The 57,671-nt window shown below is 49.4% G+C and carries 42 protein-coding genes (2 of these 42 only partly in view); 18 read left to right on the forward strand and 24 right to left on the reverse strand.

The features are described 5' to 3' along the window. Positions 1 to 623: the 5' portion of a lipoate--protein ligase gene (locus FDZ78_RS14090; RefSeq protein WP_160630806.1), read on the reverse strand. Its footprint begins 358 nt before the window's first position; 623 of the gene's 981 nt are visible here — the first part of the coding sequence; it begins with the start codon at positions 621 to 623; the stop codon falls past the left edge of the window. Positions 624 to 1,005: 382 nt separating this feature from the next. On the opposite strand from FDZ78_RS14090, the gene FDZ78_RS14095 reads away from it, so the two are divergent. Beyond that, positions 1,006 to 2,397, forward strand: coding sequence for a DNA recombination protein RmuC (locus FDZ78_RS14095; protein ID WP_124075612.1), 1,392 nt, complete (start codon positions 1,006 to 1,008; stop codon positions 2,395 to 2,397). Between the two features lie 123 nt (positions 2,398 to 2,520). Here FDZ78_RS14095 and FDZ78_RS14100 read toward each other — a convergent pair whose 3' ends face one another. The 4 genes from FDZ78_RS14100 to FDZ78_RS14115 form a co-directional block, all read right to left on the reverse strand. Next, positions 2,521 to 3,783 carry an SO_0444 family Cu/Zn efflux transporter gene (locus FDZ78_RS14100; RefSeq protein ID WP_124075613.1) on the reverse strand — a complete coding sequence of 421 codons (1,263 nt, stop codon included), beginning with the start codon at positions 3,781 to 3,783 and terminating at the stop codon, positions 2,521 to 2,523. Between the two features lie 101 nt (positions 3,784 to 3,884). Then, complete coding sequence (locus FDZ78_RS14105) at positions 3,885 to 4,442, reverse strand: AraC family transcriptional regulator (protein WP_107031403.1); 558 nt, start codon at positions 4,440 to 4,442, stop codon at positions 3,885 to 3,887. 7 nt (positions 4,443 to 4,449) lie between these two features. Beyond that, positions 4,450 to 5,802, reverse strand: coding sequence for a tRNA lysidine(34) synthetase TilS (gene tilS, locus FDZ78_RS14110; protein WP_123398902.1), 1,353 nt, complete (start codon positions 5,800 to 5,802; stop codon positions 4,450 to 4,452). A 123-nt stretch (positions 5,803 to 5,925) separates the two neighbouring features. After that, positions 5,926 to 6,405 (reverse strand): PepSY-like domain-containing protein, encoded by a 480-nt coding sequence (locus FDZ78_RS14115; protein ID WP_168182099.1) that lies wholly within the window; start codon positions 6,403 to 6,405, stop codon positions 5,926 to 5,928. A gap of 119 nt (positions 6,406 to 6,524) precedes the next feature. Here FDZ78_RS14115 and FDZ78_RS14120 point away from each other — a divergent pair, with 119 nt between their 5' ends. From FDZ78_RS14120 to FDZ78_RS14160, 9 genes are all read left to right on the forward strand, one after another. After that, positions 6,525 to 8,990, forward strand: coding sequence for an endonuclease MutS2 (locus FDZ78_RS14120; protein ID WP_124075614.1), 2,466 nt, complete (start codon positions 6,525 to 6,527; stop codon positions 8,988 to 8,990). A gap of 97 nt (positions 8,991 to 9,087) precedes the next feature. Next, positions 9,088 to 10,746, forward strand: coding sequence for a fumarate hydratase (locus tag FDZ78_RS14125; protein WP_123398900.1), 1,659 nt, complete (start codon positions 9,088 to 9,090; stop codon positions 10,744 to 10,746). Between the two features lie 78 nt (positions 10,747 to 10,824). Next, complete coding sequence (locus FDZ78_RS14130; RefSeq protein WP_124075615.1) at positions 10,825 to 12,114, forward strand: PAS domain-containing sensor histidine kinase; 1,290 nt, start codon at positions 10,825 to 10,827, stop codon at positions 12,112 to 12,114. A 29-nt stretch (positions 12,115 to 12,143) separates the two neighbouring features. Then, positions 12,144 to 13,073: a DUF4465 domain-containing protein gene (locus FDZ78_RS14135; RefSeq protein WP_136408811.1), complete on the forward strand. Its 930-nt coding sequence runs from the start codon at positions 12,144 to 12,146 to the stop codon at positions 13,071 to 13,073. Next, positions 13,070 to 13,918: a peptide chain release factor N(5)-glutamine methyltransferase gene (prmC, locus tag FDZ78_RS14140; RefSeq protein WP_124075617.1), complete on the forward strand. Its 849-nt coding sequence runs from the start codon at positions 13,070 to 13,072 to the stop codon at positions 13,916 to 13,918. Before FDZ78_RS14135 ends, prmC begins: the two co-directional genes overlap by 4 nt. A gap of 10 nt (positions 13,919 to 13,928) precedes the next feature. Next, positions 13,929 to 14,423 (forward strand): regulatory protein RecX, encoded by a 495-nt coding sequence (locus FDZ78_RS14145; protein WP_124075618.1) that lies wholly within the window; start codon positions 13,929 to 13,931, stop codon positions 14,421 to 14,423. Continuing rightward, the gene (locus tag FDZ78_RS14150) at positions 14,413 to 15,135 is read left to right on the forward strand and encodes a ComF family protein (protein ID WP_123398895.1); all 723 of its coding nucleotides are present in this window, start codon (positions 14,413 to 14,415) and stop codon (positions 15,133 to 15,135) included. Before FDZ78_RS14145 ends, FDZ78_RS14150 begins: the two co-directional genes overlap by 11 nt. A 198-nt stretch (positions 15,136 to 15,333) precedes the next feature. Next, positions 15,334 to 16,425: a BamA/TamA family outer membrane protein gene (locus FDZ78_RS14155; protein WP_161553530.1), complete on the forward strand. Its 1,092-nt coding sequence runs from the start codon at positions 15,334 to 15,336 to the stop codon at positions 16,423 to 16,425. Between the two features lie 85 nt (positions 16,426 to 16,510). Then, positions 16,511 to 18,157 carry a phosphoethanolamine transferase gene (locus tag FDZ78_RS14160; protein ID WP_168182101.1) on the forward strand — a complete coding sequence of 549 codons (1,647 nt, stop codon included), beginning with the start codon at positions 16,511 to 16,513 and terminating at the stop codon, positions 18,155 to 18,157. Between the two features lie 2 nt (positions 18,158 to 18,159). On the opposite strand, the gene FDZ78_RS14165 is transcribed toward FDZ78_RS14160, so the two are convergent. After that, positions 18,160 to 20,757 (reverse strand): adenosylcobalamin-dependent ribonucleoside-diphosphate reductase, encoded by a 2,598-nt coding sequence (locus FDZ78_RS14165; protein WP_136408813.1) that lies wholly within the window; start codon positions 20,755 to 20,757, stop codon positions 18,160 to 18,162. A 159-nt stretch (positions 20,758 to 20,916) separates the two neighbouring features. Here FDZ78_RS14165 and FDZ78_RS14170 point away from each other — a divergent pair, with 159 nt between their 5' ends. Next, on the forward strand, positions 20,917 to 21,669 hold the full coding sequence (locus tag FDZ78_RS14170) for a nitroreductase family protein (protein WP_136408814.1): 753 nt from the start codon (positions 20,917 to 20,919) through the stop codon (positions 21,667 to 21,669). A gap of 102 nt (positions 21,670 to 21,771) precedes the next feature. Here FDZ78_RS14170 and ligA read toward each other — a convergent pair whose 3' ends face one another. Together ligA and FDZ78_RS14180 are read right to left on the reverse strand one after the other, a co-directional pair. Then, a complete protein-coding gene (gene ligA, locus FDZ78_RS14175; protein ID WP_136408815.1) occupies positions 21,772 to 23,787 on the reverse strand; it encodes an NAD-dependent DNA ligase LigA in 2,016 nt (671 codons plus the stop codon). Between the two features lie 86 nt (positions 23,788 to 23,873). Next, positions 23,874 to 25,388 (reverse strand): glutamine synthetase family protein, encoded by a 1,515-nt coding sequence (locus tag FDZ78_RS14180; RefSeq protein ID WP_123398890.1) that lies wholly within the window; start codon positions 25,386 to 25,388, stop codon positions 23,874 to 23,876. Positions 25,389 to 25,645: 257 nt separating this feature from the next. On the opposite strand from FDZ78_RS14180, the gene FDZ78_RS14185 reads away from it, so the two are divergent. Together FDZ78_RS14185 and FDZ78_RS14190 are read left to right on the forward strand one after the other, a co-directional pair. Continuing rightward, positions 25,646 to 26,623: a calcium/sodium antiporter gene (locus tag FDZ78_RS14185; RefSeq protein ID WP_136408816.1), complete on the forward strand. Its 978-nt coding sequence runs from the start codon at positions 25,646 to 25,648 to the stop codon at positions 26,621 to 26,623. A gap of 31 nt (positions 26,624 to 26,654) precedes the next feature. Continuing rightward, complete coding sequence (locus FDZ78_RS14190) at positions 26,655 to 28,616, forward strand: KUP/HAK/KT family potassium transporter (RefSeq protein WP_124075619.1); 1,962 nt, start codon at positions 26,655 to 26,657, stop codon at positions 28,614 to 28,616. A 71-nt stretch (positions 28,617 to 28,687) separates the two neighbouring features. Here the strand turns inward: FDZ78_RS14190 and FDZ78_RS14195 are convergent, their stop codons facing one another. After that, positions 28,688 to 29,446 carry a response regulator transcription factor gene (locus FDZ78_RS14195; protein WP_124075620.1) on the reverse strand — a complete coding sequence of 253 codons (759 nt, stop codon included), beginning with the start codon at positions 29,444 to 29,446 and terminating at the stop codon, positions 28,688 to 28,690. Positions 29,447 to 29,571: 125 nt separating this feature from the next. Here FDZ78_RS14195 and FDZ78_RS14200 point away from each other — a divergent pair, with 125 nt between their 5' ends. After that, positions 29,572 to 30,222: a DUF1349 domain-containing protein gene (locus FDZ78_RS14200; protein ID WP_124075628.1), complete on the forward strand. Its 651-nt coding sequence runs from the start codon at positions 29,572 to 29,574 to the stop codon at positions 30,220 to 30,222. A gap of 138 nt (positions 30,223 to 30,360) precedes the next feature. Here the strand turns inward: FDZ78_RS14200 and FDZ78_RS14205 are convergent, their stop codons facing one another. The 3 genes from FDZ78_RS14205 to FDZ78_RS14215 all read right to left on the reverse strand — a co-directional run bounded on the left by FDZ78_RS14205 (position 30,361) and on the right by FDZ78_RS14215 (position 39,456). Further along, positions 30,361 to 33,630 (reverse strand): S41 family peptidase, encoded by a 3,270-nt coding sequence (locus FDZ78_RS14205; protein WP_123398887.1) that lies wholly within the window; start codon positions 33,628 to 33,630, stop codon positions 30,361 to 30,363. 94 nt (positions 33,631 to 33,724) lie between these two features. Then, positions 33,725 to 38,251, reverse strand: a complete 4,527-nt coding sequence (locus tag FDZ78_RS14210; protein WP_136408817.1) for a translocation/assembly module TamB domain-containing protein — start codon at positions 38,249 to 38,251, stop codon at positions 33,725 to 33,727. 107 nt (positions 38,252 to 38,358) lie between these two features. After that, complete coding sequence (locus FDZ78_RS14215; RefSeq protein WP_123398885.1) at positions 38,359 to 39,456, reverse strand: TlpA disulfide reductase family protein; 1,098 nt, start codon at positions 39,454 to 39,456, stop codon at positions 38,359 to 38,361. 293 nt (positions 39,457 to 39,749) lie between these two features. Between FDZ78_RS14215 and FDZ78_RS14220 the strand changes: the two genes are divergently transcribed. From FDZ78_RS14220 to FDZ78_RS14235, 4 genes are all read left to right on the forward strand, one after another. Continuing rightward, complete coding sequence (locus tag FDZ78_RS14220) at positions 39,750 to 40,187, forward strand: Spy/CpxP family protein refolding chaperone (protein ID WP_137426217.1); 438 nt, start codon at positions 39,750 to 39,752, stop codon at positions 40,185 to 40,187. After that, complete coding sequence (locus tag FDZ78_RS14225) at positions 40,184 to 40,555, forward strand: transposase family protein (RefSeq protein WP_107037111.1); 372 nt, start codon at positions 40,184 to 40,186, stop codon at positions 40,553 to 40,555. The genes FDZ78_RS14220 and FDZ78_RS14225 overlap by 4 nt, the downstream gene beginning before the upstream one ends. Next, positions 40,530 to 41,495 (forward strand): transposase, encoded by a 966-nt coding sequence (locus FDZ78_RS14230; protein ID WP_240740261.1) that lies wholly within the window; start codon positions 40,530 to 40,532, stop codon positions 41,493 to 41,495. Before FDZ78_RS14225 ends, FDZ78_RS14230 begins: the two co-directional genes overlap by 26 nt. A gap of 459 nt (positions 41,496 to 41,954) precedes the next feature. Continuing rightward, positions 41,955 to 42,419, forward strand: a complete 465-nt coding sequence (locus FDZ78_RS14235) for a hypothetical protein (RefSeq protein WP_123398884.1) — start codon at positions 41,955 to 41,957, stop codon at positions 42,417 to 42,419. On the opposite strand, the gene uvrA is transcribed toward FDZ78_RS14235, so the two are convergent. From uvrA to FDZ78_RS14290, 12 genes are all read right to left on the reverse strand, one after another. Beyond that, positions 42,416 to 45,310: an excinuclease ABC subunit UvrA gene (gene uvrA, locus FDZ78_RS14240; RefSeq protein ID WP_123398883.1), complete on the reverse strand. Its 2,895-nt coding sequence runs from the start codon at positions 45,308 to 45,310 to the stop codon at positions 42,416 to 42,418. The two genes, FDZ78_RS14235 and uvrA, sit on opposite strands and share 4 nt — an antisense overlap. A gap of 52 nt (positions 45,311 to 45,362) precedes the next feature. Then, positions 45,363 to 46,352: a lytic transglycosylase domain-containing protein gene (locus FDZ78_RS14245; protein ID WP_136408818.1), complete on the reverse strand. Its 990-nt coding sequence runs from the start codon at positions 46,350 to 46,352 to the stop codon at positions 45,363 to 45,365. 67 nt (positions 46,353 to 46,419) lie between these two features. After that, positions 46,420 to 47,730, reverse strand: a complete 1,311-nt coding sequence (locus tag FDZ78_RS14250; protein WP_123398881.1) for a gliding motility-associated C-terminal domain-containing protein — start codon at positions 47,728 to 47,730, stop codon at positions 46,420 to 46,422. 88 nt (positions 47,731 to 47,818) lie between these two features. Then, on the reverse strand, positions 47,819 to 47,983 hold the full coding sequence (locus FDZ78_RS14710) for a hypothetical protein (RefSeq protein ID WP_160631154.1): 165 nt from the start codon (positions 47,981 to 47,983) through the stop codon (positions 47,819 to 47,821). A 51-nt stretch (positions 47,984 to 48,034) separates the two neighbouring features. Then, positions 48,035 to 48,652 carry a ribosome biogenesis GTP-binding protein YihA/YsxC gene (gene yihA, locus FDZ78_RS14255; protein WP_107031377.1) on the reverse strand — a complete coding sequence of 206 codons (618 nt, stop codon included), beginning with the start codon at positions 48,650 to 48,652 and terminating at the stop codon, positions 48,035 to 48,037. A gap of 61 nt (positions 48,653 to 48,713) precedes the next feature. Further along, positions 48,714 to 49,790: a GNAT family N-acetyltransferase gene (locus FDZ78_RS14260; RefSeq protein WP_160631156.1), complete on the reverse strand. Its 1,077-nt coding sequence runs from the start codon at positions 49,788 to 49,790 to the stop codon at positions 48,714 to 48,716. A gap of 145 nt (positions 49,791 to 49,935) precedes the next feature. Continuing rightward, on the reverse strand, positions 49,936 to 51,459 hold the full coding sequence (locus FDZ78_RS14265; RefSeq protein WP_136408820.1) for a DUF4301 family protein: 1,524 nt from the start codon (positions 51,457 to 51,459) through the stop codon (positions 49,936 to 49,938). A gap of 192 nt (positions 51,460 to 51,651) precedes the next feature. Next, positions 51,652 to 52,503: an SGNH/GDSL hydrolase family protein gene (locus tag FDZ78_RS14270; protein ID WP_240743518.1), complete on the reverse strand. Its 852-nt coding sequence runs from the start codon at positions 52,501 to 52,503 to the stop codon at positions 51,652 to 51,654. Between the two features lie 5 nt (positions 52,504 to 52,508). Next, the gene (locus FDZ78_RS14275; RefSeq protein WP_240597609.1) at positions 52,509 to 54,080 is read right to left on the reverse strand and encodes an MBOAT family protein; all 1,572 of its coding nucleotides are present in this window, start codon (positions 54,078 to 54,080) and stop codon (positions 52,509 to 52,511) included. A 104-nt stretch (positions 54,081 to 54,184) separates the two neighbouring features. Beyond that, positions 54,185 to 55,567 (reverse strand): GDSL-type esterase/lipase family protein, encoded by a 1,383-nt coding sequence (locus FDZ78_RS14280; RefSeq protein WP_123398878.1) that lies wholly within the window; start codon positions 55,565 to 55,567, stop codon positions 54,185 to 54,187. Then, positions 55,564 to 56,940, reverse strand: coding sequence for a GDSL-type esterase/lipase family protein (locus tag FDZ78_RS14285; protein ID WP_124075623.1), 1,377 nt, complete (start codon positions 56,938 to 56,940; stop codon positions 55,564 to 55,566). The genes FDZ78_RS14280 and FDZ78_RS14285 overlap by 4 nt, the downstream gene beginning before the upstream one ends. A gap of 38 nt (positions 56,941 to 56,978) precedes the next feature. Continuing rightward, on the reverse strand, positions 56,979 to 57,671 hold the 3' portion of the coding sequence (locus tag FDZ78_RS14290) for a chorismate-binding protein (RefSeq protein WP_124075624.1). Its footprint extends 516 nt past the window's final position; 693 of the gene's 1,209 nt are visible here — the last part of the coding sequence; its start codon lies beyond the right edge, outside the window — the gene reads right to left on this strand; the stop codon is at positions 56,979 to 56,981.

Raw genomic sequence — 57,671 nt, forward strand, 5'->3', positions numbered from 1 at the left:
CCCATTGGAACTGTACGCAATATATGATCAAGGAAATCTGAGATTGAAAGTTCGGGCAACTTCTCTTTTATGGTAGTCACACGGCTACGTGTTGATTTCACCCCATGAGACGACAGTTTCTTGTGAGACGGAGTAAGAGCATTTCCCATGAGAACCGGATCATAGTCATACAGCATCGTGCCATGCACTATGCTTCTGCCGGGAATATGATAATATGAATTTCCGGACACTTTCTGGTCACCGATAAGTATGTCATTGCGGCTGTTGTCTGACGCGTCAAGACCCAGCATCCTGAGAGAGGCCACAACCATAGAAGTGTATTTCCCGAAGGTGCCACAAACATCGTCTGACGATGTGATATACGAAAACATTATGTTATTCATATCGGCGACTACAGCACCCCCACCGCTTTTGCGGCGGACAATTTCTACTCCGGCATTCCGGCAGAAGTCAACATTGACTTCTTTTGCCATCTGCTGGTTGCGCCCTATGATAACGGTGGGCTTCACCTGCCATGCAAAAAAGAAATCTCTGTCAGGATATTTTCTTGCAAGATATTCCTCTTCAGCCAGATAAAAGGCAAGGCATCGAGGCTCGGATTCATTGATTACGACAAGATCCATAAATAGTGATTCATGTATATTAGCGACCTCAGAAATGTGGTCACAGCAAAGGTAGTGAAATTTGTGAATACTCCAAGCCTCATGCAAAAAAATATTCAATCCGTATCTGACAATCATGAATTATTAGGTCCGGTCAACAATAAATAGTCCCGCAAAAGCGTTGGACTAATAACTCACTTCAATATTGCACGATCACAAAAGGTACATGCCTATGGATAAAAATTCTACTCCTCCAACCGTTACTCTAATCTCATCTTCTCAGCAGAAATCTCCCCTTGTCCAAAAAACGAGACTCTTGCAAAAATCCGTCAGTTTGCGCGGGCTTATTCGTTTGCATCAACATCGAACCGCGCTCTTGGGAATTTAGTGTTGAACTGAAATCATGACAATCATAATTCTTGTATTGCTGGTCTTCATCGCTGGTGGAGCCGCAGTCTATTTTGCGCTTGTTTCTCGCCGTTTAGAGCAGGAATCCAGAATGTGCGAGCAGGGAAACATGGCCTTAAGACTGGAGTGTGAGAAAATTAAAATCGAGTCTTCATCCCGGATTGAGTCTCTTAACACCACACTGACAGATCTTAAAGCAGCAAATGAGGGGCTCATGTGCAGGCTTGACGAAGCCGTCGCCAAAACAACCGTTGTCAAGGAAGAGAATTCGGCCTTGAGCGCTCGTATAGAAATGCTGCTGGCAGAAAAAGCTGAAACCGAAAAAAACAGGGCCGAGCAGGAACAGATTTTTGAAAACAGATTTAAAAATCTCGCCAACGACATTCTCAGACAGAATACCACAGATCTGAAAACGCAGAATGAGGAGAAACTGCGTGAAATTCTCCAGCCTCTTCACTCCAACATTGAAGAATTCCGCAAGACAGTCACAGAGACATACAACAATGAAGCCCGTGAGCGCTTTTCACTTTCTGAACGCATAAAAGATCTGGTAAGTCTCAACCAGTCTATCTCCCGACAGGCTCAGGAACTGTCAGAAGCCCTTCGCGGTGACAGCAAAGTGCAAGGTGACTGGGGTGAAATGGTGCTCGAATCCATACTCGAAAAATCAGGATTGCAGAAAAATGTCGAATATTTCATCCAGGCAAGTACTGATGAGACCGGGAACACTCTGCGGAATGAAGACGGTACGCTACTGCGTCCGGACGTTGTTGTCCGTTATCCAGACAAACGCTTTGTAGTGATTGATTCCAAAGTATCGCTCACCGCATTTGTAGACTATGCCAATGCCACTGATGATGAAAGCCGGCAGATTGCCTCAGTGAAGCATGTACGTTCCGTACGGAAACATATTGACGAACTCGCCAGAAAACGTTATCAGGATTATGTGGGTGATGCAAAACTCGACTTCGTCATGATGTTCATTCCCACGGAACCGGCCTATATCGCCGCCATGCGTCTTGAACCTACACTCTGGCAGGAAGCTTATGACAAAAATGTGCTGATCGTATCACCGACACATCTTGTTTCCGGCCTGAAACTCATAGCGCAGTTATGGAGTCGCGACCGCCATACGCGCAATGCCATCACCATCGCTGAGGAGGCAGGCAAGATGTACGACAAATTCGCGGATTTCACCAAAGACATGGAGAAAATAGAAAAAGCCCTCGGATCAACCAGAAAGGCTTTTGACGATGCTATGACAAAATTAAGCTGCGGAACAGGAAACCTTGTCACCAGGGCGCAGAATCTTCAAAAGTTAGGCGTAAAGGCCAACAAGCAGATTGCCGCATCCATTGACCGCAACAGACTTTCCGAAGAAGATTGATATCCGACGGACAAATTCCCGGCTGTAATCCGAAGCCGATGACAAGAAACTATTTTACAGACAAATTCGCGGATGCCCGGTCAAATATCAGGCACCCGCGAATTGCTTTTTCAGTCCGGCTGTTTACTCTTTAACCGAAAATCCGGCCTCATAGATCGCCTCGCGGACAGTGTTGGCGTCAACATCGCCTTCAACCACTGCCTCTCCCGAACCGAGATCCACGGTTACAGACTGAACGCCCTTAAGATTTAAGATAGCTTTCTTTACAGATGCCTGACAGTGACTGCAAGACATTCCTTCAATGATATAAACTTGTTTCATATTACTTGCATTTGTGTTAAGATTATGCTGATGGTCTATTTTGCAATTGTGCAGTCTGATTCCTGAATAAACAAGCAGACACAACAGCAACAGGCTGCACATGCTTTCAAATATTCCGAAAGTATGGTGGCAATGAGGTGACAGATGCGACACAGAAGGCATGAACCACTCGCGTGGAAGCAGATAATCAATCGCAAGTCCGAAAAGAATGGCTGTTAAAACCACCGAGCCGACATATATATATGTGCTTTTACGCCCGATTGTCTTTGACAGAATTATCATGGATGCGAAATTGGCTGCCGGCCCGGCCATCAGAAGCACAAAACCGACTCCGGGTGTCAGACCTTTGGCTATAAGAGACAAAGCGATAGGAATTGAGCCGGTGGCACATATATACATTGGCACTGACACCACAACCATGACCAGCATGGCAAGCAAAGGATACTGACTGAGCCCCAAGAACAGTTCATCCGGCACAAGCACGGTGATCAAAGCTGCGACAATCAGACCTATTACCAGCCATTTGCCTACACTGCCTACCATGTCGACAAGTCCGTAGCGGACAGCCTCAATAATCTTTTTTACAAAGCCTGCATCAGAATGCTCATGGCCGCCCGCAGTTGAGTGACATGCGGTTTTAGATCCGGATTGACTGTCACTGTCTAACCTGCCTACGGCGACGCCACCTAAAAGAGCACCGGCCAAAGCTCCGACTGGACGAAGGATGGCAAACGGCAACCCCAGAAGCGAATAAGTCGCTGCAATGCTGTCGACTCCGGTCTGAGGTGTCGCTATAAGGAATGATGTTGTCGCGCCCTTTGACGCACCCTGTCTGCGTAAAGAGACTGCTGTAGGAAGAACACCGCAGGAGCACAATGGCAACGGTATGCCGAGCAGCGCGGCTTTCATGACAGGCTTTATTCCACGGCCGGCAAGATGCCGCCCCATTGTGTCAGGCCTGATGAAAACGTGAAGGAAGCCTGCGATAATAAAACCTAATATAATATAAGGTGACATCTCATTGACTATTGCAATCAGAGATGTGAAAAAATGGCTGAAATTCATAGCTTATGATCTTTATGTTATTCCAACACAAAGATACTGCCGATTCATGCCGTCTGCGTTACACAATTGTCGAAATAATTTACCAAATTCCTCCCTGTCAGTCAGATCTCATGCAACCCAAGGCGCTCCCTGGACCCGCGAAGATACTCAGACGGAGTCAGCCCGGTGACACTCTTAAATTGTCGGGACAGATGGGCCACACTTGAATAGTCCATCATATATGCGATCTCACTCAGGGTATATTCGTCGTGCTGAAGCAATTCTTTGACCCGTTCGATGCGCTGCGCTATATGATATTTCTCCAGTGTCCTGCCCTCTTTGGCCGAAAAAATCCGGCTCACCGTGTCATAGCTCATACCAAGTTGCCGCTCAATGCACTCTGAAAGGTTGTGTTGCTTTTCTTTTTCTTCCCTGACATGATGGAGAATCGCATGTTTGGTTTTTTCAACGATTTCCGATTCACGATCAGCAATAAGCTCGAACCCGTCACGGCGCAGACGCAACACCAGCTGATCCATTGCAGCGTCTGACAGAGGCTGCTCCAATGTGGCTTTTCCAAGCTCGACATTAAAATTTTCGGCCCCTACATCCCGCAGAATCTGCTCGACAGCCCTGACGCAGTGATGGCAGACCATATTTTTTATTAACAATTCTTTCATATAACAGCTATTTGCGCAAAGGCTTATATGTTATTTCTATTACTTCTTCTGTCTTATCGGTTACTGGAAACAAAGCAGAACATCTCACTCCTGGAATCCAGATAATATCAGAGTTCCGCAAAATCACTTTTACTCCTTTTTTTTCATTAAGCGACAGTTTTGCATTGCTGAACAGATCGCTCAGCAGTTTGCTGCCTTTAAGGCCGAACGGACGCATGCGGTCTCCGGTCCGCCATCCGCGCATAATGAATTCCGGAGCTTCGAGCATTATTCCACTGTCGGCATACATTGCTTCCGGCCTGAGCATCCGCGCGTTCTTCAATACTGTGAATTCAGCCACAGTCATTCTCCGCGTTTCAAAAGGATGGCAATTGAGATCTACTGTCACTTCATTCTGTCCGTCATTCAGATCGTCCAACGGCACCAGCTTGCCACGATCAAGAAAATATGAGCTGCTCCGGCCATGATATGTCTTGCCTGCAAATGTAGTTTCTCCATTTGTCCCATCAAATCCGGAAATGATATTTTCAACCTGACTCATATTGAACCCATAATCAGACAGGATTTCAAACAGAACCATCCGCGGATAAGATTCATTCTCCAAAATCGCAGACAAATCAATCACTCCGTCAGCATCAACATACCTATCACGCAATTTACGGCAAAAATCCCGGTATAGACCATAATTGTCGGCAAGATGTCCGATTGTTTGCGCTACCGAATCTATAGCACCTGGGAATTCATCAGAAATCAGCGGCATCAGGCGGTTGCGTATCCGATTGCGCTTATAATAATTGTCGGCATTGGTTGAATCGGTTACATATTTCAAGTGGTGGTCGCGAAGATATGCCAAAATCTCGCTCTTCTTGCATTCCAGCAGTGGGCGCACCACCAGTTCATTGCGAGGAAGCATGCCCTTTAGGCCTGTGAGAGAACTGCCTCGGAATAAGTTCAGAAAAAAAGTCTCGATATTGTCCTCCCGGTGATGACCGACGGCAATCACTGAGCCTACATTTTCTTTTAACAGGCTCCTCCACCAGTCATATCGCAATGCGCGGCATGCCATCTCCAGAGATTCTCCAGCCTCCCTGCGTCGGGAATCAACATCGAAATTCCGCACCAGTAGCCTCACATTTCTGTCAGAGCATAATTTTCGGCAGAAAGCCTCATCACGCATACTTTCTTCGCCGCGCAAATGAAAATTGCAATGAGTGGCAACCACGTTATAATTAAGATTGCAGAGTACTGTCAAAAGAGCCACGGAATCGGCACCACCGCTGAGGCCGACAATAACAGTGTCGGCTCTGTCAATCAGATGGTGACGGTTGATAAACTGCTCTACAATACGGACAAATTTCATGGATCAATATATAAAACGTGGAAGTTTGCTGCAAAATTAATAAAATTGTGCAACAAACCTCCACGTAAATGCTTTTAAAAGCAAATTCAGACCGCGTTATACTATTCTTTATATATTGCCACGTCAGTCTTCGATAGCAAGAAACACACCGTTTAGATCAAACACATAAGTATCTGGTCCCGGTATATTGAGTTCAACTTCATACACCTTCCCTCGGTTGAATTCTACAGATTCAACCATTGCATTGAATCCGTCTTTTGCAAGACGTTCATATGCTTTCGAAGGAAGCATATCTTTGACAACGGCTACCGGGAGCATCATGTCACCGGGAGCATCAATCTCAATCAGATTCCCGTCTGTGTTAAATTCCAGGTCAACACCATTGGATAGTTCAACTTCATATTTCCCTTTTGCGAAATATTTTTCACATTTGCGTATGCCGATATCTTTGAAATGCTTTGCAATAAACGCGCGGGCTTTTTCAGGCAACTGACTGTAATTCTGCGATCCGGCCATTACGATACCGGGATTGCCGCCCCCGTTGACCGGCGCCTGGGCTACTGCTGTTGCACCTCCCAATAAAAAGACGAGAGTCGCAGTCATTGACATTAAGCATTTGAATTTCATAATTATTTAAATTTTAGTTGTATATATAACAATACCTTTTATACAAAACAACATTACATTATCGAATGTTGAAAAATTCTATGTAATTTTGCATCATGATTTATCCTGACAAAATAGAAGAAAAGATAGGCTTTGCTGCCATAAGGTCACAGCTGTCAAAAAAATGTCATTGCGAAGGAGCGCGTCAGTTCTGTTCGGAAATGTCATTCCAGACTGATTTCGAGACCGTGAAGGCGGCACTTCTGGCTGTTGATGAAATGCAACGGGCCAATCATAGCGATGAAACATTACCTCTTGAAGGCGTCGATGACATCGACCGTGATCTGGCAGTGATCAAAATACCAGGCACATTCCTTGAAGTGAAGGATCTGCTGAAAGTGAGACGCATGCTTGAATGCTTTTCACGGATTGCATCATATTTTCGCCGTCACAACGAGGACGGACATACCCCATATCCACAGTTATCACGCCTTAGCGACCCGCTTAACTATATTCCGTCGACTCTCGGATTAACAATCGACAAAGCCATTGATCCGGCATCTGGTCTTGTCAAAGACAATGCCTCTGTGGCGCTGGCTGAAATCCGCTCGCGTCTGCGCAGCATGTCGGGACGCGTCAATTCGATTTTACGTCGAGTTCTGAGCTCCGCAATTGCCCAGGGATGGCTGGATGCCGATGCTTCTCCCGCCGTGCGCGACGGACGCCTTGTGCTCCCGGTTCCTCCGATGAACAAGCGGAAGATTCCGGGAATAGTCCATGACGAATCTGCATCCGGGAAAACCATATTCATCGAGCCCGCTGAAGTCGTGGAAGCTAACAACCTGACCCGCGAGCTGCAGCTCGAAGAGCATCGCGAAATAATTCGAATCCTGACTGCTATAGCCGATGAGCTCAGACCTCACATTCCTGAAATGCTCGCAGGGGCCGGAGTCATATACAACTTGGATTTCATCAATGCCAAAGCCCATTACGCAGAGGCTGTCGGTGCTTCATTACCGAATCTGCACGACCGTGAAGAGATGGAGTGGTATCATGCCTGCCATCCCGTCCTTAAACTTTCGCTGGAACATCAGGGCCGCGAAATCGTGCCCATCGACATTGCTCTGAACCGCGAGACTCGCATTCTGGTCATTTCCGGTCCGAATGCCGGCGGTAAGTCCGTCTGTCTTAAAACAGTCGGCACAATCCAGTATATGGTTCAATGCGGACTGCTACCGCCGGTACATGACAACTCCCACATCGGCATTTTCCATGACATCTTTGTTGACATCGGCGATGACCAGTCATTTGAAGATGACCTTTCGACCTACAGCAGCCACCTGCGCAGCATGAAGTTCATGCTTCAGCGAGGCCGCAAAGGCACCCTCTTTCTGATTGACGAAATGGGCTCCGGGACAGAACCTCAGATTGGCGGCGCGCTTGCCCGTGCCATTCTTGAGCAAATGAACGGGAAAGAAATGTGGGGCATTGTGACCACACACTATCAGATCCTGAAACAATTTGCCGAAGACACCACAGGCCTTATCAACGGCTCTATGCTTTATGATAGGCATCTCATGCAGCCTATGTTCAAATTGTCCATCGGCAATCCCGGCAGTTCATTTGCAGTCGAGATCGCCCGAAAAATCGGTCTGCCGGCAGAGATCATACAGTCAGCCGAAGATATTGTCGGGAAAGAATACATGAATCTTGACAACTATCTTCTTGACATCACCCGCGACAAACGCTATTGGGAAAACAAGCGTACAGCCATACGCCAGAAGGAGAAAAAACTCGAACAGATGCTGGCGCAATACGCTGAAGACGCCGACCAGCTCAGAAGCAAACGCCGCGAGATTATTGAAGAAGCGAGGACTGAGGCCAAAAAGATTCTCGACTCTTCAAATGCCGTTATCGAACGTACCATAGCTGACATCAAGGAAGCCAACGCCGAGCGCGAAAAAACTCTGGAAGCCCGCCGCAAGCTCAAGGAAGAGCGTATAGAGCTCGAACGCGAAGGCAACCGCTACAAGGACTCCAATTTACTCCTGGCGAAAGTTCCCAAAAAGAAAAAGGGGAAGCACAACGTCCAGGCAGACCGTGAGACATCTCCGGCCAAACGCGAAGTTACAGTCGGAGCCAACGTGCGCCTCGACGGAGGCAGTACCGTAGGGACCGTGCTGGAAGTATCCGGTAAAAACGCGCTTGTGATTTTCGGCAACCTCAAGACCACGGTCAAGACAGACCGTCTGATGGTTACAGATGCCAAGCCAAAAACCGAAACCAAATCAAGCATTTCGATGCAGACCATTGATTCCGGCTATGAACGTCAGCTTCAGTTCAAGCAGGAGATTGATGTCAGAGGCATGAGAGCCGATGAGGCCATCCAGGCTGTCACCTATTTTATAGATGATGCCATACGCTTCAGCGTAGCCCGCGTGCGCATACTTCACGGCACAGGCACCGGAGCTTTACGGCAGGCTATTCGCGAACTGCTTTCAACCACTTCCGGAATCAGTTCCTATCATGACGAAGATGTCCGTTTCGGTGGTGCCGGAATCACGGTGGTTAACCTAAAATAGCATCTTATTTTCGCTTGCGGTTTAAAATTTTGTTCGTACATTTGTCAACTCAAGTAAGTCCTTTCGGATTATCTGAAAAAACTCAAAGTATAATTATATGGCAACCAAACCGTTCAAATATCAGCCCATGTTCCCGCTGGGACCTGATACAACTGAATATTACAAACTGACTTCCGACTACGTCAAAGTTGAAAACTGGGGCGGACACGAATTCCTCGTGGTTGATCCCGAAGCGCTAACAGTGCTTGCTCGTGCATGCACACATGACAATGCGTTCATGCTGCGTCGAGAACACAACGAAATGGTAGCGAAGATCCTTTCTGATCCTGAAGCATCGGAAAATGACAAGTTTGTCGCCCTGACCATGCTCCGCAACGCCGAAGTTGCAGCCAAGGGCGCACTCCCCTTCTGCCAGGACACAGGCACCGCGATTGTTCACGGCGAAAAGGGTCAGAATGTCTACACAGGCTGTGATGACGAAGAGAAAATCAGCAAGGGTGTCTACATCACTTACACCACCGATAATCTTCGCTATTCACAGAACGCGCCGCTCACCATGTATGACGAAGTCAACACCGGTTGCAACCTCCCGGCCCAGATCGACATCCATGCTTCTGAAGGCGATGAATACAAATTCCTTTTTGTAGCAAAAGGCGGCGGCTCGGCTAACAAGACATATCTTTATCAGGAAACCAAAGCCATCCTCAATCCCAAGACTCTCGTTCCCTTCCTGGTTGAGAAAATGAAGAGCCTCGGAACCGCGGCCTGCCCTCCTTACCACATCGCATTCGTAATCGGAGGCACATCCGCTGAAAAGAACCTTGAGACCGTCAAGAAAGCATCCGTAAAATATTACGACAATCTGCCTGATCATGGCAATGAACTCGGCCACGCTTTCCGCGACAAAGAACTTGAAGCAGTGCTCAAGAAAGAAGCTGAACGTCTTGGCCTCGGCGCACAGTTCGGAGGCAAATACTTCGCTCATGACATCCGGGTGATCCGTCTGCCCCGTCATGGAGCCTCATGCCCCGTCGGCCTCGGAGTTTCATGTTCGGCTGACCGCAACATAAAAGCGAAAATCAACCGCGAAGGCCTTTGGGTTGAAAAACTCGACAGCAATCCCGGCGAACTGATCCCCGAAGAATATCGTAAACAGGGCGAAGGCAATGTTGTCAGAATCGATCTAAACCGTCCGATGCCTGAAATTCTGGCTGAACTTACAAAGTATCCTGTGGCCACACGCCTTTCGCTCAACGGCACCATCATCGTAGGCCGTGACATAGCCCATGCAAAGATCAAAGAACGTCTTGATAATGGCGAACCAATGCCTCAGTATCTCAAAGATCACCCCATCTACTATGCCGGCCCGGCCAAAACACCCGAAGGTATGCCTTCAGGCTCATTCGGCCCGACAACAGCAGGCCGCATGGACTCATATGTAGATCAGTTCCAGGCTGCAGGTGGCTCTATGGTAATGATCGCCAAAGGCAACCGCAGCAAGCAGGTTACTGACGCATGCCACAAGCACGGCGGGTTCTATCTCGGATCAATCGGAGGCCCGGCTGCTATTCTCGCTCAGAACAGCATCAAGAAGGTAGAGCTCCTCGAATATCCCGAACTCGGCATGGAGGCCATCTGGAAAATTGAAGTTGAAGACTTCCCCGCCTTCATCCTTGTAGATGATAAGGGCAACGACTTCTTTACTGAAATTTCAGCTCGTTGCTCCGGCTGTCCGGTTGTTGATGACAAACACTGATCCAAAATCAGTGAGACTGCATTACGATAACTGATATCAACGAAGTTGCATGGATGATATTCCTTCCGGAGATCATTCATGCAACTTCTGATTGTTGTCAGAATCAATCTTCACCCTACGTTAAATCAGGCTTTGAGCGGAAACATTTATGACATAAGGCGCAAAGGCTTCATCGGCTTTCTGATTCTGTCGGTGGCAGTGGTCGGCATATTTCTGTTCTATTCCGATTCACTGGTCAAAGACCTGTCAGAGCAGGAACGGGAGCGGATGCAGATATGGGCTGATGCCACACGCGAGATTGTAAATGCCGGAAACGGAGACTCTGACGTATTACCGTCAAATTTCGATTTTCTGCTCTCGATCATCGAACGCAACAGAACCATTCCGGTCTTGCTCACCGATGATGACGGTCATATTATCATGCAACGCAACTTCACCTTGCCTGAACCCGAAGACTCTGCTGCCATTTTCGGGCTAAGCGATGCCAACCGCCGTTTTCTGCTGGCAAAGCTTGATGACCTGCGTAAGACTCCAAACGTCATTGATATCGACATGGGTGCCGCAGGAAGTCAGCATCTCTACTACGAAGATTCAAAAGTGCTGAAAAGCCTGAGTTTCTATCCCTATGTTCAGATACTGGTTTTGCTTGCGTTCGTTCTGATTGTCTATTATGCCGTTTCGTCTACCAAACGGGCGGAGCAGAACAAGGTCTGGGTCGGTCTTTCTAAAGAAACCGCCCATCAGCTTGGCACCCCCATATCATCGCTGATGGCATGGCTCGAACTCCTGCCGGATTCCGGTGTCAGCCCGGAGATTGTAGCGGAAATGGACAAGGACGTAAAACGATTGTCGACAATTGCATCACGATTTTCTAAAATCGGCTCGCGGCCATCTATGGAGATTGAAGATCTCAACACCATCGTCAGCCATTCAGCCGAATATATGTCCTCTCGCATATCAAGTCGCATAAAACTCAGCGTGACACCATGCTCCACAGAACTTCCGGTCTCCATGTCATCACCTCTGGCAGAATGGGTAATGGAAAACCTGATCAAAAACGCCGTTGACGCAATGGAGGGAAGCGGCAGCATTTCCATTGCACTTCATCACGACAAAAACATTGCCGTTATAGAAATTGCAGATACCGGCAAAGGCATTCCAAAAAAGAATCACAAAACAATCTTTAATCCGGGCTTCACTACTAAGAAACGCGGCTGGGGGCTTGGCCTGACACTGACAAAACGCATTGTGGAAGAATATCACAAAGGCAATATCTATGTCAAACGATCAGAGCCGGGCATGGGCACGACTTTTGCCATTGAATTTCCTCTTGCTGCTAAAGTTCCGGCTTCTCAGTTCACACGATAGATCATTTAACAACATCAACTATTCAAATCATGTACAACAATTTCAAAATCTGCGCATTCGCACTCTGTGCGATCTCACTTCCTCTGCTGTCATCTTGTAGCGATGATGACAATGACGGTCCCAAGGGAATGGTCAAAGTCGGCGAAATCACATTTGAAAACACAAATATTATTTTAGCCGGACCTGACTCCTATGGCGCGAACCTCTATGCAGACTACACTGGCGGCGATCGGTTCACCGTCGGCTCCATCGCATTCAACAAGGGTGCCAATGCTATCACTTTCGGACTCAATACCCAAGGTGACTTTTATCCCGACATAGCGACATTATACAATGGAGGCATGTTCCTCTCTCAGTTCAATCTCCGTTCGAATCCGGCCGATAAGACCGGCGACTGGTGGTATTCCTTCAATAATCAGTGTAGCGTATATAATGTGGAATCTGTCGACGGCGCAAACCGCGGAGCCGGTGATGACAACTCCAACACATTTGCAGTGATCAACGGCTCCTGCGATGCTTCAAGCATTTCATCTGTCTATGGCTCAGGAAAAGAAGTTTCTTTAGGCGGATTCCATTTTGACAACAACGCCGAATTTACAATTGGAGAAATTGAAATCTGCAATACATCTTATGTGTATGGCGTAATTCAGAATGGAAATGGACTCGCTCAGCCATTAAAAGCAAACAACGGCTGGTTCAAAGTGCTTGCTTACGGATATGACGCAACAGGACATATGACAGCCGGAAGTCCCGTGGAGCTCTATCTCTGTGACTACCGTGCAGGTTCGAAAACAAAAAATCTTGATAATGACTGGGAAGACTGGAATCTGAAAGCCCTTGGAAACGTAAACCGCGTTGTGTTCAACTTCGAAGGTTCCGATGCAGGTGAATACGGTCTGAACACCCCCGGTTATCTCGCTCTTGACAATATCGAGATCTATACTTCTGTAAACAAATGACTACACTGAAACAACTCCTTGATGCCTCACGCTCCCGTCTGACTCCTGTCTATGGCGGGAGCGAGGCCTCATGGCTGTTTCGAATCATAATTGAGCACATCAAGGGATGGAATCAGGTAGAACTTCTGATGCGAGCCGACAAGGAAGTCTCAGACTTCACCGTCACAAGAGTCAACGAAGTCATTGACCGCCTGCTTGCCTACGAGCCTATACAGTATATATTTGGCGACACATACTGGCATGGAATGACTTTGAAGGTCAGTCCTGCGGTTCTCATTCCCCGACCTGAGACAGAAGAACTTGTTGACATAATAACAAAAGACAATCCACAGCCTGATCTGAAAGTGCTTGACGTATGCACCGGTTCAGGTTGTATAGCCATAGCGTTGGCCAAGTTCATGAACTTTCCTGAAGTCACTGCCATCGACATTTCCGACCGGGCTATCGCAGTTGCCCAGGAAAATGCCGCTCTGCAAAAAGTCAAAGTCGATTTTCAGACAGCGGATGCCCTTGATCTCGGCGTGGCACTCACGGCAAAATATGACATTATAATTTCCAATCCGCCCTATGTCATGGATAAAGAAAAAAGCGCGATGGAAGCAAATGTCCTTGACCACGAACCGGCTATTGCGCTGTTCGTACCTGACAGCGACCCGCTGAAATTCTATAAAGCCATAGCCGACTATGCCGCTGATGCGCTGACTGAAGGCGGACGACTTTATTTCGAACTCAATCCTTTGACTGCCGACAGCCTGAAAGACTGGATGCAGCAATCCGGATGGAACGATGTCTGCCTGCTCCCCGACCTGCATGCCAAAACTCGTTTCATGATAGCCCGTAAATAGGAATCACACCATGCTCAGACGCCAGCCTCCTCTGACATATGAAAATGCGCTTTCCCGCATGGCCGCTTTATGCGCCAAGTGTGAGCAATGCACTCCTGACCTTCTGAAAAAAATGTCATCATGCGGTGTAAGTGCCGGAGTTGCGGCCAAAGTGATCTCACGGCTCATCGAACTCAAATTCGTTGATGACCGCAGATTCTCTAAAGCCTATGCCCATGATAAGCTTCATTTCAGTGGCTGGGGCCGCAGGAAAATCAGGCAGGGACTCTGGGCAAAACGCCTGCCTCCGGATATAATAGAAAGCGCATGTGACGATTTCGAAGATGAAGAATACTCCGCTATAGCCCTCAGAGTCATCGCCTCCAAAATCCGGTCAATGAAAGAGTGGCCGTTGAGCCGAGAGAGCAAAATAAAAGTGACCAGATATGCGATGCAGCGTGGATTTGAATATCCGCTGATAGCAGACCTGATGAGAAACTACAAACCTGATTCAGATGATTCCTAACAACAGTTTTGCGGTTGCCGGCCGCTGGCTTCGTGGACTCGTCAACATAATCTTCCCTGACGTCTGCACTGTCTGCCATCGTCCGCTCGTTGACGGCGAAGACTTCATCTGCCTGCAATGTCTGCTTGACATGCCTGTGACCAATTTCCATAAATCAGCATCCAACTCCCTTGCCGACAGGCTGTTCTCCCCATCCTGCCGCATCGAAAAAACGGCCTCGATGTTCTACTACCGCCGAGGCAACCCATATACGGCAATAATCCATGACACCAAATATCGCAACCGCCCGAAAGTAGGACGCCATTTTGCATCGCTCCACGCCAAAGAATTGTCTGACTCCGGATTCTTTGACGATATCGACGCCCTTGTGCCTGTGCCCCTGCACTTTTTGAAAAAGATAAAACGAGGCTACAATCAGGCTGAAGAAATTGCAAAAGGCCTCGGTCATGTATGCGGTCTGCCGGTCGAAACACCTCTGAAAGCCTCATGGCACCGTTCGCAGACCCGAAAAGATATCCATGCCAGACTGCAGAACACCATTGGGGCTTATTCACTGCCGGATCCGGAACTTATCGCAGACCGTCACATACTTCTGGTTGATGATGTGATCACTACAGGCTCGACTATTCTTGCATGTGCCCAAGCCATAAAAAAAGCATCTCCCGCCACTCGTATCAGCGTCTACTCTTTAGCCGCCACACAACTGGAATAACAAGACAATCACCCCATTGAAATCACGCCGGTTTCCACAAACACAGCAATATGAACTTTAGACAATTTCCAAAACCGTTTCAGCTACAAAACCGTTCATAATATATGATTATTTTTGCATAACTTTGCACTCATGCAGCAACAACACACACGCTTCGTTTACATATTGCTAATTTTATTGCTTATAAAGCCATTGTCTATGGCGGCGTCTGAACCGGCAGACTCCGTCCCGCAGCAGCATAAAGGCATTATAGGCCGGCTTATCCACTACTTCGATCAATCCAACAAGCGCAAACTTACCACCCGTCCAAACTTCACTCCTCTCGGTGGTCCGCACTATTCATCGGAAAAAGGTCTCGGCTTAGGCATCGTTATTGCAGGAGACTACTCGACATGCCCGACAGACACACTGCTCCCCGCTTCAAATATATCACTTAAAGGAGACATTGCCACCAAAGGATACTACTCTGTCGGGATCGACGGTGTTCACGTCTACCCGTTCAACTCCAGGCGTGTCAACTATTCGCTCGACTTTCAGTCGTTTTCCACATATTTCTGGGGAATCGGCTATACATGGAACAACGATAATGCCAACAAGACCAAATACAATCTTTTTGATCTGACGCTCACTGGCGACTATGAATGGCGGCTGGCTCCAGGCTTGTATCTTGGGCCGGCGGTTGAATTAAGCTATACCAGCGCCGGCAGTATAGCCGATCCTACACCCTGGCAAGGCGAAGACCATCGCTATTTTTCTGCTGAGGTCGGCGGGCGCCTGCAATATGATTTGCGCGACAACCTTACTTATCCGCATTCCGGAGTGCTCTTCGAACTCATACAGCTTTTTGCTCCACGCTTCATAGGAAATCGGAATCATGACTTTGCCAGCACGGAAATAAACTTCAACATCTATTCTCCGCTTTGGGCCGGTGCGATTCTTGCCTCTCACTTCCATAGCGAATGGACATACGGCAATACTCCTTGGGGAAAACTGCCATTTCTTGGCGGCGGAGCCATGCGCGGATATTATGAAGGCCGCTATCGCGACAAATGCGCCTCAGACATGGCCGTGGAACTTCGCCAGCACATCTACCGACGCTCCGGGATTGCCGTCTGGGGTGGAGTCGGAAGCATATATCACAAACTTTCCGACATCCGGTTTGACCGTCTTTTGCCGGAATACGGCATCGGATACCGGTGGGAATTCAAAAAGAACGCCAACGTCCGGGTCGACATCGGTTTCGGCAAACATTCCAGCGGCTTCATGTTCGGCCTGAACGAGGCTTTCTGAGCAGACTCTTCACCAGGATATTCAGAGTTTGTTTTTAAACAAACTCTCAGACTAATCAAGGAATCAGCAATCAGCCATAATGCACATGTATAAGTATTTTGCTTTTTATTATTTTCTGTTGACTCTCCTCCTCCCCAATTTCATACTTTCATTCACCGAACAGCTCTCTCTTGCCGGAGCATTGACAAACATACTGCTCCCCGCAGGCATTATCTGGCTTTTGTCAAGCCTTTCGCCGAAGTTCGGACGGAGCATTTGGCTGATGTTTCCGCTGATATTTTTTGCAGCTTTCCAGATTGTCCTGCTTGATCTCTACGGACGGAGCGTCATCGCGGTCGACATGTTCCTGAACCTTGTGACCACAAATACTTCTGAAGTTGCCGAGTTGCTCGGCAATATGCTCCCGGTAATCATTGCCGTCGTGGTCCTCTACGTCCCGTCACTGACCAATGGTGTGATATTCATCCGCAAAAAAGTCCGTCTGTCTGAAAAATTTCTGAAAAAGAACTGTCTGTTATCTGCCGGAGTGACGGCAGCCGGGCTCATCAGCCTTGCACTCAGCTATTCCGGAGGCACATATGCAGTCACTGATCATCTCTATCCGGCCAATGTCTGCTACAACGTGTATCTTGCTTTTGACCGCACTGCCAAGACCGGCCGCTATTCCGAAACATCAGCCAATTTCAAATATGACGCACATTCGGTGCATCCGTCTGATAAGCGTGAAATCTATCTCCTCGTTGTCGGAGAGACCGCACGTGCGGATAACTGGCAACTTCTTGGCTACAACCGTCCGACCAATCCCCGGCTGGCCGATCGCAATGACATTTATGCCGCACCTGAAGCCTACAGCGAGAGCAACACCACCCACAAGAGCGTACCGATGCTGCTCAGTCCGGTCAATGCTACAGATTTCAACACCGATATCTATCAGGTGAAAAGCCTCATCACGGCATTCAAGGAAGCCGGATTCTCCACCGCCTTTCTGTCGAACCAGCGCTACAACCGCTCGTTCATCGACTTCTTTGCAGAAGAGAGTGACACCTGCGTTTTCATCAAAGAGCTCGATGACAACGCCACATCGCTCAGCCGCAACAGCCGACCTGATTCCGATCTCCTTCCCTGGCTTGACAACATCCTCGCCCAGGAAGCTCTAAAGCAGCTCATAGTCCTCCATACCTACGGCTCACACTTCAACTATCTCGACCGTTATGCCAAAAACGACGAACTGTTTACCCCGTGTGACTATACCGAAGCCACCAAGAGCAACCGCGACAAACTCATAAATGCATATGACAACACCATCGTGGCCACAGACCGCTTGCTGACCGACTGCATCAGCCGGCTCGACTCCATTGACGGAGCATTTGCAGGCCTGCTCTACACATCTGACCACGGAGAAGACATATTTGACAATGGCTCCGGCCGTTTCCTCCACGCCTCTCCGCGCCCCACCCTCTATCAGGTCCATGTCCCGATGATCGCATGGCTGTCCGCCGGATATCGAGAATCATATCCTGATATTGCAGCAGCCGTAGGCCGAAACATCTCATGTCTGATTTCCACCTCACGCTCATTCTGCCCCTCAGCCTTTGAAATGGCAGGCATAAAAGTCAGCGGCAATGCCATGACTGACACTGCCGCCTCGATTTTTTCAGACCATTACGAGCCACGCGAGCAGCTCTATCTTACAGACCACAATACCCCGGTCACGCTAAAATCTATTCTCTGATCTTATCCGCAGCGTGAGGAGCCGCATGATGTACAGATCAGGCATCCTTCCTGGTAGACAAGTGTTTCCTGTCCGCAGTTAGGACACTTCTGGCCTCCGGCCGGAGTGCCTGACGGCAGATACTTTTTCAGCGCGCGTTCAACACCCATTTTCCAGGTGTTGATCGACTGCGAGTCGAGTTCAAGACCGTTGACAAGTTTTATCACCTGGTCAATCGGCATTCCGTAACGGAGCACTCCGGAAATGAGTTTGGCATAGTTCCAGTATTCGGGATTGAACTTGTCAGAAAGGCCTTCGATAGTTGTCTTATAGCCTCGCTTGTTGATAAACTGGAAGTCATATCGCTTGTTTCCCTTGTCGTCAGTAGCCTTGATGATTTTTCCTTTCGACACTGACTTCGGACAGAAAATACCGTCTTCATCATCAGCAAGACCGGTGAAAATTTCATATGGCTGTCCGTTTTTCAGACCGACAAACGCAATCCACTTCTCTTTATTGTTCTGGAATCTGACCACATCGGCTTCAAGCTCTATCGGACGCTTGCCCACAGGATGGACCGCGGGTATTTCCGGTGTGCCGGACTGCTTTCCGTCTTTCGCTTCCTGATCAGCCGGAGTATCCACACCCTTCTCGCGGTCTTTCTTTTTGTTTTCATCGGCCGAGATCAACACTCCGGACCGACAGCCATCGCGGTAGATCGTACAACCTTTACAGCCGGCTTTCCAGGCTTCCATATAGAGGCGGTTGACAAGTTCAACATCCGTATCGGCCGGAAGATTTATGGTAACGGAAATAGAATGATCCACCCACTTCTGCACAGCGCCCTGCATTTTAACCTTTTCAAGCCAGTCGATATCATTGGCTGTCGCTTTGTTATACGGAGAGCGCTCCACAAGTGAGTCAAGTTCTGCCTGAGTGTAATCATTGCGCACTTCTATGCCGTTGATGCGCATCCACTCGATAAATTTGGGATGATAGACCACGAATTCCTCAAAAGCATCACCAGACTCGTCGACGAAATCAACATGCACATCCGCATCATTGGCGTTGACCTTGCGCCGACGCTTATAGACCGGCATGAACACGGGCTCGATTCCTGATGAGGTGCGGGTCATGAGCGATGTGGTTCCTGTGGGTGCTATGGTCAGGCAGGCTATATTGCGACGACCGTTGGCCTCCATATCAGCCACCAGTTCCGGGCAAGCCTCACGCATACGGCTGATGTAAGGGTTGTTGCGTTCGCGGGCAGCGTCATAGACCTCGAAAGCTCCGCGCTCCTTGGCCATCTGGACCGAAGAGGCAAAAGCTGCAAGCGCGAGAGCGCGGTGTACTTCTACCGACTTCACGGTGGCTTCGGATGTGCCGTAGCGAAGGCCGAGAGCCGCGATCATGTCGCCTTCAGCTGTAGTGCCGAGGCCTGTACGGCGTCCCTTGAGCGTTTTTTTCTTGATCTTGTCCCAAAGATTCAGCTCGGTAGCCTTTACCTCTTCGTTTTCAGGATCGGCTTTGATCTTTTCGATAATGGCATCGATTTTTTCCATTTCAAGATCAATGATGTCATCCATAAGCCTCTGGGCTTTTCCGACATGCTCTTTGAAAAGATCGAAGTCAAAATAGGCCTCGGATGTGAAAGGATTCTTTACATATGAATAGAGGTTTATGGCGATCAGACGGCAACTGTCATAGGGGCAGAGAGGGATCTCGCCACACGGATTTGTCGAAACAGTCTGGAATCCGAGATCGGCATAGCAGTCAGGCACAGATTCGCGCAGAATTGTGTCCCAGAACAGCACTCCGGGTTCAGCCGATTTCCAAGCGTTGTAGACAATCTTGTTCCAAAGAGCCTTAGCGTTGATCTCAGTCTTCACCTGCGGATCAGATCCATAGATCGGGAACCGGCATGTGTATTTTTCCTCACGCTCCACACAGGTCATGAACTCATCGTCAATCTTGACAGAAACATTCGCTCCTGTAATCTTGCCTTGTTCAAGTTTGGCATCAATGAAACGTTCCGAATCAGGATGCTTGATGGCCACGGTGAGCATCAGCGCACCGCGACGTCCGTCCTGCGCCACCTCGCGGGTTGAATTGGAGTAGCGCTCCATGAACGGCACAAGTCCGGTTGAGGTCAGCGCGGAATTTTTGACCGGCATTCCCTTCGGACGAAGATCGCTGAGATCGTGACCCACTCCGCCTCGGCGCTTCATCAGCTGCACCTGCTCTTCATCCACCTTCATGATGCTGCCATATGAATCGGGATGTCCGTCAAGACCTACCACGAAGCAGTTTGACAGCGATCCGGTCTGAAAGTTATTGCCGATTCCGGCCATAGGACTCCCCTGAGGAACCACATATTTAAATCCGTCAAGCAGTTCATAGATTTCCTGCGCGCTGAGGGGATTGGGATATTTGTTCTCAATCCTTGCAAACTCGTTGGCAAGACGGCGGTGCATGTCGGCAGGAGTCAGTTCATAGATGTTGCCGAATGAATCTTTAAGCGCATACTTGCTGACCCAGACTTTTGCAGCGAGCTCGTCTCCGTCAAAATACTTGACAGACTCGTTGAAAGCCTGTTCGAAAGTGTATTTATCTATTTCCATTAGTGATATTTAAGAAGCAGTTTTAGAGACTGCAAAGTTGGACATTTATTTCCGATAAAGCAAAATTTCGCACTTAAAGTTATTTACATCTTACCGGAAAGTTGTAACTTGCAGCCCGATTTCAATTTTGATTATTGTCAAACTCTGATAACAGCATCAATGGATAAAAATAACTACTTTTCTACCCGACGGACTATACGCAAATACGATCTGTCCCGCCCCGTCAGCGAAGTTTTTCTGCGCGAACTGCTTGCAAAGGCATCGCGTGCGGCCAATACCGGTAACATGCAGATCTATTCCGTAATCATAAACCGCGATCCGGAAAAGATCGCAGCCCTTGCTCCGGCCCATTTCTGCCAGCCGGCTATCAAAGGCGCCGCCGCAGTGCTTACATTCTGCCTCGATCTGAACCGTTTCAACCGTTGGTGTGAACTCAATGGCACACAGGGTGGCATGAACAACCTCCAGGGGTTCACCTGGGGCGTAATCGACACTTCTATCTTCGCACAGCAGTTCTGCACTGTAGCTGAAATGGAAGGCCTCGGCACCTGCTATCTCGGCACTACTACCTATAACGCCTCTCAGATTTCCGATGCGCTCGCGCTTCCGTCTGACGTGATCCCGGTCATAACCGTCACCGTCGGTTATCCCGCCGAAACTCCGGAACTTCAGGACCGATTGCCGCTTGATGCCGTGGTCCACTCGGAAAGCTATCACAATCCGACTGACGCAGAAATCCGCGAATTCTATGCCGCCGAAGAAGCCACTCCGGCATCCATGAAGTTTGTAACTGAAAACGGCAAACAGAATCTCGCACAGGTTTTTGCCGAAATACGCTATCCCAAAGCCGCCAACGAGCAGTTTTCACGCGTCTACAAGGAATTCCTCAAAGATAAAGGAATATCTCTGTAATTTCCCAATACCGAATCCCGAAAACAGACAGCCGTCTGTGACTCTTACATTCCGAGTCACAGACGGCTGATCTTATCTGTTTTTCAAAACAAGGAATACTTTTTATTCCGTGAGCATTTCAAGGAACCGGTCTTCATTGATGACCGGGACTCCAAGAGATTTGGCCTTTTCGAGTTTAGCCGGCCCCATATTGTCACCAGCAAGTACAAATGAAGTCTTCTTCGAGATCGAGCCGGAATTTTTACCTCCGTTGCGCTCGATCATCTCCTTGTATTCCTCGCGGGAATGTCGGGCAAAGACTCCGCTGATCACTATTGTCTTGCCCGCCAGCAGATCGGACTTCTCCGACTCCTCTTCTTCAGGCAATGACATCTGAAGCCCATACTCTCTGAGGCGGTTTATGATCTCACGGTTTGATTCAACACTGAAATATTCAATGACAGCATCGGCTATACGCGGACCGATATCATCAATAGCCACCAGCTCATCACGGCTCATGCCCATCAGAGTGTCAATGTCACGAGTCCCCTTGGCAAGCTTTTTGGCCACAGTCCCTCCGACAAACGGAATTGAAAGCGCATAGACAACCCGGTCAAACGACACACTCTTCGATTTCTCGGCACCCTCAAGAATCCTCTGAGCCGAACGCGGACCGATGCGGTCGAGTTGCTCCAGATCAGAGGCCTGCAGAATATAGAAATCAGCAATGTTTCTGACAAGTCCGGCATCATAGAGCAGAGCGGCGTTCTCCTCTCCCACTCCGTCAATATCCATTGCGTGGCGGCCTACGTAATGCTCAAGACGTCCGATGATCTGCGGACGGCAGCCATACTTGTTGGGACAGAGCCATGCCGCCTCGCCGGGAATGCGCACAAGCGGAGTGCCGCAGTCCGGACAATGGGTCACAAACTTTATCGGCATCGCACCCTCTTCACGCGCCGCCTCGTCAACTCCGGTTATCTTGGGAATGATCTCCCCTCCCTTCTCCACATAGAGCATGTCATGCTCATGGATTCCAAGAGTCTTGACAATGTCTTCATTATGAAGCGAAGCCCGTTTCACAATCGTGCCGGAAAGCAGCACCGGCTCAAGATTGGCCACCGGGGTTATCACCCCCATGCGACCGACTTCAAACGAAACGAAGCGCAGGCGGGTCAGGGCGCGCTCTGCCGAAAATTTGTATGCAATCGCCCAGCGGGGCGATTTGGATGTATAGCCAAGATTCAGCTGCTGGCGAAGACTGTTGACCTTGAAAACAAGCCCGTCAGTAGCGACCGGCAACTCCTTGCGCTCCTGGTCAAGGCGAGTGATGAAACTATCGACCTCCTCGATCGAATCCATCAGAGTCATCAGATTGCTGACCTTGAATCCCCATGACCGGGCAGCTATCATATTGTCATAATGATTGTCAGCCGGGAGCTCATCTGAAATCAGATAATAGAAATATGCATCGAGACCTCTGCGCGATACTTCGGCTGAATTCTGCATCTTAAGAGTTCCGGCCGCTGCATTGCGCGGATTGGCGAACAGAGGCTCTTCATTGAAAGCTCGCTCCTCATTCAGACGGTCAAATGCTTTCCAAGGGAGCACTATCTCGCCACGGATCTCGAATGACTGCGGATAGCCCGATCCCTGAAGCACCAGGGGGATACTGCGTATAGTCTTGACGTTCTCAGTCACATCATCGCCTTTCTCCCCGTCACCTCTGGTCACGGCTCTGACCAGACGCCCGTTTTCATAGATAAGCGAGATACTGGTTCCGTCAAACTTCATTTCGCCGACTATTGGCACCGATTTAAGCCCTTCAAGATTTCCGAGCAAGTCATTACAGCGGCGAATCCAGTCATCCACCTCTTCCACGCTGTAGGTGTTGCCCAGCGAAAGCATCGGCCTGACATGAGCCACTTGGGTAAACCCTTTGGTTATATCGGATCCCACGCGATGTGACGGTGAGAGCGGATCGTCAAATTCAGGGTGTTCGGATTCAAGTTTTTCAAGTTCTTTCATCATCATGTCATAGTCGTAGTCACTCGCCAACGGCGAATTTTCTACATAGTAGGCATGATTCAGGCGGTCAAGTTCTTTTCGGAGTTCGGTGATACGTTGCTGGGCAGACATAACTACAATGTGGTCTGAGGGTGATGTTATAAGAATGATTATATTACGGTTCTTTTCTTGTTTGCCGATAGCGCCATGCAGAATGCTTATCCGCAATAGAAATAGCGGTTGACAAGCTTCTGCAGCTCTATCGGATCGGCATTCACTCTGGCTGCGAGCATCTTGTCATCAAATGCCTTGAGCTGGCTGATCAGATCATCGAGCATCGCGGGTGCGAACACATTGCGGCTCTCGTAGATCGAACGCTGTTTTTCAAGACACTCGGCAGACTCAACGCAGCAGGTGGGAAGAGTTTCAAGACCTGCAAGCTTCTCGGCATTTTCTTTAGCATGGATATTCACATCGACATAAGTGCGTGATGCGATATCAAGAGCGTCTTTTTCGTCCATTTCGAAACCGAGGCGGGCAGCCACGCAGAGCGCAGCCATCAGCTGATAGACATTTGCCGAGCAGTCCGGCGAACGCATCTCAAACGTCTGTTTGCCATAAGTCTCGATCTCACATCTGTCAGCCGGATTGACCTGGACACACATGTCTTTGCCCGAAGTCCAGCCAAGAGGAACTCTGACAAGCACTGAGCGGTTTCTGTCACCCCAGCATATGTTGGTCGGCGCTTCCTGATGAGGCACAAGGCGCAGATAGCTCGTCGGGTTGGCATTGCCGAAAGCTGTGATTGAAGGAGCGAGAGTCATGAGACCGGCAATGGCACGGCGCGCTTCATTGCTGAGAGTGCGGTCGGCGCTCTGGGTCATGTTATGGCCGTCTTTCATCAGACGCATATGGATATGGAAGCCTGACCCGGCTTTACCGACAGTGATTTTGGGCGCGAATGTGACGTTGAGGCCTTCCTTAGCGGCGAGTTCTCTGATCACCCACTTGGCAAGCAGAAGATGGTCGGCGGCACTCAGTGCGGGGTTTGGCAGGAACTCAATCTCATTCTGCTCGTAAATAAGGGAATTATGTTTGAAATTGCCTACTTCCGAATGGCCGTATTTGATCTGGCCGCCGGTCGATGCAATCAGCGACATGGCTTTGGTGCGGAAGTCATTGAACTTCGCAAAAGGTCCGGATTCGTGATAGCCCTTCTGATCTGTGGCCGGAAACATACCGGTATCGGCTCCGATAACATAGAACTCAAGTTCGCCCATACATTCGAACTCCAAACCTGAAACCTCGGTGAATTCCTTGCAGGCACGTTCGAGAATACGGCGCGGATCGCTGTCAAGGGGCTGCCCATCTTTGTCAAAATAGCTGCACAGGAGCGTCAGAGTAGGCAGTTCGGCAAACGGATCGCGAAAGGCCGATGAATAGCGGGGTATGACATAAAGATCACTGCGGCCGGCTTCGATAAACGGAAACAGGCTCGACCCGTCGACACGTTCGCCCGTCGACAATATGGTCTCCAGATATTCCTGGGAATTGATCACAAAGTTGAGAGTCTTCAACCGTCCGTCAGCGGCGGCATACATAAAATTGACCATCTCGATTCCTTCACGCCTGATATACTCTATAATATCGGCCCGTGTGAACTCGGATGCCGGCTTTCCCAATGTCCGCTCCACATGGTTGCGACTCATTGACATGTTCTTGTTATTTTCCATGATAATAATTTGTGTGGTACAGGTATGTTGTAAGGATAACTATTTCTGATTTCGTTTCCGCAAAGATAAACCTTATTTGAGATATTTCAAAAATATTTTAACGGTCTCTTCATAGCTTTTCATGCGCCTGAATGTCCATAATTGAGTATCTTTGCACCACTAAATCAACAATCATCCCCGGCGGTTTGTTTCAAGGCTAAAGGCATATGGAATCAACGTGCCGGTTTCACGTTTCACTATTTATTTTCCGACAGACTATGTTTCTCGACATCATTTTTCTTCTGTTAGGCCTTGTGCTCATTCTTGTAGGGGCCAACGCCCTTACCGACGGAGCTTCGGCCATAGCCCGCAGGTGGGGAGTCAGCGATCTTGTGATCGGTCTTACCATCGTGGCCTTCGGCACCTCCGCTCCGGAACTTACAATCAGTTTCATCTCAGCGCTCAACGGCAGCGCTGAGATGGCCGTCGGCAACGTGGTCGGCAGTAATATTTTCAACGTTCTTGTAATTATAGGTGTCACCGCCCTGTTCTCTCCCATACGGATCGAGCGCAGCATCATGACCAATGAAATTCCGCTCGTAATTCTTTCGGCCCTTGCGCTGCTTGCCATCGGCAACGGTCCGCTGCTCAACGGAGATTCCGCACCGGCCATATCGCGTGTCGACGGTATCCTTCTGCTGCTCTTTTTCGCGATCTTCATGCGCTACACTTTCTCGCAGGCCAAAGCCGCTCCGCAACCGGAACAGACATCGAATTCCGTGACCCCGGTAAAGGAAATGCCGCTGTGGAAAGCCGTCACATGGATCATAGGCGGTCTCGCCGCTCTGATTTATGGCGGTGACCGTTTTGTGGCAGGTGCATCGGGCATAGCTTCGGCGATCGGCGTCAGCGATGCTATAATCGGTCTGACCATAGTAGCCGCAGGCACTTCGCTCCCTGAACTTGCCACATCTATCACTGCCGCACTCAAAGGTAAAACCGGGATAGCGCTCGGCAATGTCATTGGAAGCAATATTTTCAACATTTTCATGGTTCTCGGCGTTACGGCTACCGTAAGACCTCTGCGCTTCGGCGACATCGGAAACCTCGATCTGCTTGTGCTCACAGGAGCAAGCCTGCTCTTCTGGATTTTCGGATGGTTCTTCAGACAGCGCACAATCACCCGCGCCGAGGGAGCAGTGCTCACGCTGGGCTATATAGCCTATGTCGCCGTGCTGATTTCACGTACTTCATAAAAAACAATCAGTCCAATCCGCAACATCGCCTATGTCTACATCATCCGCAACTGCCAGTCCTGATATTCACAAAGTCTCCTTTTCCGCACTGCTCGTAACAATCGGCATCGTATTCGGCGACATCGGCACCTCGCCGCTCTACGTCATGAAGGCCATCATGGGAGCCAACCCCCATGCCGGAGCCGACTATATCATAGGAGCTGTGTCATGCGTAATCTGGACTCTCACCCTGCAGACCACACTCAAATACGTCATCATAGCACTCCGCGCCGACAATAAAGGCGAGGGCGGAATCCTTGCTCTCTACTCCCTGCTCAAAAATCTGCGACACCGCTGGCTCTATGTTCTTGCAGCCATAGGGGCAAGCGCTCTTATAGCCGACGGAGTGATCACACCGGCCATGACCGTGACATCTGCCGTAGAAGGTCTGCGCGACATTCAGCCACAGGCCCCGATCCTTCCTATAGTCCTTGTCATCATCTCCGGAATTTTTCTTGTCCAAAGACTCGGCACCAAGACCATCGGCAACTTTTTCGGGCCCTTCATGCTCGGCTGGTTTCTTATGCTCGGCATTCTCGGCATATGCCAGATGCCTGCCCATTGGCCCATTCTCAAAGCGTTCAATCCCTGGTATGCAGTGAAACTTCTGATCGACTATCCGGGGTGGTTTCTGATACTCGGAGCTGTTTTTCTGTGTGCCACAGGAGCCGAGGCTCTCTACTCGGATCTCGGCCACTGCGGACGCAAGAACATCACCTACAGCTGGGCCTTCATCAAGACAATGCTCATACTTAACTACCTCGGCCAGGGCGCATGGCTGATCGCACAGGCCGAAAGCTACACGGCCGGCCTCAATCCTTTCTATGCCATCATGCCCCGCTGGTTTCTCCCGGCCGGAATCCTGATCAGCACAGGAGCGGCCATTATCGCAAGCCAGGCACTCCTGAGCGGTTCGTTTACCATATTCAGCGAGGCCATGAGTCTTGATTTCTGGCCAAGGCAGCGCATCAAATACCCATCCACGATCAAAGGACAGTTATACATCCCCCTGATCAACTTCGCACTCTTCATAGGCTGTGTGCTTACCATCCTGCTTTTCCGCACATCATCGCACATGGAAGCCGCCTACGGACTGGCCATCACAATAACCATGCTGATGACCACCATACTCCTCGCCTTCTACCTCCATCTCAAAGGTGTCAGGCGATGGATCGTGGCGCTATTCACCCTGACATTCCTGCTGATCGAAGGAGCCTTTTTTGTGGCCAACATGTTTAAATTCATGCATGGCGGCTGGTTCACTGTGCTCATAGCCGGCATAGTCTGCTCGGTGATGATCGTATGGTACAAAGCCACTCTGATCCGCGGCAAATTCATAGAATATTACCGCTTTGCCGACTACACGGACATTATTTCCGACATCAAGGCTGACAGCGAAATACCGAAATACTCCTCGAATCTCGTCTATCTCAGCCGATCACGCAGCGCCGACGAGGTGGAAAGCAAATTGATTTACTCCATCATAAACAAACGCCCGAAACGCGCCGACCACTACTGGATTGTCCGCGTAGAGTTCACCGATGCTCCTGACACTCTCGAATATGAGCCTACCGTGCTCATTCCCGGTACCCTCATCAGTTTCAAATTCCGCATCGGATTCCGCATCCGCCCGCAAGTGAGCGTCTACCTGCGCCAGGCCATCGAAGACCTCGTGGCTTCAGGTGAAATTGACCTCACAAGCAGCTACACCTCCCTACGCCGCCACGGCATCACCGGAGATTTCAGTTTCATCATCATCCACCGCCTCTTTTCACAGTCGAGCCAATGTGACGCATCAGACAAACGCCTGATGAATCTCCATTCGCTCCTGCGTCACATGGAAATGGACGCAGCCGAAGCCTTCGGCCTCGACACCAGCAACGTCACCATCGAGAACGTCCCCCTGATCATAGACAACCGCCCCACCCGCCGCATCACCCCAATACGGCTCTGATTATCTCTAACTTAAGACGAGTATGTTATTTTTAGAAGGAGCAGATATAAGAAAATTATTAAGAGTAACTCTTATATCAACCCCATTCTCGTTGCCAGACGACAGGCCTCAATAGAGTTTTTGACTTGCAGCTTTGCAAGGATTTCTTGCCTATGACGGCTGACTGTGTGTACACTGATATTTAAACGGGCTGCAATCTCTGCACTTTTCAGACCCTGATCAATCAATGAGAGCACCTGACATTCACGCGGTCCAAGTATGCTGGCATTAGTAGTTTCAGCTAATTCTACGGCTTCACCGGTTAGCGAATTGACGGCCTGATTCCGCCATTTCATAGCAAATGCCATAGGGCTATATAGACAAACCGCATATAATACCCTTTCCTGCTTATTGTTATAAACATAATACATTCTGTGCATTACATTCATGTTTGAACCGTCTTTAAGAATAAAGCGCAGTATGCTCGCAAGATAATAATGTTTTCTTTTACTTTTATGCAGATGCCTGATAAAATGGTAGAATCTCAGTTCTGCAATAAATTTATTCTCTTGCTCTTTAGGCGTCATCATTTCAAGAATACGGCTTTCCCATATGGAGTTTTCCTTTTCATAGCCGTCCAGTCCGAGTCTCAAGCCAAAATCTCCGATTACAATCCGGCTTTCTCCACGGTGCATGTCACTTATAACCACTATTGTGTTTTCTAGGCTAACCAATGTATGCGCATAATTGATCAACTCCGCCAGACGATTATTGTCATCCGGCGGCAAAGAGGTACGCAGTAACCTGTCAAGGGTTCCTCTATTGTCATTAAAATGGTTATTTTTAGCCATTGCACAATTACTTATAGCTCATTACCTTTGCAAAGGTAATTTATCTGACAGTCATATCAAAATCATGGATAAAAATGATATGATATTTCGCTGTCTAAATCAGATCAACTCCTAAATACCATATGATGAAAACAGCAATACTAACATTGTTTATGGTCTTGTCCGGCTTTATGACATCGGCACAGACACTTGAAAAAATGAACTGGTTCAATGAGCCGGCGAAATGGGACATATCCGATGATAAACTTATCATGCATGTTACCCCCAAAAGCGATTATTGGCGTATATCGCATTATGGCTTTACCGTTGATGACGCACCGTTTTATTATTCGGAATATGGCGGTGAATTTGAAGCCAAGGTGAAAATTTCCGGTGATTACAAAGTGCGGTTTGATCAGGCTGGCATGATGATCAGAATCGACCATGAGAATTATATCAAGACCGGAATTGAGTTTGTAGACGGAAAATACAACTTAAGCACAGTTGTAACACATCATACATCCGACTGGAGTGTGATTGCTCTTGACAAGCCTGTCAATGTGATATGGATAAAAGCCGTGCGACGCCTCGATGCAGTAGAGATATTTTACTCGTTTGATGACAATACATACTATATGATGCGCAATGCATGGTTAGAAGCCAACAGACCGGTGAGGATAGGTATGTTTGCCGCTTGCCCGGATGGAGATGGCTTTGATGTGACATTCTCTGATTTCAAGGTGACACATCTGCCGGATAAAGTACGTACCGAATGGTTGAGGAACAACGCCGAATAGCGTCCGTCGTATAGAAAATCTCAATTGTGGCTCATAGTCGACTATTATCCGGATAAATGCCACAATAAACCATATAAAAAAGATCGCTGAGAGCGCGGGGCTTTCAGCGATCTTTTTTGATATGGGAACGGATGTATATTACTTCTTGGCGGTTTTCTTCATCAGGTGCTTGGTGGCGCCGATGAGCTGTTCGTCATGACCACGGAGAACGTCGGCAGGATTGTTGTAGATCTCGATATCCGGGTTGAGCTGCTTGTTTTCGAGCATTTCTCCGTTGCCGTCAAGCGAGGTGACTTCCGGAATGCCGAACACGATTGTCGGGTCAATCTGAGTTTCCCACCATACGGCTGTCATTGTTCCCGGTATAGGAGCGCCGATGACATCGCCGATTTTCAGAGTCTGATAAACGTATGGGGTGCCGTGAGCATCGCTGTAGTTGCTTTCGTCGACAAGCATAGCCGAGGGCTTGCACCACTGCGAGAAAGGATCGGTGCCGATGAACTGGCCGCGCGGGCTGTGGGTTACGTATTTCTTGCCGTTGAGAAGGATGGCAATATCGTTATGGAGCCAGCCACCTCCGTTGTGACGGGTATCGACCACTACGGCATCGCAATTGCGGTATTTGCCGAGCAGACGGTCATAGACTTCATTGAAACTTGGCCCGTTCATAGCTCTTACATGGACATAAGCGATGCGACCTTCGGACACGCTGTCGACAATGTGTTCGTTGCGTTCAACCCAGCGGGTGTAGAGCAGATCTTTGACAGCACTGCCACCGATGGGCTTGACATAGACTGTCTTTCTGTCTCCTTTGGCTTTCTTGATTTCAAGTTTGACTTTTTTCCCGGCCTTTCCTTCAAGCATCGGGAAATAGTCTTTGCCTGCACGGATAATCGAATCGTTGATCGAAAGGATCACATCGCCCGGCTCCAGACCAAGGCTCTTGTCGGATAGCGGACCGCGTTTGACGATTTCAAGTATCTTCAGACCGTCACCCTTGAATGATTCATCATAGAATGCTCCGAGTGAGGCTGTAGGAAGCACCGACCGTCCGCTGCCGCCTGAATAGCTGCCGCCGGTATGTGAAGCATTCAGCTCACCGAGGATTTCACTGAGAAGAATTGCAAAATCATAGCCGTTGTTGATGTGAGGCAGGAACCTGGCATATTCTTTCTTGTAAAGATTCCAGTCAGTGCCGTGCATTTTCTTGTCATGGAACTTGTCAAGAACCTGACGCCACATGTGGTCATAGATGTACTCGCGTTCTTCTGACGGACGGCGGGTGTATTCCGCTTCATAGGAAACCGGGGTAGCCTTGCCGCTTGCAAGATTAACCTTCTTGATGCCGGAACGGTCCATAACGAACACATTGGCACCCTTCTTATCAGGAATCATACCCCATCCGCTCAGACCCTTGACAAGTACGCGAGTGCCGCCTTCCTTCAGATTACGCTCGTAAAGAGAACGGCCGTCAGGGCTGGTGGCCACATAGTAGAGCTTGTCGGCCTTCGGCGATACGTAGTAAGAGCCAAGACGTGCTGAAGAGCCGGTCAGACGCTCCATGCGGTAACGGCGGTTCTCGGTGTCAAGGACAAGCGGTTCGGGATCATCTTTCTTTACAGAATCCTTTTTGGCACTGTCTTTCTTGCCGTCATCTTTCTTGGATTTTTTCTTTGAATCCTTCTTTGAGCCATCTTTTTTGGCGCTCTTTTCTTTTTTCTCCTTATCTGCTTTTTCCTTGTCAGCGAGCTTAAGCTCCTCTTCGGTCATGCGGAAGCGGTCATAAGCCTCTCCATCGAGGAACATGAGGACTATATCGCTTTCATTGCCCCAGCTGCCATGACTCTTGTAGCCATATTTGCTGGTAGTGTATGCGACGGCCTTGCCTCCGAGCACCCACTGCGGAGCATCGTTACTGTAGCCGCTTTCGGTGAGATTGACAACCTCGCTGCCATCAGCTTTCACAAGCGCGATGTCGGCATTGTTCCAGCCACCGATACCAATATAGTTGGTCAGCAGCCAGCGGCTGTCGGGACTCCATTCAAATCCGGTATCGCCGTCGGCATAACTGTAATTATACTTACCTTCAAGCGCAGTGGTCACTTTTTTGCTCTTGAGATCCATCACGCGGAGAGTCGTACGGTCTTCAAGGAATGCCACTTTCTTGCCATCGGGGCTGTAGGCCGGGAAAAATGCGGGCTTGTCGCTCTTATAGAGTGGCTTCTCAACAAGTTCGGTAGCATAGAGCAGCGATTTTTCATCAGGGTCCTTGATCTCAGTGGTAAACAGCTGCCACAGACCGTTGCGCTCGCTGTCGTAGACAAGACTGCGGCCGTCAGGAGCGAAATCCACAGTTCGTTCCTGGGCAGGAGTGTCAGTGATGCGGCGGGTGGTATTGTATTCAGTCGAAGTCACATATACATCGCCACGGAGCACGAATGCTACAAGCTCACCGTCAGGAGACACGGCAAAAGATGAAGCTCCCGAACGGCGCACCGATTTCTCAGTCGGCGAGGCATAGTCATCACTGATGATATTGACTTCCACCTTAGATGGTTTACCTGCCTCATCCATAGTATATATCTCTCCGTTCCAGCTGAAGGCGAGCCGCCCGTCGGAAGATGCCGAAAGAGAACGCACAGGATGTGTTTTGAATTTTGTGAGCTGCTTTTTCTGAGTTCCGTCGACTGAACGCTTGTAGACGTTGAGGGTTCCGTCTTCCTCGCTGATGAAATAGAACTGGCCGTCATTTGACCAGACGGGGTTCATGTCATGCCCGTTGAAATCAGTCAGCTTGATATGCTTGCCGTCCTTATCCATGAGCCATATATCAGCCGTCCCGGATGAACGTTCATGCTTTCTCCAGATGTTCTCTACCCCTTTGCGGTCCTGATAGAGCACACGTCCGTCGCGGCTGATGCTAAGCGCGGGCATGGTCAGTGATACCATCATTTCAGGACGACCGCCGTCAAGGTCTACGGTGTAGACTTGCTGTGTGAACGATGCCTGGGCAGCACTTGCCAAGGGCATGTCACTTGTGCTGAACACCACATGACTGTTGTCTTTGAACGCAAGCGGAGTCTCATTGCCTGAATGGGTAGTCAGACGCTTGGGCACACCGCCTTTGCTGTCGACCACAAAGATATCCAACGAGCCCTCACGGTCGCTGTTAAATGCGATCTTTTTGCCGTCAGGGCTCCAGACCGGCAATGAATTATAACTGCCTCCTGAGGTCAGCTGCCGGGCATCGCCGCCTTTTGCCGGGACGGTAAAAATGTTGCCTTTATATGTAAAGGCAATCGTTGTGCCATCCGGAGATATGGCAACATTCCGGAGCCACAACGGCGCTGCCGCCATGCCAAGCGAACCTGCGGCAAACAGAGCCAGTGAAATGATACTTTTTCTCATAAATGTGATTATTGTGATTCTTTTATATGACTTTCATTGCAATCTTATGCCGTGCTATGCTAATTAGACGATAAAAGCGGAGATTTAGTTACACCTATTCCCCGCTTTTTTCAGAATCTGATTCCTCCTTTTTCGCCGCATCGGCAGGTGCCGGAGAATCCGACTGATCATCCTCCCGGTCTTTTTTCTTTGCTTTCTTTTTGGGTTTCAGGAAGGAGAAGATGTTATCGAAATCGCGTTTGAACACTATACCCACTCCCTGAGTGGTAAGAGCACTCTTGAGATAATAGTTCTGATCGTTATATCGGTTATAGGCCTTAAGCTGTATGGTGCCCGCACGGTTAAGCAGATAACGTATGTCGAAATCTCCGATGAAACTGTTGTTGTTCATCGAATTGTCGCGATACCCGAAGTTGCCGTTGAGAAGCAGACGGTTATTGAGCAGATGGCTTGACAGAGCCACTTCGACTTCCACGTCTGAAAAATCTCCGCGGTCGCTGCGGATGGCCGGCGCGATGCTCCAGTTGTCACTTAGCTGACCGAGCATTGAACTGAGACGCGAGGAGATAGTAGAAGATGCCACAGACACCAGTTCGTTACCGTGGGTGGCCGTCATATAGTCAGGCGTATAGAATTTGTTGAGAGCAAGCAGGTAGATGATTTGGCGGTTCATCATGTCTTCAGTCGACACGATAGAGCGAACCTTCCTGTAGGTATCACGAGTCAGCGTCGGGAAGTTCAGGTCGAAAGTGATTTCCGGCTGACGGATGTCACCTCGCACCATCATCAGTGCATCGACAGGCACACTCGTACGGTTCAGTTCGCGGTCTTCAAGGAAAGATTCGTCAAGATCGCTGAGATTGGCATTTACAGAGTAAGAGGCCGTGATGTCAAGCAGAGCACTGTAAGGATCTCCGAGGAAGGTGATCTTGCTGCCTTCACGTATTTTGAATTCCTTTATGATGAGGTCCTGCAAAGTGAAATTGTAGGTGCCGTGGTTGATCTTATAGTCACCATACATGCGCAGGTCTCCGTCAGAACTATTATAGGACATACGTAACTGCCCGCTACCATAAGCCGTGATTTTGTCACCGCCCACCGGGTCCATAATAAGATTAACTGCCACTGACGGATTGATGCCCACGTCAAAGGTCATGGCATAGTCTGACGATGTCTGCTCTTCCTGTCGGCGTATGCGCTCGCGTAGCTGACGGACTATAAGCGGTGTGGGGTCCAACGCGGCGATGGAATCCTTGTAGGCCTTGTTTTTGTCACGCAGAGTGATAAACTGATAGTCGATGGCCTGCTCCGCATCGCTCATCACAAATGAGAATGTCGACTGCTCGGCCGTAGACATAGCAACATTTATATCCACGCGTCCAGGCACTCCGCTGACCGAAGCCTTGCCATTGCCGTAGATAAGGCCGAACCAGGGATCTTCCGTCTGATTCTCATTGATGTCATAGACAAGAAAATCACGGGCATCAGTGATATCGAAACGGAAAGTCGGATCATGGAAATACTTGTGGGCCACATAGCCGTTAAGCTTTGCAGTCTTGCCGTTGCAGTCAGTCAGACGCACGTTGTCAAAACTGATCATGCCCGGCCGCAGGTGCACACTGTCAGTAGTGGTGTAAGTTGTATTCGTAAAATCAAGTTTCAGGCTGAGATCTTTTGCATAGATATCGCCATACAGATCCAGATCCTTGAAGGTCCCGTAAAGCCGGGCCTCGCCACTGACCTCTCCTGTGACTTTCGATGTGAAAGCAGCCATGAAAGGCTCCATGAATCCTACCGGCGCACGATCAGCCTTAAACGTGAAATCCAATTCTGAACTCATCGGTTTGATAACTCCGTCGACTTCCGATTTTGAGCCTCCGCCGCCAACTATTTCCGCCATGATGCGGACGGCCTTGTTTCCATTGTCCCAATAGCTGCGGATGTCACCGTCACCCATCACACAGCCGTTATACTTCAGGCCCTCCACCTTAAGGCGGGGAGTATAAAGCACCGGATCACCCGACAGAAGCTTCATGCCATAGAAACTACCTGTGGCCCTGCCTCCGAACTGAACGGCATCGCTCATATTGAGAGAGTCGAATATATAGTCGATGTCTATGGCATCAAGGTCTACGATCAGACGGTCTATCGAGTCAGCCGACGCCACGCCATGAATATTCAGAGACTGTCCGGCTCTATGGCCGCCGAGCCCCTCAACGGATATTCTGCAGGGCATTACATGAACCAATGCCGGATTCACAGTCCAGGATGAATCGTTGAACACCATCTGCGATGTCGCAACTGAAATATCAGTCAGCAGATCTTTGCTATCTTCACTGCGGCTGAACAATGTGGCGAAATCAAAATTGCCATGATAGTCTTCCTCTCGGTCTATTTTCCAAAGAATCGAAGTGCCGAGTGAATCGACAGAGCCCTCAGACCCGATCCGGAGATCAAGCATTCCGTTTTTGGTCGGAAAAGATGTGTGGGCAGTCACGTCAGAATGCTTGCTGATAGCGTCAAGCATCACCGACAGCCTCGTTCCCTCTATAAGTTTGTCCTTGTTTCGCAAATATGGGGCATCAATATCAAGCCCTACCGAGGCCGTCTCTCCACCACGTCCGAACGAACGTACTGAGACGGGATATATTATGTCTGCCGGAAGCCCCAGAAACTTGCTTATTGTGGAATCTTCCTTAATTCTAAGATCAAGATCATAATGAAATTCAGATATTTCCCTACAACTGTCAGCAGGCAAAAGTGCCGGGTAGACTTTTGCTATAACCGCCTTGACATCATTGGCTATATTCCTGAGGCTGAAATGGCCCGACAGATCCGCATCGACCTGCGGACTGCGCAGCATGATGCTTCTTGCCGAATCGCCGGTGTGGGCATCGAGTTCAAGCCGTGGAATCGAAAGTGACTTGTCATTTCGTCCGGAAAATTTGAAATCCGACACTTTTATCCATCCGTTGATCACATCCGGATTACGTCCACGCACAGATCCGTCGAATTCAAACGAAAGATCACCTTTCAGTCTGCCACCTTTCACAAATGGATCGAGCGAGATGTTATTGACCTGAGCATAGAGTTCAGTCAAAGGCATTGTTCCGCTCAGTTCAGCGCCACCTGACACCGAAAAATCAAGCGCCGGAGAAGATGATCTTACAGTCGCATCAACGCTGTTGCCTCGAAAATCGGCATTGGCATTAATATCCGCAAAATCAGTACCGTTCCATGTCAATTCCGGGACCGACAGCTCTGCCATGCCTTTTATATTGCGACTGCCCGAAATGACAAGATCGGCTTTTGCATCAAATGCAATATTGCTCAACGGTGCCAATGACTTGTGAAGTTCGGATGGCATAAAGGCCATTGATGATATCACGCCGTCCAGTTCAAGCGGCCCGCCTGTTCGGTTTTTGAATATCCCGCAGTCAATGTCGATGTTTCCGCAATCTGTGTCCAGAGCTCCGTTAAAGTCTATTGACTCTGGGGTAAGCGATAGATCGCCAAGCAGATTTATATCGCCTAATGGAGCCAGGGCCGAGAGTTTTCTGTAAAGATGATTGAGCGGGCTGGCCGGCTTTGACAGATAATCCAGAGCCTTTGGCACCGAGGTCCTGACATTGAGCCTGCGGAGATCCACTGACAAGGAATCTTTGGCATGGAGAAGGCCTTTTATCAGTCCATGAGCGCTCAGACGTGCCTGACTTTCGGGAATATACAGATCGAAATGTTCGAGGCTGATGCTGTCTGCTCTACCTGAAGTTTCAATCTCCACATCTACCCTGACGTCAATATCTTCAAGTCCTCTGACAAACGGGCTGAGATCTGACAGTGTCAGATAGGTTTCAGACAGAGTCTCCACAGGCGAACGCAGCGCATTCTTTAGATCAAATCCTCCGCCAAGAGGAGACTGAAGCGTCAGATCATTGAGCGCAAGGCGGGAGTTGTTCAGTTCGACAGCCAGATTTTCAATTGTCAGACTTTCCATGTCGGCCAAAACATCGGCTCTCAATTCTTTCAGCGCAAGTCCGCTCTTTTCAGCAGCTGCCATGCGCTTGATTTCCACTTCAATCCGGCTGTCTGAAATCCTCGGCGCACAAAGGTCGGCTCTAAGACCGTCTACTCTTATGTGTGCCGGGTCAAAACGTCCGGAGTCTGCAGGTGCCGCATCACGCACATCATACGTCAGGCAGGAACGGCGGATGACAAGCAGATTTACAGCCAGATCAAACTTCGACGGGCCGTTGTCTTCATCCTTCTTAAACCGGTCTATGATCGGCTGGATGTTGAGCGGTGTCTGACGCGACTGGCGGTAAAGATTCAGATCAAGGTCTATGATCTCTACATATGTGATTACAATACGGCGGTTCCACAGCCCTTCAAAAAGCTTGATCCCGGCGCCAAGATGGCCGATCTGCAAAGCCGTCTCCCCTCTCGGATCCTTCACGCCTACGTCAGAAAGTACCACCCGGTTGAAAGGTGCTATAGACACTGAACCCACCGAAACTTCTGTTCCCAGAAGTCCGGTGAGTTCTTTTTCTGCTGTCCGGGCTATGCTGCCCTGGACTGACGGGAGACTGAGGGCAACATACAGAATCAGCGGTACTGCCACCGGCAATACTAATATTATCACAAGAATAAAGCGCAGAATCCGATAAAATGTTTTCAACCCAGTCGCTATATGTCGCTATACGTTTCTAAGTGTCAGTCATTATTCGTTCAGAGGCGGCGGGCCACTGAAGAATCAAGAGTGCTCATGTCTGTCACACGCTCGACCACATCTCCGTTGCGGTCGAAAATAAAAACGGCGGGAAGAGAGCCTACATTGTAGTCACGGAGAGCCTTATCGCCATCAGCAGCGCCGTTGAGCACCGTAATCCAGGGCAGGTTCTTTGCTGTCTGCTTCCAGGCATATTCATCGCTGTCAAATGCCACCTGGAATATTTCAAGTCCCTGCTGATGATATTTCTGATAGACATTGTTGAGCATCACGTTGAACGCAGGCGAATCTTCGGCAGTATAGGCGGTGAAATTCAGAATAACCACGTTGCCTTTCGATGTGAGATCAAGCAGAGAATGCCTCTTCCCTTCATTGTCAAAAAGATTGATATCAAATGCGCGGACTTCATTTGCATACGCCACATTCTCTTCATTGACTTTCCCTGATTTCGGGCGGTTGCTGATGAAGAGATTGCGCAGATAGGTTGTGCGCGGATCAGATGGGCGCTGCTCGTTGAACGCGTTGGCCACAGCGCCGATAATGCGCAGGTCTTCCTTCACGGCAGGATTGAACAGAGGCTGGCCGCCCACCCGCTTGCTTATAATATAATAAGGTACTATACCGGCAGGATCGGCGAGAATCATTTTGCCGAGTTCGCGTTTGAGATCTGCATTAGAGGTGACGGACTGCACATTGCCGGATGCTGTTTCCGCTCTGAGCAGGCTGTCTACGTGTTCGAGATTTGCAGCCTGAGGAGTACCTGAAAGGCTGTGGTTTGCATCGATATCAGGCGCCTGGGCTGTGATTTTGAGAGTCTCGATGCTGTCAATCGGGAAATAGAGAGACTTCTCCCCTATCCGCAGACGATAAATATCGGGGTAGCCTTGCGCATCACGGCTGTAGCTGAACGATCCGTTTCCTTTGATCTCAATAGTGTCCATCGGATACCAGTAGCCCTGGTTATTGCCTTCAAGCACAACAAGATCATTTTCGCCAAGTCCGTCAATGCGTCCTTCAAGATGCCACTTATTGCCGCTCCCGCATGACGCTGTAAGAGCCAATGAGCTTATAAATAGTAATTTGCCTATTGTTTTCATGCTAATTAAAATAAGTTTACTGCCAATCGAGGCTATACAAGTGCAAAATTAGCATTTTTCCGCTTAAATGTCAAATAACTCTCGACCAATACACTGTTTCTCTTCGACAATTCCAGATCTGAGGCCATATCCACATAGAATTTAACCATTGTTACAAACTTTGTTAAATCAAGCAATTACGCATTAAACCATATCCGGCCACAGTTGTCATAAGAATAAATCGCACCAAAAACGATTGGCCGGCAACGGCTTTTAGAGGTCGTTTAAAAACAATAATAATAAATAAGACAACAATGAAAAAGACTCTTTTAAGCGTAGCAATCATCCTGGCATCAACCTTAGGCATTACCGCCACTGCACAGTCACCCGCAAACACTCAGACATGCGACAACCCCAAGACCGAATGTACCAAAGCAGGCAAAGCAAACAAAGCTGTCCGCCCAAATCCATTCGAAGGTCTGAACCTGACGGAACAGCAGAAAACCGAACTCCAGTCCATTGCTCCAAAGAAAGACTGCTGCAAAGATAAAGCAGAGAAAAAAGACAAAGCTCAGGCCAAGGCTGAAAAGCAGGCCAAACGGGCTGAAAACCGGCAGAAAATGATCCAGAACCGCCGCGATTATCTTGCCAAGGTAAAGAACATCCTGACACCTGAGCAATATGTGCAGTTCCGGGTCAAGCCGAAAGCACGGTGCATGAATTTTGAGAAAAGTGTTAAATTTGTGGCATGAAAACCGCAGATGCAATATGGATGTGCCTGCCCGAGGGCATGGACGAACTATTTGAAATGGTGCGCTTCGAGCGCACGGAACAGTCCTATGACATATGGCTTGACGAAAAGAAGAAACTGTCTGATGAAGACTATCGTAATCCAAATATCGTAGCGCGAGGCTATACGGATTATGTAACAATACAGGACTATCCGATGCGTGGACGGCCTGTATTTCTTCACATGCGCAAGAACAAGTGGTGGGACAGGCAGACCAACGAAATCTTCAGCTACAATCTCGAACTTCCCAACGAGGAAGGAACACGACTCAGCGCCGAGTTCGTGGCTTTTTTAAAAGACGAAGGTGGAGACGACAGCCCTGTCGATTAAACAGATAGCGCAGATGTACTGCGTCAACGGCAAACATTTTGCCGACTTGTACCGCAATAAGATAAGCGGTTACGCCGACTGGTGCGAACAGGAGCTTGGCTGTGGGTTCTATTTCAACGCCGATAATATCGGCCCTTACATGAGTCTTGATGAGACGTGTCTGAGCAACGGGGAGGTATGGACGTTCCTGACCAACAAGGACGGCCACGGAGGCAAGGGAACACTTGCGGCAGCCATTCCCGGAACAAAGAGTGACGAAATTATATCCATACTCATCGGAGCTATGGAGAAATCAATCAGACGCAGGGTCAAGGAAGTGACCTGCGATCTCTCGCCATCAATGATGCTCATAGCCGCAGAAGTGTTCTATAACGCCCATGTAGTCAACGACCGTTTTCATGTCCAACAGGTCTATAATGAGGCCGTTGACGAAATCCGCATTGACATTCGCCGACAGCTCATCGCAGAGGAAAACAACCGCAACAAGTCCGAACCGCCGGTAACGTACTCCAACGGAGAGACCATGCGCCAGATACTGGCTCGCAGCAAACACACTCTGATGATGTCGCAGAACAAATGGACTGACATACAGCGCCATCGTGTCAACATACTGTTCAAATACTATCCAATATTGAAGGCTGCATACAGCCTTGCGATGGAGCTGCGCAAGATTTTCAACGCTAAAATCTCACCGACAAAAGCCATGGGGAGGATGAACAAGTGGTATGAAAAGGTAATGGCATTGGGTAACAACAACTTCCGCTCGGTAATCAAAACATTCAAGAACCACGCCCCAACAATCCTGAACTATTTCCGTCGTCGTGCGACCAATGCCTCTGCCGAGGCATTCAACTCTAAAGTCAAAATATTTCGCTCACAAATGCGTGGTGTCCGGGACCGCGACTTCTTCATCTTCCGATTAGTCAAACTCTACGCCTAAAAATTTAACACTTCTAATTGCCCAATTTAACATATGCACCGTGCTTTCGGCTTGAGCCGCAGTTCCTTGAAAACAACTATGTTGATCAGGCATTGAAGGGTGGCCCCCGTCACGGCAAAATGGCACAGGCCAAGCATAAAAACGGTAAAAAAGGGGACCGCAGACACAATATGCGCGTCAACAGGCCGAACACCAACGCAGCCCAGCAGCAGAATGCCAATGATTCCAATTCCGCCTATTACATTGACAACGGCAAAATCAAGGTATTCTCCTACCACGCCCAGCGCTAAAAACTCATTCTCCCACTTCTCACAAGAAGTCTGATCACCGGCATCCCCGACAGGGCCTTTCTACAAAGGCTCCGGCAAGGATGCCGGTGATTATCTTTACCTTCCCGCATTATCGCACTAAATCGGCTTTTTCATAAGCTAAATTTGCGCAAAAAAACACTCCGTACTTATGAAAAAGTCATCACTCCCCGTTTCTAGAAAATTTTATTCTGAAATCTGCGACCGCATCAGATTTTCATTCAGCCTGAACCGCCCGTCATTAATCGAAGAAGCCATCGCGACTGTAGACTCCTACATAACCAGTGGAGCAGAGCCGGATGAATATACCGATCCTTCCGTTCTGCTGATGTTCAATCTGCTTCGCCCCGAAATCGACAAAGCCATCAGGCGATCTCAACGTGCCAGAGAAATTTCATCAAAACGCAAATCCGGACAGCCGACCGCCGCTTCCTCCGGCAAAGACGAAACCAGCAGACCGATGGACAATAACGGCAATACAGCATCTTCTGAATCAGAGTCAACCGAGCCTGAAGAGGAAGAGCGCCCCATTCTGAACCGCCGTATGCGCAGACAGATCCAGCAGGAGCGCAAACGGGCTGTCCGCCAGCGGATCAAGCCGCTCTATAGTCGTTAGGGTTTGCTGTCTGACCGATCCTTTTGCACTCCTTCAAGCACCTCGCGGATAAAAGGCGCCGTCGGAGAATCAGACTTTGCAACCTGCGCGGGAGTGCCGGTGGTAATGATATGGCCGCCGTTTTTACCACCTCCGGGGCCCATGTCAATAACATGGTCGGCCGCACATACCACATCGAGATTATGCTCGATGACAAGCACGGTATTCCCTTTGTCTACAAGCCTGTTTAACACCGATAGCAACACTCTTATATCGTCAAAGTGCAGGCCTGTGGTAGGCTCGTCAAGTATGAAAAGAGTCTTTCCGGTGTCACGGCGTGAAAGTTCTGTGGCAAGTTTCACTCGCTGATTTTCACCGCCGGACAGTGTGGATGACGGTTGGCCGAGCTTGATATAACCGAGCCCGATATCGCGCAAGACCTGAATCTTGTTCAGAATCGCAGGAATTCCGGCAAAAAACTCTACTGCCTGGTTTATCGTCATGTCAAGAACATCAGCGATCGACTTCCCCTTGAAACGTACTTCAAGCGTCTCGCGGTTGTAGCGCTTTCCGCCGCAGGTTTCGCAAGGCACAAGCACATCCGGCAGGAAGTTCATCTCTATAGTTTTGTAGCCGTTTCCTGAACAAGTCTCACAACGTCCGCCGGCCACATTGAAAGAGAAACGCCCCGGACGATAGCCTCTGATCTTAGCTTCTGACAGCGATGCATATAGATCGCGTATAGCCGTGAACACCCCCGTATATGTAGCGGGATTAGAGCGCGGCGATTTCCCCAAAGGAGACTGATCGACAGTGACTACCTTGTCGATATTTTCAATCCCTTCAATTTTGTCATAAGGCAGCGGAGCTGTCTGCGAACGAAAGAATTTCTGACTCAGTATAGGCTGCAGCGTTGAATTGATCAGCGAGGACTTCCCGCTTCCCGAAACGCCTGACACGCATATGAAACGGCCGAGCGGGAGTGTAAGAGTGACATCCTTGAGATTGTTACCCTTGGCTCCGCGCAAAACGAGTTTCTGCCCGTTGCCCTTCCTGGGCTTGTCTCTGAGAGGAATCGACAGTTTGCCATTAAGATAGTTTGCCGTAAGAGTATCCTTTGAAAGCATTTCAGCCGGAGTTCCGGCAAAGACTACTTCTCCACCTTTTCGGCCGGCCTTCGGACCGATGTCCACTATATAGTCGGCATCAAGCATGATATCCTTGTCATGCTCCACCACAAGGATGGAATTTGACGCATCGCGAAGTTGCTTGAGCGAGTCGATCAGTCGGCGGTTGTCACGCTGATGCAGTCCGATTGACGGTTCGTCAAGGATGTAAAGCACATTGACAAGTTGCGAGCCAAGCTGTGTGGCAAGCCTGATGCGCTGGCTTTCGCCTCCTGAAAGTGTGGCAGAAGCGCGGTTGAGCTGCAGATAGTCCAGACCTACGTCCACGAGGAATTTCAGCCTTGAGCGGATCTCTTTCATGATCTCACGCGCTATGATTGCCTGGGTCGGCGACAGCCTTGACTCGACATCCTTTGACCATTCATAGAGATCCGAAATGTCAAGGCGGCAAAGCTGGGCTATGTTCTTCCCGTCTATGAAGAAGTGAAGCGCCTCCCGGTTCAGGCGGTCTCCCTTGCACTCCGGACATTCTGCCCGCGAGAAGAAACCCTCGCTCCACTTGCGAGCAGCCGCGGAGGCATCGTCGCCCTGCTGCATCTCGATATACTTCACAAGACCTTCATAGGTGTTGAAATAATTGTATGTGGCCATTGTGTCATTTTCAATCACAAGGCGCTCGTTGGTGCCGTTAAGAATCTCGCCGACAGCTTCTTCAGGGAGATCCTTGACCGGAGTCTTTATCGTACATCCGTATTTTTTGCATATTGCGTCGATCTGCCAGAATATTACGGAATTCTTGTACTTGCCGAGCGGCAATATGGCTCCTTCATGGATCGAAAGTGAGGGATTGGGGATGATTTTGTTGCGGTCTACTATATTGACATAACCAAGCCCCTTGCAGCAGGGGCAGGCTCCGAGCGGAGAGTTGAATGAAAAGTTGTGGGGCGCAGGCTCACGGTATGAGATTCCGCTGGCCGGGTCCATGAGAGTCTGGGAGAAATAGGCAGCAGAGTCATCTTCTACATCATAGATCATCACCTGGCGCTCACCTTGGCGCAGGGCATCGGCAACGGTTGATTCAAGCCGGGTAAGATCTTTGGCCGAGACTTTCAGCCGATCGATCACAAGCTCTATATCATGATTCTTGTAGCGGTCAAGCATCATGTTGAGCGTCAGATCGCGGAGCTCTCCGTCTACGCGCACAGTCAGAAAACCCTTCTTGCGCAATTGCTCGAAAAGTTCCTTGTAATGCCCCTTGCGATTCTTTACCAAAGGTGCGAGTATATAGATCTTGTGCCCGTCATATCGTTGCAGGATCAGATTGACAATCTGATCCCTGGTATATTTTATCATCGGTTCGCCTGTGACATAGCTTACCGCCGTCCCCACTCTTGAATAGAGCAGACGGAGAAAGTCATAGACTTCTGTTGTAGTGCCTATGGTGCTTCGCGGATTCCTGTTGACAGTCTTCTGCTCGATGGCTATCACCGGACTAAGGCCTGTGATTTTGTCAACGTCAGGACGTTCGAGATTACCGAGCATATTTCTGGCATAGGCAGAGAAAGTCTCTATGTAACGGCGCTGGCCTTCGGCGAAAATAGTATCGAAAGCCAATGACGACTTCCCGCTGCCACTCAGTCCGGTGATGACCGCAAGAGAGTTATGGGGAATATCTACATCTATGTTTTTCAGATTGTGGACACGCGCTCCAAGCACACTCAAAGAGGATGCTGAAGCGCGGTCCGGCTTATTTTCTGTTGTTTCGTTATTGTTTGCTGTGCTCATTTCTGTTATTTACAAATACGGCAGGTCAGTCAGTAAAGCGTGGAGTCCTGTGTCAGTCTGCCACCACCCACGCCGGATTGTAGACTTTGACTTTCTGGCGCGAGCGTGAAAGGGAATCGCGGATTGGTATGCTGACTTTATATGTCTTTCCGCTTTTGTTCGGAAGTGTTTTTGAGCGTATCCACGGATTGTGTTCGCGCAGAGTGAGATAGTCTATACCTTGCTTTTTAGCCCATGCAACCCAGTCATCGACAGGAGTATTAACCTCCACCACTTTGTATTCAATAGGCTGATAGAGCTGGTCGGCAGTCAGATTGAAGCCATAAGCCGATGGGTTTTCCATTATAAGTTTCATGGCGAGCATACGGAATATATAGCGCATGGTTTCATCGGCAAGATAGAGATCATATGCAGAATCGACCTGCTGCGATCCGAGCTCCTTTGAAATACGGGCCATGCCTCCATTGTAGCTTGCCGCCACAGACTCCCAGTTGCCATATTTGGCATAAGCGTTTTTCAGATAGCGCGAAGCAGCCTCAGTGGCTTTTACGGGATCATAGCGTTCATCAACATCTTCGTTGACCTCAAGGCCGTATTCTTTGCCTGTTGCAGGCATCAACTGCCACAGACCTCCGGCTTTTGCCGGAGAAAGGGCCCGCGGATTGAGGGTGCTTTCGATGACCGCGAGATAGATCATGTCAGACGGAATACCGTTTTTCTTCAGTATCGGGGCCAATATCGGAAAGTAACGGTTTGCTCGTTTTATGCCAAGCAACGTATTCCCGTGGGTATAGGTCATGGCTGTCAGTTCCCGGTCAAGTCGCTCCCACATATGGGTAGGATCAAGATCCACTTTCTTTCCGGCAAATGTCACAGATGACGGAATGGACGGATTTACTACGGTCGAGAATTCAGCAGTCTGAGTCTCTACCGGAGCTTCAGGAGCAGAAGTAACTGCGGCAATCCGCTCGGATGATGCGACAAGCGCCAGAAATGTGAGACCTACTGACGAATATAGAAACAGCTTTTTATTGTTATTCATAGAAAGTGGTAAAAAAGTTGTTCAGATTGTGTTTTATATCAGTTGCAGGCACATTCTGATTGTATGCCTACTTGTAGTTAACAATGTTTATGTCACCCGAAAGTTCATAATTCCTGCCATCCGAGCCTTTGGCCTTGATGACATAAAAATATGCGCCGGACGGAACGGTCTTGCCTTTGTATTTCCCGTCCCATCCGTGAGAAGGATCGGTAAATGATGTAATTTCATGTCCATAACGGTCAAATATGTGACACTCGAAAGAGACAAGGCTTGAATAGCTCACTTTCCATTCGTCATTCACGCCATCGCCGTTTGGCGAAAACGCATTGGGGCATTTAAGCATTGACGCGCCGATGGAGACGGTGTAGACTTCGCCGGTATATTCGCATGACCCGTCTGAATTGGCACAGACAAAACGGAGATAGGTGACACCTTCGTCATTAAACGTATATGCGAAATTCAGGTCCTGTATACGCAGACTGACATCGTCGAATTCAGGGTAGCGGGAGAATTGCCATTCATGAAACAGTGCACCGTCAGTCACAGCGGCCTCAAACTCCAGTTCACACGGAGCCGATCCGCCGAACGACGTTCCTGACGGATTCTGGGCCACTTCATTATCTGCGCTACGGACATTCTGAGTGATCTTTGTCAGGCCGCTGACTGCATATGGTTCCACTGAACCGCTTGTAAATTCTTCGGCATGACCCCATGCGCGCAGGAAACGGTCGCCTTCAACAGTGAATTTCGTAGCACAAAGCGGAGCCGGTGCACGCATTACTGCCGGAAGTGACGCAAAATCAACCGCAGTCTCTGTCTGGTGAAACATCAGAGCTTCTTCATCGGGCGTAAGAGTATGGTAACTGAGGCGGATTCCCCTATCAAGAGTGAAACGCCGGCCGTTGATGCCATAGTAGGCCATTTCCTCTCCCATCCCGATCACATCAAGGGCTATCCGCTGGCAATCACGTTCGGCTGATGGCACGATCGAAGTCAATGAAAACGGATGGCGGTTATAATCTATGACCCAGAAGCATTCCCTGCGGCCATCAGGATGTTCGACAATATACCCCATATCGCTTTCGATTTTTGTGAGTACAGATGATGCGCCGTCTACTCTGACGTCGGAAAGTTCTTCGGCATAACCACCACCAAGAGAGGAATAGCGATACCAGCGTATGGACGGAGCTTCTTCCTCTGTTGTCTGGCAGGACACCGAGACGCCCGAAAGGCCGTCAAGCACATAGACACCTTCAAGACCGGATGCCGAAGAAGCCTCCACTCTGACAACTTCGGATATGTTGCCGGTCCAGAGCGGCTGTCCGAACATCCCGGCTGCTGCTAAAAGGCAAAAAGATACTGCTAAAATCTGTCTCATACAACAATCAAAAAGCGATTTTTTTACTAACTTACAAAGTTACGAAAAATCGCTTTTATTTGCAATATCTCTTCCAGAGGCCGCAGGGCTACATATCGTCCATATCGTCGTTACGCGGATTATTGTTTAGCTCCTTGACATCTTTCTTGACCATTTCCGGAGTGACCTTATCATTGTCTGACACATTGACGTCCACTCCACGGTATTCTTCGGCAGGCTTCACTCCCGGTTTCTGTGCGTTTTTCTTATCCATAATCAAAAGATTTTAATTTTGTATATTTAACATCCGGGAAGGCTTCGGGGTTCACTCTCCGGTATCAGATCCGACCGGAAGACTGTTAAGTTGCTCGATATAATCGAGTATTTCATCTCGCCCGCGACCGGTTTCACTTGATGTCAGGAACACCGGCGGCAGTTCTTCCCATGTTTCCAGCAGAATGCGGCAGTATTCCTCCACATTCCTTTTGCCGGCCTGCGTGCCGAGTTTATCGAGTTTTGTAAACACGATGGCAAAAGGCACTCCGTTTTCACCGAGCCAGTTGAAAAATTCGAGATCGATCTTCATCGGCTTGTGGCGGGAGTCGATCAGTACAAACAGGTTGGTCATCTGGGCACGGTTAAGGATATAGCCACGTATCATTTTCTCCAGCTGCTCACGCTGCGATTTGCCACGCTGTGCGAAGCCATAGCCGGGAAGATCGACTATATACCAGCTGTCATTGACCAGAAAGTGGTTGATCAGCATTGTCTTTCCCGGAGTCGATGATGTCTTGGCAAGACTTCTGTTGCCCGCAAGCATATTGATCAAAGACGATTTGCCGACATTACTTCGGCCTATGAAGGCATATTCGTGACGCGTGTCGGCGGGACATTTGCCAACCGTGGGATTAGAGACTACAAAACGGGCTGAATTGATGATCATATCTGTTGTTTTTGTTTTAAGAGGTTGTTTTTAAACAACTTCTAATATTTCTAAAATACCGTCAGTCAAGCATCAGGCTTATCATAGGGCGTACCGAGGGGAAGCGTATGATCGAGCCTATAGCCGATGAACTGAAGATGATGTCTGTGAGAACTTCGACTGTAACATCGAAATCAAGTTTACCGCAATAGGAATCATCTGTCACACACAAGCCCTTCTTTATAATGAAAGTATGCGAGTTATAGTCCGGCAGCAGCTTGTCGCTCACCCGTATGCTGCATGAAAATCCAGGATCTGCAGCAGCGATGGCTGACAACGCTTTCTCCACATTGACCAGACGCCCCATTCCGCGAGGCATCAGGCGGCCTCCCATCGAATCGTCGGGGTGTCCGAGAAGAAGCACCGGAGTATCGGTGTAGAGGCAACGCAACTGGCGCAGTGCGGCCGCACGGCTGTCGCTGTCCTCACCCACCACATCCTTTACCAGCAACAACCCGTCTGAAACCACGCCCCATGCCATTGAGACTATCTGGCTGCCACGGTCTTCATCATCGCGGGCCATGACTACAAAACTTCCGCCGTCAGACTTCAGGTCGGACAGGATATTGTAGAAATCGCGCCTCGAATGAAGCACATAGCATTTGCGCTGATGCTGGAAACGGTCGAAAGCACACCATACCTCATCGCTCGTTTCTTCAGGGAAAAGATGATATTCGCCACTCACCGGAAATGAGTGGAACGCTGTGAACCTTTGTTCCTTGGTGAAAAACACAGTCGAAAATCCGTATCTGCGATAGAAGAAATAAAGAGCCTCACTGGCCGGAATCAATGTGCACAGCATATCACCGCGCGAAGCTGATTCTTCAAGAGCCATCTGCATCAGCCGTGACATGAACCCCTGTCCGCGCCGTGCGCGCCGTGTGGCCGCTCCGGCTATATAACTTACAGACGGTTCCGACCCGTGGAATGACATGAGGTAACGCTGGAGCATCAGGCTGCTCACCGGAGCGTCAGACTGATCGCACAGCAAAAGCGCCTCGTCATCGCGATAGACCTGATCGAAATACATGTCGACATATGGTCTGGGGTCCTGGAAGCACTCAAGCCAGATCTTCTTTATTTCATCTCTCTTGCTCATAATATTTTTTGTAGAGTGAGGCTGAATGTGAATTTGTATGAATTTATAACAAGCGAGAGAGGGATAAGGATTTTGCAAAATTCTCATCCGGCTCTGCAGTTATCAGTTGACAGCCGCGGAGCCGGACGGGAATATTTGTTTCACATCAGTTCTGATGAGCCGGACGGAGAAGATCGTTGACTGTCTTGACCGGATTGAATGTTGAGATGGGCACTTCGACAAACACCGTGTTCCAGTCGCTCATGGCACCATTCCAAAGGCCGGGCAGCTCCATTGCACGAAGTTCTTTGCCGTGGCTTGACTTTGAAGAGATGAAACCGGTTGCCGGATCGACATAAGAGGGAAGATCGAACTTCTTTCCGTGGATGTCTTTGATGTAGCAGACAAGGTCAACGGGATTGAAATGTGTAGCCGATGCCATCATCTTCATATAGGCTTCGTTATTCGGGTCCACCTGATTACTTTCGAGAATCTGCGGAGAGGTCGAGCCGTCGGGGTTGCGGGCAATGAACGGACCGCCGCCGGGTTCGCCTTCGTTGCGCACCATGCCGCAGACACGCAGCGGGCGGTTGAGTTTTGCCTTGATATATTCCACCACAGCATCATCATCCATTCCTTCGAGTTTGGCATCGCGGACGTTGAGCACGTTGTTGAGATAGTCAAGCATACGTTTGATATCATCAGATGTGTAGAGTTTCTGGTCAATCGCGAGAAGATCCTCTTCTATCTGGTCATGAACTTCGAGAAGAAGGCCGCCGAGCACTTCTTTGTAACGGATCGTATCGGCCCTCTTTGAGTCAGGAACCACGTTGTCAATGTTCTTGATGAAAACAACCGCCGATTCGATGTCGTTGAGGTTCTGGATCAGTGCGCCGTGGCCGCCGGGACGGAAAAGAAGATGACCGTCTTCAACAAACGGAGTGTTGTCCGGGTTGACAGCAATCGTATCGGTCGATGGCTTCTGTTCGCTCATGCTGACATTGAACTTCACGCCCATACGCTTCTCTGTAGCAGGAATGACTTCGGCAAGTTTTTCTTCAAACAGCTTGCGGTGGTTGGACGAGACGGTAAAATGAAGATTGACAATGCCTTTGGAATTAGCGGCTGTCTGCGCGCCCTCGGTAAGGTGTTCTTCTATCGGAGTGCGAGATCCGTCGGCATAGGTGTGGAACTTAAGAAGTCCTTTGGGGAGTCCGCCATAGTTCATACCTTCGGGATTTACAATAGCGGCGATAATATCGCGGTTACGTCCTTCTGCCAGCATCTCGTCAAGGGTCTTGCCGTAGAGACGCTCTACAGCCGCGCGAAGTTCGGGCAGGAAAGGCAGTTTGTCGACATTCGCGAGCAATGCGGCTACAGGAGACCCCTCTTTAAGTTCATCAGTTCCACCGTCGACGTATTCAAACAGCGCTTTGAACATTCGGGAAGCTGCGCCTGATGCGGGCACAAACTTGCAGACTTCTCCGCCGTGTGCGAGATATTCATGCCAGCGGTCAAGAGCGGCATCTATTTCACCTTCGTCAAGACGGAAAATGCCGGCACCTACACGGGCGGCATCGCTTATCTGCAAATAGGGAAAGCCTGTAACGAAACGCTTGAGCTGCGCCTCGACTTCGGCTTCAGTTATTCCTTTGTTTTTCAATAGTTCAATGTCTTCAGGTCTGAACATAGTTTTACGTGGTGTTAGGGGGTTAGAATTTTTACAACCCAAAGTTACACTATTTTTTCAGAACCTGACTAAAATTCCTGGCAATTTTTCATCCGAACTGCCATCAAAGAGTCAGAAACCACCTGTGTCGACTATAATTGACAGTCTTGTCCTTAAGATCTCTTCCAAATCTGACTCGCGGGATCTGCCTGATTAAAATTTTGCAGGGAGGGATAACAGTTGATACTGGAGTGTGCGGGCAAGGCGGAAATGGCCGATGGTGTTGGGATGGAGGCGGTCGGTTTCCGGATTCTGTATATAACAGTCATGAGCACTGTCAGCCGGATAGAGCCCGCTGATGGAATAGAGGTCGATCACCGGCACACTCCACACCGATCCGGCCTCGCGGAGAGTACGCACATAATCGTCAATATACAGTCCAAGCGCATTTGAGTATTGCTCGGAAGGCTGCACATTGCTTTGGCTGAAGCGGGCGAAACCGCGGTGAATGGGGGTCAGAAGTATTATCTGCCTGTCAGGAAAAGTCTGTTTCAGTTTTGACAGCAGGAGGTTGATCCGCCCGCAGAAAGTAGAATCTGACATCACATGACTGCGGCAGCGGCGGGTTTCGATCTTTCCGTTGGCATTCACCTGAGCCGTCGATTCGGTAAAAAATTCACCGATCGGGCAGCTGTGGTTATAGTCGTTGGTCCCGGCCCACACCATCACGGCATCAACATCAGGATGATCGCGCTTCAGTTTGTCGACTTCTCCGAGAAGATTTTTCCATTGCCATCCTGACCGTGCATAGACATGAGGAGTCAAACCAAGCAGATTATGCAGATAGTCATAAAAGCGTTTGTTGGCAGTAGTGTCACAGAGTGTGCTCATCGAGTCTCCGAGAAAGCCGACTTCACAGCCCTGCCACTGAGAGCCGGGGGTGGACATAGCCGGAGAAACCCGGACCGGAGTTACAGGTGTTGCCTGCGACTGCGCGAAAACATTCCCGGATACAAAAGCTGAAAGCATGAAAGCAGAGAGCAAGGCTGAACGCAACATAGACATACGGATCAATACTGAAGATATATAAACGGAACAATATCGCTCTGACGCACCTGGATAACTACAAGAATGACCAATGCAAGAATGACAGCCTGCACAAACGCCGGACTGGCTTCAAACACCGAACGGACTCTGCGAGTCATCCGTGAGGGCGTGATGTGAATCATATACCCTCCGATCATCAGCAGGACTATGGTCAGATAGCTTTCCACGAACTGAGGCGCGACAGACAGATGAAAGTCAAAAAGGATCTGATGCCACATCATAGCCACATCGTCCATCGACGGAGCACGGAAAAACATGAAGGTAAGAGAGACCATGACAAAGGTTAGAATCATATTGACCGGACGCATCCACCGCGACAATGCCGAAGGACCTGACTCGACCATCACCATCTCGCCGCTCTCGGTAAGCACAGCGTCAGAAGCCGCAAGCGAGATCACACGCCGATACATCTTGTGGACCACAAGCAGTCCACCGTGTACAGCACCCCAGATGACATACATCCACGATGCGCCATGCCAGAGGCCGCCGATTACCATTGTGGCAAACTGATTGAAATACATGCGCGGGCGAGAACAGCGATTGCCTCCGAGAGGAATATAGACATAATCACGCAGCCAGGTTGAAAGCGAGATGTGCCAGCGATGCCAGAATTCAGTCGGGTTCTGGGCCTTGAAAGGAGCATTGAAATTCTCCATGAATCGATATCCGAGAAGCAGGGCTATGCCGATAGCCATGTCGCTGTAGCCTGAAAAGTCGCAATAGAGCTGGACTGTAAAGCCGAAGGTGGCCATAAGATTCTCGAACCCGCTATAAAGAGCCGGATTGTCAAAAACACGCTCCACAAAATTTCCGCTGATGAAATCAGCTATCACCACCTTCTTGATCAAGCCCGTGATGATCAGCCATATGCCTTCCGATGTCATATCGCGGGTTGCCACAGGGTTGGAATAGACCTGCGGGAGCATATCTTTAGCTCTGACCACAGGCCCTGCGAGCAGAGGCGGAAAGAAAGTGAGGAAGAAAATATAGTCAAGGAGGTTGCGGCAGGCTTTCAGCTGCCCGCGGTATAAATCGACAATATAGCTTATCGAACGGAAAGTGAAAAACGAAATTCCGGCAGGCAGCAATATGGTCTCGACGCGGATGTCCATCGTGGTGAAATGTGACAATGTGTCGGCTATCAGATTGAAATATTTGAAATAAGCCAGCATCCCCACATTGGCGGCGACATTGACAAAAACTATCAGCCTGCGCAATGCATCCGAACCGCGCTGCATTGATGCAGCCTTGTCCATAAGCAGGCCAAGAACCCAGTCACTCACGCACACACCGAGAAGAATCAAACACGAAAATCCGGAAGATTTATAATAGAAATAGAGCGAAAACAGTATGACGAGCGCCATTTTAAGCACACGCACACCGCGCACCAGCCTATAAATGCAGAGGAATGCGACAAAGAGCACAAGGAAAAGCCCTGTATTAAACAGCAGAGGCTGCATGGGGTCATAGCGTAACACATCAACTACCTGATCAATCTCAAGACGTTCAGGCAGCGAAGACAATCTCTGGAGCAAATCGCCAAACAGTGTAGCAACGGAATCCAACGTAGTAGAATAGATAATGTGTTAGAATTATTATTATCTGATTTTGAGGTCAAGAGGCAAAATGGCTGTCGGCATCAGTTGCGAGGCTGTTCGCGGAGAGCGTCCATCAAAGCGTCATAGATAAGCCGGCCCTGCAGGTTATAGCCCTTGTGGGTATGATGCACACGGTCTTTGGCAAAGAGACTTGCGTTTATCCATGATGTGCTCGCTCCGTTTCCTCCGGCCACTTCATACCAGTCATATACCGCGATTCCGTTATTCTTTCCATAGTCAAGAATAGCCTGGCGCAAAGGAGCTATGTTGGCATTGACAGCATAGCTGCGTGTTGACTTTGTCACAGTTCTGTAAGTGGCCTTACGACCCTTGCGGGCTTTCTTGCGCACTCTGACTTTCTGAGTTTTGGAAACACTGCGGTGACATTCCATCGGAGTTGTCAGCAGAATAAGGGCATCAGGATTTGCAGTCCGGATATTTTTGACCAGCCGGTCTATCGAGCGGGTAAAGGAAGCGGTGTCAATTCTACGGCCGAAGGCTTCGTTTGTGCCTAACGAGAGTATAACAAGGTTAGGCTGCAAAGGGTTTATTCCAACGCCCACATTGCCGATCCGGTTATAGGAGTCATATGTAGCTCCATTATTGCCTATAGCATGATAGAACACACCCGGACGATCGCCTGAGAGAGAGGCGCCATAGAGAGTAAGGTCACCGGCCGATGCGAATGACACATTGATCTTAGTGGCAAGTGACGCGAGAATTATCTGGGTGTAATCACGAGAAGGAACAGCTCTGAAATGCACTGGATTGCCATTTTCATCCGTAACATCCTTGATGGTCAGCTTGCCGTTATGAAAAATGGTGGCAGATGTGAAAGGATTGTAATCGTCTGTGTCAAGAGTTCCGATAGTCAGTTCGCTCGACGAACTTGAAGGACGGATAGAAGTGCCTGTAAATCCTACGGTCTGAGCCCATGACGGACTCATCAGTTTGACAGCATTCCACGAATTGCGGCTTTGAAACACATAGTCTTTAGGCTGGTTGGTACCGCATATACGCAGAGGTGCTATCAGTCCGCGACCGGCATTACCGAAGTCATACTGCAGAAGTTCGCGTGTGGTGCCGGTGTTTATATCGGCCTGTACATGGCTGTCACCGATATGGACAATCGAGACCGGAGCCTGGAAGCTGCCTTCAAAGGCCGCGCGGAGCTTAGACCAGTCAGCGCCATTATATATAATGTGATTGGACGAACGCTTGATAAAACCGGGGATAGGGATGTCAATATCATCAGCCTCGTCAGGGATTTCAACCGGGTTCTGGCGCACTGCCAAATCAAACTCCTCGTCAGAGTCTGTTATTTCAGTTGTGACTGACGGATCGTCAGCCGGCAGCTGCGCTGCCACAGTCACCGGGAGCGCTGCAAAAGTCAAAGATAAGAGAGAGCTATAGATATATTTCATTTCAGATCGTGTTGAATTGCATTAAACAGTTCTCCTGCAAGGCGGGCCCCGCCCTTGTGGGTCAGATGGATATAATCCTTGTTCATCAGTCCGGTGGAGCTCCACTGCACCACTGCATCCTCGCCGCCCATAGCCTCACGGGTATCCCAGAAAAGGCAGTGAGCACGACGCGCCGCGTCACGCTGGGCTGAAATCATGGCCGGAGCCACCGCCATTGAGCGCACTTTAGATCCGCGACGCTCGCCACGGTCACCGATACCCATCAGAAGGATGTCGGCATTAGGATAACAGAATCTGACATGGTTTATCACATCGACCATGCGGGAGCAGTAGACACTGTATTCTTTCTGCCCGGCACTCATGGCATTGATGCCGAACTCAAGAATGATAAGATCATAATTTATGACCTCGGCCATCTCGTGGCAAAGATCCGGATTGATTTTGGTCAGAGTTATTCCAGAAAAACCGCGTGATGACATGCAGTCGACACTGACACCCGAAGTGCCGTCAAGCCACACGCCAAGAGCAATCAGGGAAGAGGACGAAGCCTTGAGACCGAATTCAGAGACCGGCTGCGCGATCTCTAAACACTGAACGGATTCCGAAGCCGATATATTGCGCTCTTCCCATTCACCGGAGTCAGTTTTAACACTGATTGTGATATCGTCAGGCGAAATGAAAAGAAAACGTGAACGCGACCACGATCCGGTATGCTTGAAAGCCGATGTTCCGGCATAGGTGGAAACAGCTGTGCCTTTAGGGGTGAAATATTGCTCGGTAAGGTCGAGATATTTCTTGTCTGACTTCTTGTTGGCCGAGAATGACTGCCAGCCGGAACCGCCCTGTTTTACCGAACGGCGGAAACCGGGGAAATCGGAGTGCATGTTGACATAGCCTACGCCCTCGCCGCCATAAGCATCCTGGAAAAGTTCGCGGAGATCCTGAGTAAAGATATCTCCTTCGATATAGCTGTCGCCAACCACGGCCACGCGGGCAAGACGGCCCTCGGAAATGGCACTTTTCAAATTCGTGAAGCCTGTGCCGAGAGTTGTGTAGTCTTCAACCCTGACGAGATCACCGACCCTCGACGGTTTGACCGGAGAGATGATCGTGTCAATCGGCTCGCCCGGCAGCGGAGCCTTTTCCGCTTCTTTTTCTGCTTCTGCGGCTGCTTTCAGAAGTTCGGGGTCGATGTTTTCAGCGGTTGCATATGAGGGTTCACCCTCCATAATACCGACCTCTTTCAGTATATCGCTGAAAAGGCTGAAATCCTTGATGCGTCCGCCACTCCATTTTGACAGAGGAAGCAGCGAGACTATAACAACTATTATTACTGCGATGAGAATTATAATGACTGGTGATCCTTTTTTCATTGCTTTTCCTGGAAAGATGATTGATGGGGGGGTATTTCTTAGATTCCGGCTGAATTTACCGGCTGGCCGTCATCATGGCCGGAAGGGGGCAGATCCGAGAGAAATGAGACCGAGCTCCTGGTGAGCCGAGAGCCTTCCTCGCCTTCATGCCCGTTTTCACCAAGGAAGACCGATGCAAGGACTCTGGTTTTTGATTCGGTTTCAAGCCATTCAGCGTCTTCCTGCGAAGCGGCTATGATGCCGCCTCCTGCATATAGATTTCCGAGCCAGCCTTTGGTGCCACTCAGTGTGACAGGAGCCATGAAAGCGCAGCGCAGATTGACGAAGGCATGGTAATCGCCGCCGATACGGACTCCGACGTAACCGCCATAGCAATGACGGCGATGCGTCTCGACCCGTCCGATCTCCCCTATTGCCCGTTCGCGCGGATAGCCTGCAACTGCAGGCGTGGGACTGAGCGCCGACATCAGCTCCGGTATGCTGACATCTCCGCGGGCATCAATAGGCGTACAAAGATGCTTTATATTCAGAAAACGGCGTTCGGTCAGAGGTCTGATTTCTACTTCAAGACCCGCATTGCGGAGTGTATGGCAGATGTAGTCAGTCACGATGGCCTGCTCACGGATGTTTTTTTCATCCCAGTCACCCGATTCATCGGCTGGACGTGTCCCGGCGAGTGACATTGTGCGGATAAGACCTGTGGCTCTGTCGCTTTCAAGCAGGACCTCAGG

Source organism: Duncaniella sp. B8 (genome assembly GCF_005304985.1).
GTDB lineage: Bacteria > Bacteroidota > Bacteroidia > Bacteroidales > Muribaculaceae > Duncaniella > Duncaniella muris.

What these genes read in the sequence shown, in the direction of transcription:
- FDZ78_RS14095 (WP_124075612.1), top strand. Translation starts at nt 1,006, where the DNA reads ATGACAATCATAATTCTTGTATTGCTGGTCTTCATCGCTGGTGGAGCC.
- FDZ78_RS14100 (WP_124075613.1), bottom strand. Translation starts at nt 3,783, where the DNA reads ATGAATTTCAGCCATTTTTTCACATCTCTGATTGCAATAGTCAATGAG.
- FDZ78_RS14105 (WP_107031403.1), bottom strand. Translation starts at nt 4,442, where the DNA reads ATGAAAGAATTGTTAATAAAAAATATGGTCTGCCATCACTGCGTCAGG.
- tilS (WP_123398902.1), bottom strand. Translation starts at nt 5,802, where the DNA reads ATGAAATTTGTCCGTATTGTAGAGCAGTTTATCAACCGTCACCATCTG.
- FDZ78_RS14115 (WP_168182099.1), bottom strand. Translation starts at nt 6,405, where the DNA reads ATGACTGCGACTCTCGTCTTTTTATTGGGAGGTGCAACAGCAGTAGCC.
- FDZ78_RS14120 (WP_124075614.1), top strand. Translation starts at nt 6,525, where the DNA reads ATGATTTATCCTGACAAAATAGAAGAAAAGATAGGCTTTGCTGCCATA.
- FDZ78_RS14125 (WP_123398900.1), top strand. Translation starts at nt 9,088, where the DNA reads ATGGCAACCAAACCGTTCAAATATCAGCCCATGTTCCCGCTGGGACCT.
- FDZ78_RS14130 (WP_124075615.1), top strand. Translation starts at nt 10,825, where the DNA reads ATGCAACTTCTGATTGTTGTCAGAATCAATCTTCACCCTACGTTAAAT.
- FDZ78_RS14135 (WP_136408811.1), top strand. Translation starts at nt 12,144, where the DNA reads ATGTACAACAATTTCAAAATCTGCGCATTCGCACTCTGTGCGATCTCA.
- prmC (WP_124075617.1), top strand. Translation starts at nt 13,070, where the DNA reads ATGACTACACTGAAACAACTCCTTGATGCCTCACGCTCCCGTCTGACT.
- FDZ78_RS14145 (WP_124075618.1), top strand. Translation starts at nt 13,929, where the DNA reads ATGCTCAGACGCCAGCCTCCTCTGACATATGAAAATGCGCTTTCCCGC.
- FDZ78_RS14150 (WP_123398895.1), top strand. Translation starts at nt 14,413, where the DNA reads ATGATTCCTAACAACAGTTTTGCGGTTGCCGGCCGCTGGCTTCGTGGA.
- FDZ78_RS14155 (WP_161553530.1), top strand. Translation starts at nt 15,334, where the DNA reads ATGGCGGCGTCTGAACCGGCAGACTCCGTCCCGCAGCAGCATAAAGGC.
- FDZ78_RS14160 (WP_168182101.1), top strand. Translation starts at nt 16,511, where the DNA reads ATGTATAAGTATTTTGCTTTTTATTATTTTCTGTTGACTCTCCTCCTC.
- FDZ78_RS14165 (WP_136408813.1), bottom strand. Translation starts at nt 20,757, where the DNA reads ATGGAAATAGATAAATACACTTTCGAACAGGCTTTCAACGAGTCTGTC.
- FDZ78_RS14170 (WP_136408814.1), top strand. Translation starts at nt 20,917, where the DNA reads ATGGATAAAAATAACTACTTTTCTACCCGACGGACTATACGCAAATAC.
- ligA (WP_136408815.1), bottom strand. Translation starts at nt 23,787, where the DNA reads ATGTCTGCCCAGCAACGTATCACCGAACTCCGAAAAGAACTTGACCGC.
- FDZ78_RS14180 (WP_123398890.1), bottom strand. Translation starts at nt 25,388, where the DNA reads ATGGAAAATAACAAGAACATGTCAATGAGTCGCAACCATGTGGAGCGG.
- FDZ78_RS14185 (WP_136408816.1), top strand. Translation starts at nt 25,646, where the DNA reads ATGTTTCTCGACATCATTTTTCTTCTGTTAGGCCTTGTGCTCATTCTT.
- FDZ78_RS14190 (WP_124075619.1), top strand. Translation starts at nt 26,655, where the DNA reads ATGTCTACATCATCCGCAACTGCCAGTCCTGATATTCACAAAGTCTCC.
- FDZ78_RS14195 (WP_124075620.1), bottom strand. Translation starts at nt 29,446, where the DNA reads ATGGCTAAAAATAACCATTTTAATGACAATAGAGGAACCCTTGACAGG.
- FDZ78_RS14200 (WP_124075628.1), top strand. Translation starts at nt 29,572, where the DNA reads ATGAAAACAGCAATACTAACATTGTTTATGGTCTTGTCCGGCTTTATG.
- FDZ78_RS14205 (WP_123398887.1), bottom strand. Translation starts at nt 33,630, where the DNA reads ATGAGAAAAAGTATCATTTCACTGGCTCTGTTTGCCGCAGGTTCGCTT.
- FDZ78_RS14215 (WP_123398885.1), bottom strand. Translation starts at nt 39,456, where the DNA reads ATGAAAACAATAGGCAAATTACTATTTATAAGCTCATTGGCTCTTACA.
- FDZ78_RS14220 (WP_137426217.1), top strand. Translation starts at nt 39,750, where the DNA reads ATGAAAAAGACTCTTTTAAGCGTAGCAATCATCCTGGCATCAACCTTA.
- FDZ78_RS14225 (WP_107037111.1), top strand. Translation starts at nt 40,184, where the DNA reads ATGAAAACCGCAGATGCAATATGGATGTGCCTGCCCGAGGGCATGGAC.
- FDZ78_RS14235 (WP_123398884.1), top strand. Translation starts at nt 41,955, where the DNA reads ATGAAAAAGTCATCACTCCCCGTTTCTAGAAAATTTTATTCTGAAATC.
- uvrA (WP_123398883.1), bottom strand. Translation starts at nt 45,310, where the DNA reads ATGAGCACAGCAAACAATAACGAAACAACAGAAAATAAGCCGGACCGC.
- FDZ78_RS14245 (WP_136408818.1), bottom strand. Translation starts at nt 46,352, where the DNA reads ATGAATAACAATAAAAAGCTGTTTCTATATTCGTCAGTAGGTCTCACA.
- FDZ78_RS14250 (WP_123398881.1), bottom strand. Translation starts at nt 47,730, where the DNA reads ATGAGACAGATTTTAGCAGTATCTTTTTGCCTTTTAGCAGCAGCCGGG.
- FDZ78_RS14710 (WP_160631154.1), bottom strand. Translation starts at nt 47,983, where the DNA reads ATGGATAAGAAAAACGCACAGAAACCGGGAGTGAAGCCTGCCGAAGAA.
- yihA (WP_107031377.1), bottom strand. Translation starts at nt 48,652, where the DNA reads ATGATCATCAATTCAGCCCGTTTTGTAGTCTCTAATCCCACGGTTGGC.
- FDZ78_RS14260 (WP_160631156.1), bottom strand. Translation starts at nt 49,790, where the DNA reads ATGAGCAAGAGAGATGAAATAAAGAAGATCTGGCTTGAGTGCTTCCAG.
- FDZ78_RS14265 (WP_136408820.1), bottom strand. Translation starts at nt 51,459, where the DNA reads ATGTTCAGACCTGAAGACATTGAACTATTGAAAAACAAAGGAATAACT.
- FDZ78_RS14270 (WP_240743518.1), bottom strand. Translation starts at nt 52,503, where the DNA reads ATGTCTATGTTGCGTTCAGCCTTGCTCTCTGCTTTCATGCTTTCAGCT.
- FDZ78_RS14280 (WP_123398878.1), bottom strand. Translation starts at nt 55,567, where the DNA reads ATGAAATATATCTATAGCTCTCTCTTATCTTTGACTTTTGCAGCGCTC.
- FDZ78_RS14285 (WP_124075623.1), bottom strand. Translation starts at nt 56,940, where the DNA reads ATGAAAAAAGGATCACCAGTCATTATAATTCTCATCGCAGTAATAATA.